Genomic DNA, 57,160 nt, shown 5'->3' with positions numbered 1-57,160 from the left:
CCAGCCGCGCGTCCCATAATCGTCCGGCATTCGCCGCCAACGCATACGCCAGCACGACGCCGAGCAGCGTGAAGAGCGTCATCTGAAGAAACGCGGTCGCGCCGGCCGCCAGCCGGGGTCGCGCGGTGTACCTGCCGATCGCCAGCGCGCTGCCGAGCGCCACCAGCGACGCTATCGCGGGGGCCGCACGGATTGGATCCACCGTGAAGCGGTGATGATATTGGGCCGCGAGAAAACTCATCAGCATGGCTGCGATCAACAGCCAGGAGGGAGTGTCCCGGTGGTCGGCGCGTAAGACTCGGGGGACCATCGCGGTCGAACGCGGCTCGTCACCCTCCGGTGCCAGGGTGATGGGATTTTACCGGCACGTCTCGTCGCGAAGGCCCATGACAGCGTTCTGCAAACGGCGACGACAAAAGGCCGGCTGCAGCCGTCACCGACCCGAGATTTTGTGGCGGGGCGCCCTCGCATCGAACGCCGGTAACCGTTATGTAGGCATCATGTTGAATTCGTTGCACCCGACCATCGTCATTTCGTGCGATCGAGCACAATGACCTGGTTCGAGAAACTCGCGATCGTCGTCTTCATGGTGTTGTTCATGGAGTGCTTCGCGTGGGCGGCGCATCGCTACGTCATGCACGGCTGGGGCTGGGGCTGGCACAAGTCGCATCACGAAGACCATGACGGTTGGTTCGAAAAGAACGACCTTTATGCAATCGTGTTCGCAATCGTGCCGATCGTGTTGTTTGTCGTCGGGCTCTGGTGGGAACCGCTGTGGTGGGCAGCGCTTGGCATCACGGTGTACGGCGGCATCTATGCCTTCGTGCACGACATGCTCGTGCATCAGCGCGGCGGCTTTCGCTGGGTACCCAAGCAGGGGTATTTCAAGCGCCTGCTGCAAGCGCACCGCCTGCACCACGCGGTCGAGGGCAAGGACGGTACCGTCAGCCACGGATTCCTGTTCGCGCGCAAGCCATCGGTGCTGAAGGCGCAGTTGCGCGCGAATGCCGATCCGCAGCGGCGTGCGGTACGTCCCGACAAAGCCGGAAACCTCGTCTCGGCAGACGCGAAGAAGTGATTGGGACGGTTCGCCAATCGGAGGCCCTGAGGCACCAGACGCGTGTCGGCGTGTCGCTGTCCGCCGCGATCGTCGTGGCGTGGCTGGCGATCCACGTAACGGGTATCTTCTTCTGGCGGTGGAGCGCGGATACAATTCCCTTGGCCATCGTGATGGTCATCGTACAGACTTGGCTGAGTACCGGACTGTTCATCGTCGCGCATGATTCAATGCACGGTGCGCTGGCACCCGATCGGCCCCGACTGAACCGCGCTATCGGTGCGGCCTGCCTGTCGCTTTATGCCTGCCTGTCCTATGCATCACTGTTGCCGCAGCACCATCTGCATCACAAGGAAACGGGAAGGGCGGGGGATCCCGATTTTCACGGCGGCGATCCAAGTCTCGGCGGCTGGTTCCTCCAGTTCTTCAAGACCTATTATTCGCACGGGCAGATCATCCGGATCACCGTGGTCGCGCTGATCTATACGCTGCTGCTCGGGGCACCGCTCGGCAACATCGTCATCTTCTGGGCTCTGCCGGCCCTGGGTGCGGTGGCACAGTTGTTCGTCTTTGGGACGTGGTTGCCACACCGGGAACGCGAGACTCCCTTTGCCGATTCACACCGCGCGCACAGCATCGATGTGGGCCCGGTCCTGTCGCTGCTGACCTGCTTCCACTTCGGCGGTTATCATCACGAGCATCATCTTTCGCCGGGAACGCCGTGGTGGGGGCTTCCGTCGCGTCGTCGTGCGCTTGCCGTGCGAGCCGCCGATCGCAGAGTCGTCGAGGATCAAGCATGACGCTCGCCATCATCCTCTCCGCCGTCGCGATGACCGTCATCGTCGGCGTTCGCTATCTCATCGTGTCGGGCGCGTTCGCGTGGATCACGGTCCGCAAGCATCCGGGGCTGTATCTCGGGCTGGACCCGCAGGTCCGTCGCGAAATCATCTGGAGCCTGGCGTCCGCAGCGCTTTACGGGATCCCGGCCGGCGTCGTCGCGTGGGGATGGCAGCATCACGGCTGGACGCAGGTGTACGCCGACATCCATGCCTATCCGCTCTGGTACCTGCCGGTCTCGGTCTTCCTGTATCTGCTGCTGCACGATGCCTGGTTCTACTGGACGCACCGCTGGATGCATCGTCCCAAACCGTTCAAGCTGGCGCACGCGCTGCATCATGCCAGCCGGCCTCCGACGGCATGGGCCGCTATGGCGTTTCATCCGATCGAGGCATTGACCGGCGCGGTGGTCATCCCGTTGCTGGTGTTCCTTGTTCCGATCCATATCGCCGGTCTTGGTATCGTACTGACGGTCATGACGGTGATGGGGGTCACGAACCACATGGGATGGGAGATCTTCCCGCGTTTCATGTGGTCGGGCCCGCTGGGAGGATGGCTGATCACGGCCAGCCATCATCAGCGGCATCACGAACTCTATGCCTGCAACTACGGCCTGTATTTCCGCCACTGGGACCGGTTTTGCCACACCGACCGCGGCGTTGGCGATTTCACGCGGGAGCATGCCCGCGCCGCACGGCGGGCCAAAGTGGCGAACTCCTAGCACTATCGTTGGGCTTGCGCCCATGCACCCGTTCGTTGATCAGTTGATCGGTACGCCGTCAGTGACCGCGATCACCGCACCGGTCATGTAGCTTCCCTCCTTCGACGCCAGCAGGACATAGGCCGGAGCAAGTTGGGCAGGCTGCGGGCTTCCTAAACCCGATGCCTGGAGCTTTGTGAATGGCCGTTCATCAGAAGCCCGACAGTCATAACCGTCGCCCCAATAGACGGCTTCGTCCCAATTCTCGCCACTCATGTGGCCTCGTCAGCGACGATATGCATAGATGAACAAAAGACCGAAGTTGGGCGGCCGAAGGAGCCCGCGAACGTCTGCCTATGGTTCACTCTACCCTGCCCCGCGGGACCCGTGCACGTATCTTATGGTCTTAGCCGGTATTACTAAGGAGACGTAATCCAGCACAGCTATAAATGGGCTGGCGGACCAAGTTTGTAGTGAACTTTACACATGACCTCAATAATATCTGCTGGAGTACAGATGTTGAAACTGGTGGCAACAGACAGTGGGGCGATTAGAACTTATATCATGTAAGTGAGATCAGGGCGGATAAGCCGAGGTTTTATGAATTCTTGGCCAAACGAACACGGCCTATCCGCACGCCAACGTAGTTTAGGTCGCCTGGTTGGACGATACGGGCTTAGCCGTGACGTCAAAACGGTCGGCATTCATGACCTTGACCCAGGCACGAACGAAGTCGCGAACAAACTTCTGTTCGTGACCGTTCTCGGCATAGACTTCGGCGGTCGCACGCAGCTGCGAGTTCGAGCCGAAGACCAGATCGGTGCGTGTCGCCTCCCACTTCTTCTCACGACCACCGCGATCATAGCCGATGAACTTCTCATCGCTCGACGTGTCGACCAGATCCCAGAACGTGTCGTTGTCGAGAAGGTTGACGAAGAAGTCGTTGGTCAGCTGGCCCTTACGCTCGGTGAGTACGCCGTCGGGCGCATCGCCGAAGTTCGCACCGAGTACGCGCAACCCACCGACCAGCACGGTCATCTCCGGCGCGGAAAGCCCGAGCAGCGAAGCCTTGTCGAGCAACAGCTCCTCGGTCTTCACCGGGTGACGCGTTTTCAGGTAGTTGCGGAAGCCGTCAGCCTGCGGCTCCATCCACACGAAGCTCTCGACATCGGTCCACTCCTGCGTCGCATCGCCGCGTCCGCCGAGGAACGGCACCGACACGTCGTGACCGGCATCGCGTGCCGCCTTCTCGACCGCTGCCGAACCAGCCAGCACGATCGCGTCGGCGAGCGACATGTCGCCGCGCAGCTCGTTAAGCTTGGCCAGGACCTTGCTCAGCTGCTCTGGCTCGTTGACCGGCCAGTCCTTCTGCGGCGCGAGCGCGATGCGCGCACCGTTCGCACCACCGCGGTGGTCCGACCGGCGATAGCTCGACGCCGACGCCCAGGCGGTCTTGACCAGCTGGCCGATCGTCAGCCCGCTCGACAGCACGGCGTCCTTGAACGCAGCGGCGTCGGCGTCCGACGGCGCGGTGCCTTCGGGAACCGGATCCTGCCAGATCAGCGTCTCTTCCGGAACCTCAGGCCCGAGATAGCGAACGCGTGGGCCCATGTCGCGGTGCGTCAGCTTGAACCAGGCGCGTGCGAACGCATCGTCGAGTGCCGATTGATCATCGCGGAAACGCAGCGCGATCTCGCGGAACTCGGGGTCCATCTTCAGCGCCATGTCGGCGGTGGTCATCATCGTCGGCACGCGCTTGTTGGGATCGCGTGCGTCGGGTGCCATGTCTTCCGGTGCCGGATTGACCGGCTGCCACTGCTTCGCGCCGGCCGGGCTCTCGGTCAGCTCATAGTCGTACTTGAACAGCAGGCGCAGGTAATCGCCGGTCCACTTGGTCGGGTTGTTCGACCACGCGCCCTCGATGCCCGAGGTCGTGATGTGGCCCTGGCCGATCTCCTCGCTGTCGGTCAGCCAGCCGAGGCCCTGCATGTGCACGGATTCGGAAGACGGGGCCTTGAAGTGCGGGGCTGGCTTGGCGCCGTGTGCCTTGCCGAACGCATGGCCGCCTGCGGTCAGCGCAACGGTCTCCTCGGAGTTCATCGCCATCCGCTGGAAGGTGGCCTTCATGTCGCGCGCGGACAGAAGCGGGTTCGGATCACCACCCGGACCTTCGGGGTTGACGTAGATAAGCCCCATCTGGATCGCCGCGAGCGGTCCTTCGAGCTCGGGCATGTCCTCGCTGATGCGCGTCTGTGCACCTTCGTTGACCCACAGCTCTTCGGCGCCCCAGAACGTGTCGCCCTCGGAGGCGAAGACGTCCTTGCGGCCGCCGGCGAAACCGAAGATCGGTCCGCCCATGCTCTCGATCGCGACGTTGCCGGCGAGGATGAACAGATCGGCCCAGCTGATGTTCTTGCCGTACTTCTGCTTCAGCGGCCACAACAGGCGACGCGCCTTGTCGAGATTGCCGTTGTCCGGCCACGAGTTGAGCGGCTCAAAGCGCTGCTGGCCTGACGACGACCCACCGCGACCATCGGTCACGCGGTAAGTGCCGGCGGCGTGCCATGCCATACGGATCATGAAGGGGCCGTAGTGACCGTAATCGGCAGGCCACCAGGCCTTGCTGTCGGTCATCAGCGCGGTCAGGTCAGCCTTCAGCGCGGCATAGTCGAGCTGCTGGAACGACTCGGCATAGTCGAACTCTTCGCCCATCGGGTCGGGCGAGACGCCGTGCTGGTGCAGCATGTCGATCGGCAGCGCGTCCGGCCACCAATCCTTGTTCGTACGCCCGAGCAGCGAGCGGGCCTTGACCTCGCCGCCGCCGTTCGGACCCATTGGGCAACCACTGCTCTTGGGCTGTTCGTAATCGGCCATCTCGGCGTCCTCTCTCGATAGGGGCAATCGTATGTCGATTAGGATGCCGGATCTGAAGGACATTTGTCCAATCGATTATTCGGGAAAGATCGATCACATCAGTCGATCACAGACGGGCGTCTGGCAACTTGTCTGACGGCGCGTACATACGCATGAGATCGACGGTGATACTAGTTACGCTGACGGAAGTCGGGGCTACAGTCTGAGAGATACCTTCGATGAGCTACCGCCTCGGAACCCCATCACTACCGCGGTACCGAAGCACGGTGCCGTGGATTTGCTGCCATTAGCCGTTTCCGGTGACAAGCCTATCGGTCGTTATCGAGCGGCAGGCTATTCTGGATCGTCTGCGCCAGTGCGCGCATGTCGTCCCCGCGGCCGCTGCCCACACGCCACGCCAGCACGACCTTCCGGTCCGCCCTTGATGGCAGGGGTGTCGTGTCAATTCGTCGACCGTCTATCAGTCCGGCGTTTATTGCCATTTGGGGCAGGAAGGTTGTCCCCAGACCTGCTTCTACGAGCTCCACTAGCGTATGAAGGGATGTCGCTGCCATCGCCGACAGGCGGGCCTTTGGTAGGCCACAGCCACCCAAGCCGTGATCGTTCAGGCAGTGTCCGTCTTCGAGCAACAGAAGAGTTTGTGGGTCGAGCAATGGTGAGACACCCTGCCGCGGGGTGGCGAGTAACAATGGGTCTTGCATGATCTCGACATAGTCCACTTTGCCGCAATCATACGGCAGCGCGAGAATAACAGCGTCGAGAACACCGCGATACAGCTCGGCACAGGCACGCTCGCTCGTCATCTCCCGGACCTGTAGCTCCAGTTGCGGGAACTCCACCCGCAACGCGCCGAGTGCATGCGGGAGGAGAAATGGCGCGACCGTTGGAATGATGCCGAGGCGAAGGGTGCCAGTGAGCGGCTTTGCCGCTGCGATGGCGAAATCGGTCAACGCTGATGTAGCCTCAAGAACGTTACGCGCTCTCAGGACGAAAGCCTCACCAGTATCGGTAAACCGCAGCGAGCGTTGCGTTCTCTCAACGAGCTGCATTCCGATTAACCGTTCGAGCTCGGCGATGCCCGACGACAAGGTCGACTGCCCGACGCCCAAGGCCGCTGCGGCTCGACCAAAATGGCCGATCTCACGAAGCTCCACCAGGTAGCGCAGTTGGCGCAGCGACGGGGTTACGACATTAGGCACAAGGACAATGTTAGTGCAACTTGCACAGGAATGCTCAAGGAATTCCCCGAACATCACGATCGCTCGTAGCCGACGCAGTGCGGGAATGGCGCGGCAATTTCATCCTGAACCAACGGCTGAAGTTGGGATGCCGTTAAATTAGCCTGAATGACTGAAAGTGAGTCTAATGATTGGGTCAAACCTCCGTCCGCTCTGACAGTTCCAACGCGTCTTCGACCTCGACGCCCAGATAGCGGACAGTGCTCTCAATCTTCATGACCAAGCAGGATTTGCACCGCGCGTAGATTTTCCGTCACCTTGTAGATGATCGATGCTTTTGTGCGTCGAAGCGAGTGGGTGCCGTAATCCTCGGCCTGGAGGCCGATACCGATGATCCACTCGCGAACGAGCCGGGCATACTGCCTCGTGCTCATGTGCCCCATATAATCGTTGCGGCTTGGGAAGACGAAGTCGTTCAAAGTGCTGCCGCAGCGCTCAAGCAAGCTAGCAACGTCTTGCGGGCTGGTTCGACGATTTCGAACTGCACGGGTCGTTTAGTCTTTTGCTGCACTACGACGGCGCGATCCCAAATCCTGCCGCCAGCAACGATGTCACCGATGCGTACCTTGACGACATCGCAGCCGCGCAGCTTGCTATCGATCGCGAAGTCAAAGAGCGCGCAGTCCCGCAGACGCCGGTGTTAGTCGAGCCAAAATCGAATAGCCCAAACTTGCTGCGGTTTGAGGGCGCGCTTTGCGCCCCGCACACGGCCCTCATTCCAGGGCCGCAGTTCATGGAAAGCTGGATCTAACGACGAGTGCCCCATCGCATATCTCCACCGTGTCGAGTTAGCGCGTCAAAGTACATCGGAGAATGTAAAGTAGCCGTTTCTATTTATGGTTGGCGCCGATGCCGGTGAACGAGCAGCCGAGATTGGAGAAGACGTGCAAGCAGGCGAATGTCTCCACCTGTGTCATTGCTGAACCGAAGCTGTCGAACGTCTTACGACCCTGCTTCCGACATCCGCATATAATTGCCTCATCTCGAAGTTTGCCTTCTGTTTATCTTGCTAATGGCGGGAGCCGATTTCGGAAGAAATTGGCGAATGGCTAGCGCCGGAAGGTTAGATGGATTGTGCCGCTTTCCGCCGTTTCTGAGTCGACCGTATAGCCAGCGTCCAGTCCCCGCAGGTCATTCCAAAGACGAACGCCGCGCCCGAGCAGGATCGGCGCGATGGCAACATGAAGGTGATCGACACGCCCGGCCTTGAGATACTCGCGCACGACGGTCGGCCCGCCGCCGATCCGTACATCCTTGCCGTTCGCCGCCTTCTTGGCCTGGGCCAGTGCATCGGTAGGGTTGGCACTGACGAAGTTGAAGTTGGTTCCCCCCTTCATCGCGAGTGGTGGTCGCGAGCGGTGGGTCAGCACGAACACCGGGCACCGGAACGGTGGCTCGCCTCCCCACCAACCACGCCAGTCCGGGTCCTCAGGAAAGGCATGGAAGCCGAACTTGCCGGCACCCATGATCTCGGCACCGATGCCGTCGAAATAGTGCCGCGCATAACGGTCGTCGACGCCCGTCGTGCCCGTGCCGCTTGAATCGCTGAAAACGTGCTCGCGGAAGGTCCTTGTCGCGACATATGTTTCCACCAAACGCGACCGGTCCCGGCCAAACGGGTTCTCCGCAGTCTGATCCGTCGTCGACGCGAAGCCATCGACTGACATCAAAAGATCGACACGTACCATCATTGAATCCCTCCTCATCAGTAAGGCAATTACCTTTGTGACAACATGAAAGATAAGGCAACTACCTTTATCTCTTGATTCGCGGATACCGTGCGTTCAAGCTAAGGTATGCAGTCACGCACCAGCCCATTGGATCTCGCTTTCTACGCACTCAGTGATGCAACCCGCCGCGCCGTCGTATCTCGACTTGCGGACGGGGAGGCGCCGGTCAGCGTGTTAGCTGAACCGTTCGACATGGCGCTGCCTTCCTTCGCACAGCACCTCCGGGTTCTTGAAGACGCTGGCCTGATTACCAGTGAGAAGCGAGGGCGGAGCCGCTGGTGCCGGCTGGCGCGGCCGCGCATCGACGACGCTGCCGACTGGCTGGAGACCGAGCGCCGACGCTGGGCGGATCGACTTGATCGGCTCGAAGCCTATCTCGATGGAGCGAAGGCGGACACAGCATGACGGTGCTTCTTCCGACCTGGCCGCTCGATCGCGAGGTCGTGGTCGTGAAGGTTCTCCATCACCCGCGCACTACGGTCTTCGCGGCCTGGATGGATCCCGCTGCGCTGGCACAATGGTACGGCCCCGCCGGGCTCACCATTGAGACGCACGAAGCGGACCTGCGGGAAGGTGGCGCGTGGCGCTTCGACATGGTCGGACTCTTCGAGGGCGAGCAGCGCCGCTTCCCCAATCTTATGCGCTTCCTTGAGATCGTGCCGAACGAGCGCATTTCCGTGGACTACGGCACGTCTGAGCCTGACGATGCCCATCGTTTCCGCATGACTATCACATTCGACGAGCAGGCGGATGGAAAGACCGTGCTGACTCTCCGACAGCTTCATCCCAGCCGCGAACGCCGTAATGCGGTGATCGGCTTTGGCGCGGTCGAGTATGGGCTGCAGACCCTCGATAAGCTCGCCAGCTGGCTCGGGCGCTGAACGATCCGACGTTACGGAGGGCCTGGACCCAAGGCATTAGTCTACTCATAAGAGCGGCCGGTTAAGGTTGCCGCCCGAACGGCGCTGAATGCGCGGATGTAGTGGTGATCCGATGGCTCCCGAAGTATGGTACCGATCGATTGATAGCCGTTGGCAAATTGGATGATGATCCGACCAAGATCTGGCCGTTCGACGATAGCGATCGGCGGGCGTACATCTCCCCTATTTACGCGGTGCTTCCTGCGATGGCGGCCTCGATCGCGGCGACGTCAATCTTCTGCATCGATATCATGGCTTGGAATGCGCGCGCGGCGATCGCGGCGTCGGTACTGCCGATCGCCTCGATCAGGACGCGCGGCGTAATCTGCCAGTTGACGCCCCAGCGATCCTTGCACCAGCCGCAGGCGCTTTCTGCGCCGCCATTGCCGACGATCGCGTTCCAGTAACGGTCGGTCTCCGCCTGATCGTCGGTATAGACCAGGAACGACACGGCTTGGGTCTGCGGGAACTGCGGGCCGCCGTTGAGACCAAGGAACGCCATGCCGCACACCGTGAACTCGACGGTGAGAACGTCTCCGAGTTGGCCGTTCGGATAATCGCCCGGCGCGTGGTGGATCGCATCGACGCGACTGTCGGGAAAGGTCGCAGCGTAAAAGATTGCCGCTTCCTCGGCGGTACCGTCATACCAGACGCAGGGTGCGATCTTGGTCATGCCGCATCGCCGATCCGCGGGCCCACAATGCCGAGTTGTGTGCCAGTCAGGTCGCCGACATTCGCTGAATAGCCGCCACCAGGTATTTGGTCGGGGCCCTGTAGAAGCACGCCGCCCAGGCCCGTCGCAGTAGCGATCGCGGCGTCGATATCGGGCACGTAGGCGTACCAGTTCCAGCGCGCGGGCGACCCGGTTGTTGCGCTCGACATGACCGCGCCGGGGCGGGTCTCGCCGCTACCCAGGAAGACATATTCGCCCATCGGCCCCATCGGCATCGCGCCTTCCCGGGTCCAGCCGAACAGCGCGCCGTAGAAGGCAAGTGCTCCGTCGGGGTCGGGAATGGCGAGTTCGATCCACACGGCATGGCCGTGGTGCGGGCCCTGGACGAACGCGGATGACGGGTCCGGACTCGCGCCCGTCATCACCATGAAGCTGACATGCTGCGGGTCCTTCGCGATCGCAAAACGGCCGACGCCGGGGATATCCATCGGTTCGACCTGGATCGAGCCGCCCAATTCCATGACCTTCGCGACCGTCGCGTCGACGTCGGCGGTGCCGAAATAGATCGACCAGTCGGGCAGCGATGGCGCGCTCGACGGCGGTGTCGCGATGCCTGCGATCGCCGCGCCATCGGGGGCGCTGGCGATCAGATAGGCGCCATGCTCGGGCATGGGCGAGCGCGCGATCGTCCAGCCGATCGTGGCGGCGTAGAAGTGCCGCGCTTTGGCCTCATCGGCGGTGTTGAGTTCGAACCAGATCGGGGTGCCGTCGGGATTTTGTATCGGCCGTCTCCTCATGCATCCAGGATCGTGGTGAAGCCGCCATAGATCATGCGCTTGCCGTCGAACGGCAGGTCGGCGAGCGGGGTCTGCATCCGCGCGTCCGACATGACCTTGGGCATGCCGGCGTCGCGGGTCGCCTTGTCCGGCCATTCGACCCAGGAATAGACGACGACCTCGTCACCGATCGCATGCGCCGCGCGGGCATAGTCCGTTTTCTTGCCGGCGGGGACGTCGTCGCCCCAGGCCTCGACGACGCGGATCGCGCCGTTTTCGAGGAAGGCTGCCGACACCGTACGCGCCAACGCGAAATACGCGTCCTTGTTCGCAGGTGATACGGGCAGGATGATGCCATCGACATATCCTGTGCCCGCTGCCAAGCCTTCCTCGACCTCCGCCTGAAATCCCGCATAGATCATCCGGCTGCCGTCGAAGGGCATCGATGCGCCCATCGCTTCCATCCGCGGGTCGGTCATCATCCTGGCACTGGCGGCATCGCGGGCAGCCTTGTCGGGATATTCGAACCAGCTGAAGACGACGGTCTCATCCGCAGTAGCCTGCACCGCCCCTGCGAAGTCGTTGAGCGTGCCGACGGGGACGTCGTCGCCCCAATTCTCGACCATTCGCGCTACGCCGAACTCCTTGAGAAACTCCACCGCGCTGGTTGCATGCTCAAGATAGGCTTGGCGATTGGCGGTCGGCACCGCGACGACGAAGCCTTCGATATACGTCATGCCTGTTCTCCCTGCTTGGCGAGCCATGCCGCGAATTCGGGCGGCGGGCTGCCGGTGAAGCCCGCCATCTGGTCGGCCAGCGCCCTGACGAAGGCGGGACGCGCGGTGCCGCGCTCGACATAGGCGACGAGATTGGGATGGCCGTCCAGCAGGCCATCGCCGGCGACGATCCGGATCACCGCCACCATCAGCAGATCGCCTGCCGTGAAGACATCGCCGTCGAGCCAGGTCCGGTCGCCCAGCCGCCGCGACAGTTCGCCGATGCGTTCGTCGATGCGATCGAGCACCGACGGCAGGCGCGGGGCCGACCACGGCTCGCCGCGCTCGAACAACGTCGCGATCGCATGATCCATGATCGGCGGCTCGACGGTGTTGAGCGCCGCGAACATCCATTCTACCGCGCGCGCCCGTGCCGCGGGCTCTGCTGGCAGTAGCGTATCACCGTGCGTGTTGGCGATATGATGTACGATCGCGCCGGATTCGAAGAGCAGCACGTCGCCCTCCTCGTAGGTCGGGACCTGGCCGAAAGGCTGACGCCCCCGGTGGGGTGCCTGCTTCTGCTCGCCTTGGCTCAGGTAGACCACGTCATATGGTTGGCCGACCTCGTCAAGCGCCCAGCGGACGCGGAGGTCGCGGACCTGTCCCCTCGCAAAATCGGGAACCCAGTCGAAAGCGGTGATGGTGGGTCGCATCGGAAGCCTCCTATTGCGGATCTGACTGAGCCATCGCCGCGACGGCCATATTCGGACTCAGCGTCGCTTTACGGCTAGCGCGATGGGCTCAAGCCGTGCTCATTGATCGCGCGCCGGGCGGAAATAACGCGATCACCATATAGCAGCGCCAGGGAACGATGGGCTGCCTTAGAGCACACGTCCTTCGCCAGGGCTGACGCTTGCCGCTCGGCTTGTTCGCGCTTTTTGCTGTAGGCGAGATCGTAGTCTTGAACGTCGGGCATGGCAGGCACTCGGCACTGCGGGCGGAAGCTGATTCCAGCTCTCTATCGTCACCGTGCTCGCGGCAAGGGTGATGGCGATGCCACAGCATACGCCGATGCAGCTTCGGGAGATACAGCGTTCGTGCCGTCTGGCCCGCGCAATAGTCCGTCTGGCGCGTATCAGGTCGAACGCCATGTCGGTGAAGCCACCGGCACCTACATCGGGTTCAAGCCGCAATAAGGTGCCTCAGCATGTCGCGATCGACCAGCCCCTTGTTCGTGGATGCCGTGATCGATTGTGTGGGTGAGGGAAGGGCGCCGACTCCTGAGGAAATGATGATCGTCGCCCAACGCATCTGGTCCGACGGCGGCGCCTCCCGCTCCGCATTCTCGTGGAACAGCCTGTCGGTATCCTCGCCTGATCGTCTCGGTTCGATGCGGGCGGCCGGCCTTGCCTTGCACGGCTCGCGGTAACGTGGCGATGGCAGCGAACGTCATCAATCTCGAGCGAGGCAAGTGAAACGAGGAGCGTGTCGCCGCATCATCGCTTGGCGCTCGCAAAACGGGATAGATGCCTTTTACGCCGTTACTGCGATGCGACGCCGCCCACACGTCTAGCTGAGCGATCCGAAGTCAGCGCCCAACGATCGCGGCATCATGCTGCCTTGGCTGCCGGCAGAAACGCTAGGGCTTCGATCGATCCGTGCACAGAAACTTCTCCCTGGTGACGTTCGCCAAGCCCAGACATTGATGGCTGCAGCAGTGCAACGCTTTCTCCATCGCCATTCCGTCTCGCGTCATCCAACGGTGTATTGTCCCAGCGATCGGTCGATCCTTTCGCTGCGCCGAGCGCAAGCAGGTAGCGCAGCACGTCCGCGCGGCCTTCGCTTGCGGCGAGGTGAAGTGCGGTCCGACCATCGTAATCGGCAAGGTTTACGTCGACCGACCGCGCGACCAACCGCCGGAATTCGGTCAGATCGCCTTTGGCAGCAGCCGCGCAGAAGTAGGTCGCCTGATCGATAGCCGCTTCGATGACCCGGCGACGCGGGTCGATCTAGTCACCCGTTTCGGGCAGGCCATCGAAGGCGAAGGCCTTGGCAAGCCTGCGCGCGAACTCGACGCCGCGCACGGAATTACCAAGCGCGTCGAGCCGTGGACTCCATATGGCAATGCCGCAGACGTCAGCTATGGTGATGAACAGCGCGCCGGATACGCCTGACTTGGCGGGCAGGCCAACGGTGAACGCGAACTCACCCGAGAAATCATACAGGCCGCATGAGGCCATCAGCGACAGGCAGTTCTTGGTCGGGTCGGCAGTGAAAACGCGCTCGTTGCTTAGCGGGCAGACGCCACCGTTCGCGAATGTCGCGGCGATCGTCGCCATGCCCGGTGCGTCGACGGTGATCGAGCAGCACTGGAAATACAGGTCGAGCGTTGCCTTCAGATCGGTACCGTCGGGGAATGCACCGTTCTCACGCATGAAATAGGCGAGTGCGAAATTGCGATCTGCGGTGTCGCGTTCGGACAGAAAGACGGCGTTGTCGAAGCCGACGGACGGTTGCCCGGCCAGCTTTCCCCAGGTCTGCAGGACGGTGTCGAACCGATCCGCGGCCGACAGGTCGGGGGCAATCAGCGATGCACACATGATCGCACCCGCGTTGATCATTGGGTTGTGCGGCAAGCCCCTGGCGTTGAGCGTGATCTCGTTGAACGAATGGCCCGAGGGCTCACGACCGACATGAGGGTGAACGGTATCGATGCCAAGCTGGTCGAGCGCTATCGCGTAATTGATCGGCTTGCAGGTTGATTGCACGCAGTAGCGGGTGGTTGTGTCGCCGATCGAGAAACGCTGGCCATCGATCGTGCAGACAGCGACCGCAAAACCGTCAACGTCGGCCCGTGCCAATTGGGGAATGTAGGAGGCGACTCCGCCGCCACGGTGCTGGCGGACATCCTCGAACAATCGAGCCAGTTCGCCGCAGAACGCGGTAAAGTCCGGGATCACAGATTACCCGTCAACGCTCGGCTGAGCAGCGTCTGGTTTGCGCCGCCAAGAGCTGGTGCGATCGCCGCGAACGGGATGTCGACCGACTTCGCATACCGATGCATGAGTGCGCCGAGATCGCGCAATCGCGGGTCATCGATCGCGAGGCCGTTTTCGCAAAGCCTGCGCTCGATCGCGTCCCTCGACCGGTCCCCGCCATCGGTCAGGCCTTCGTCTAATTTCAGAGCGGCGGCATCTCTGTTGGCGCGGTCGGTTGCGGGAGCGGTCATCATCACGACACGCCCGTCTCAGGCGCAACCGGCCAATGCCCGGCACCCGCGCCGAATGCCGCCAGCGATTGGTTGCGTCGCGGCGCCTGCGTCCGGGTATGAGAAGCGCTGCCGAAGCCGGGGTAAAGCGGCAGCGCGATGGCCGTCTCTTCAGGCGAGAGAATTTGCATTCCGTGCTCAGCCGCAACCGCGACGACATGCGCGGGATCCTCCGTCTGGTAGGTCACGGGATCGATCGGCAACGCCATCGTCGTGGCGGGGCTACTCATCCGCAGGAAGAAGCTGTCGAGACCGACGGGCTGTTCTCCCACGGATTGCACGGCAGCCAGCGCGCGGAAGTCCGGCGTGCGGATGTAGAAAGCGTGCGGCTGGCCGCGCGGGATGAACCCCATCTCGCCGGCGCGGAGGTGCATGATCCGCTCGCCGCAATACAGCTCCATGACGCCGTCGAGCACATAAATGATCTCGTTCTCCCAAAGATGGATGTGCGGCGGTGGTTCGTTGCCCGGCTTGCCGCGGTATTCCATCAGGGCAAAGCATCCGCCGGTGTCTGCGCCGGTCGTCAGGAAGCTCATCAGGCCGCCCATGTAGAATTTCGTGGTGTCGAGGGTCGCTGCACGGGTGAAAGGGGCAGGGATCGTCTGCATCGTAATGGTCATGATGGGTCCTTCGCCGGCACCGATGCGCCGGTATCAACGGTGGGAAAGATCGCGGTGGTTTCAGGCGCGCAAGGGCAACAGCGCGCGTAACCGGGGGTCGCGCAGGTACAATCCGCCCCAGATCATGATGCCGAGCACCAAGCAGATGATCTGTGTCGGTGAACCGATCTCGCCGAGCCGCAGATGAAGGCAGATGGCACCGCCAAGGAACCCGCTGAGCAGGATCGCGCCGAGCATCGCCGTATGGGGGATCGCATACAACACGACGCACGTCATCGTGATCGCTCCAACCACAGGTGACAGCGCGAACGGGAAATCGCTCGCTTTCATTTCCGCGCGTAACATCGGCAGCGAGACAAGTTGTGCCGCGCCGTCAGCCATCAGCAGAACGACGACGATCGCGCTCAGCGTGCGACCCATCCATTGGGCGAACGGCAGCACCCCGGTCGCTGCTGCGGTCGTCTGCCCGATGGGGCGATCGGTTCGCGCCGCGACGCCACCAAGATCCAGCCAAAACGTCATGGTGATACCCACCGGGGGAAAGAGCAATCGTCCAAAGCCATGTTCCAATTCGTTGCGCGCTTGCGTCGCGGAAGTTCGAGGATCAGGCTTTCGATGGTCATCGTGGAGGTGAGCGGTTGAGCATGCGTGGACATTGCGTGCATCGCCGTGGTAAATCTATTTTCACGTCGAGAGGCTCAATCCATCGATCATTCGACAGACTTGACCATCAACATACTGGGTTCATTGACGATAACGTCTGAATTCAGCAAAGTTGACCTTCCTGCGTCGAGAAAGACGCGAGCGCTTCTTGCATATCTTCTGATCGAAGATCGTCCGCAGCGTCGCGAACACTTGTGTGATCTCCTGTGGGACGAAGGGCCGGACGACCCGCGTGGCGCGTTGCGCTGGTCGCTCAGCAAGTTGCGGCCGATCATCGATCGTGACCGACGTCGCCTCGTCGCGGACCGTGAGGTGGTCGCGATCGACCGTGACGACATCTCGATCGATCTCCACCGGGCGCACCAGGCGCTCGGCGCGGAGCCGGCGGACGTCGATGCCACGATCGCTGCGCTGGTGGCCTTGCGTGAGCCGCTGTTGGCAGGGCTTGACCTGCCTCGGCATGAGCGGTTTGCGGTCTGGCTTGCCGCTGAGAGGGCAGCAACCGAGCGGTTGCGCTGCTCACTGCTCCACCGCCATGTCATTTCGACCGCAATGTCTCCCCAGGATCGACTTCCGTGGGTTCGCGAATGGCTGGATGCCGATCCGTTCAACACCGACGCGGCCGCGCAGCTTCAGTCGACCTTGCGGCAACTGGGGCGTCAGGACGATGCCGAGGTAGCGAAACGGAGCTTCGCCAATGCGATTAGCGATGCAGGGCTACCGTCCGTGCAAGCCCATCCCGTCGCGCTGTTCCCTGTCGCAGCGGTAGCTCCCCATGACATGCTGCAACGCCAGAAAATCCAGTTCTGCCACGCAAGCGACGGCGTGCGGCTGGCCTATGCGTGTGTGGGCGACGGACCGCCGCTCGTAAAGGCGGCGAACTGGCTCAACCATCTCGAACTGGATTGGGACGCGCCGATCTGGGCGCCGCTGTTCCAGGAACTGGCCCGCGATCACATGTTCGTGCGCTATGACGAGCGCGGCAACGGCATGTCGCAGTGCAAGGTTGCAGACATCAGCTTCGATGCCTTCGTCCGTGATCTCGAAACGGTCGTCGATGCGGCCGGTATCGATCGCTTTCCGCTTCTCGGCATTTCGCAGGGCTGTGCCGTTGCGATCGAATACGCTGTTCGCCACCCGGAACGCGTGAGCCACCTGATCCTGTGGGGCGGCTATGCGGCGGGATGGCGGATCAATGCTACGCCCGACGTGATCGAGGAGCGCGAGGCGATCATCACGCTCGTGAGACAGGGCTGGGGCCGGACCGACGCTGCTTACCGACAGGTCGTGACGGCCACCTTCATGCCCAGCGCCACGGCGGAAGAACTCGACTGGTTCAATATTTTCCAGCGGCAGACCGTCGGGGCTTTGAATGCCGCACGATATCTTGAAGTGTTCGCCGATATCGACGTCCGCGGGGTCCTCAAAGACGTGCAGGCGCCGACCCTTGTCATGCACACCCGCGGCGACCAGCGGATCCCGTTAAGTGTCGGCGGGAAACTGGCGGCCGAGATACCAGGGGCGGAGTTCGTCACGCTGGATAGCGATAACCACCTGCTGCTGGGGCGCGAGCCGGCGTCGCTCGCGTTCGTCGCCCATGTCCGGCAGTTTCTGTCGACACCAGTTTCGCCTCGTTAAGCGAGTCCGCTCGGTCGTGTCCAAGGCGCAAGCGACGCTGCCTGAGCGGACCGTTCATAACCAGGGCCACAGACTGCCAGCAGGCAAAGCGTCGTGCAAAACGCGGTAGCGGCGGTAACGATCATCGCGCGAGCGACACCCGTTCTCGGGGGGAGATGCATATCTAGTTTTCCACGTCGTAACCGGAGCAATCGGGGGATCCGGCTCACAGGGGTTAATGCGCACGCAACTCCGCGTGGCACCAAGCGGCAATGTCGGGAAGCCGTCGATACGCCCGTCGATTTAGCCGTGGTAACGGGGGTTTATCCCGTGGAAACACCTCAAGGCGGTACCCCTCGTGCGACCAAATTCCAGCGAAGAGCTCGGATTGGCTACCGATCGAGAATCGTCATCTAGGTAGCGGTACGCGACAGGCGGAAACGGGTCTGAATTTACCGGTCTGCTCACGGTAAGCCCATGTCGAAGCTGCTTAAGATAACGCGGTGACGTGTGTGTGTGCGAAAGCTGTTGATTTCCGAGCCTTCGGCATGGCAGCATGGAGGTGAACGAACGTCCGAAGTTGAGGAGGGGGAGTGGTCTCCCAAGCGTCCGCATTTGGATCAAGGCGCTCGATCGGCAATTCAGCTACATTAGAACCGCTCGCATGATAGTGAGCTCTAATTTTGCGAGATCAGCCCGTAAACGTAGAAAGTTCGGTCCAGAGCCCGTCATCAGCTTCGCATGACCGAAAAATATCTGCACCGCGCGTATATCTCCTGTAACCTTGCATATGATCGATGCCTTAGTACGTCGAAGCGAGTGGGTGCCGTAATCCTCAGTGGACGCCGATACCGATGACCATCTCGCGACCAAGGCGGGCATACTACCTCGTGATTACGTGCTCCTGATAATCGTTGTGGCTTGGGAAGACGAAGTCGTTCAAAGTGCTACCGCGACTCAAGCCAAGCTAGCAACATCTTGCGGGCTAGTTCGACGATGTCGAACTGCACTCGTTTGGTCTTCCGCTGCAGTAAAACGGCGCGATCCCGGATCCGGCAGCCGGCGACTACGTCACCGATGCGCACCTTGGCGATGTCGCAGCCGCGCAGCTTGCTATCGATCGCGAAGTCGAGGAACTCGGTTCCGAAGACGCCGCTGTTGGTCCAGCCAAAATCGAGTAGCCCACACGTGTTGCTGTTTGAGGGCGCGCTTTGCGCCCCCCACACGACCATCCTTGCAGGGGCGGAGTTCATGAAAGGCTGGATCTAACGATGAGTGCTTCGTCGCATATCTCCACCGTGTCGAGTTGGCGGCGCACAGTACACTGAAGACGATAAATTACTCGTTTCCATATATTGTTGGCGCCGATCCTGGTGAACGAGCGGCAGAGATTAGAAGGCGGGGTTTGCAGGCGAACGTCCGCCCCGGGGGCTTAACGCTGGCAGCTTGCGGTATGCTGGGCCATTGGCGTTCGATTGCTCCTCGCTAATATTCTTCCGCGCTGTAGTTCGGCACAAAGGTCAGCGGTTGACGTGATAAGCACGGATGTCGGCCAAAAAGCGGGTTGCGGCTTCGCTGGCGATTTCTGCTTGGTCCTTGGCGACATCTATTCCGTGCGTTGCCCCATTTAGGCTCCTGACGATCCCCATGAAGGCCTCGGTCGAGGGTAGAGCGCGCACTGCTCCGCTCGGGCGGACAAGCTCGTTCAGCGGCAACGGGTGGTCGTTTGGAAAACTGTCCTCGTCGGCGAGCGCTCGGAGCTCTCGTTCGATGTCGATCCGAAGCTTCACGAGTGATATTAACGGAAATTCGCGGGCCAGATCCTCAGCTGTCGGCAAAGCCGCCCGGAGTGAGGTGGGAGAGCCGTGAAGAAAGTATTTTCGGCGACAGCCATCGGATTTACCGAGTCTCGGAATGCATCGGAGTCGTGGGTAGTTGAGTTTTGCAACCCAAACCTATCCGAAGATCTCCGATGGCCATTCCTCAGCTAGACCACGTCCCGGGGCACGACCGCGGGGGCTTCACAAAGGCAAGCTCTGGCTGAGTTCTCAGGCAGTCTCGGCGAGGCTGCCTCCGGTCAATCCACGGCCGGACAGGATCAGCGGGATGCCAATCGCATTGCGATGTCCGGGCGGCAGTGTCACCTCCAGCGCGGCACCGGTGCGGCGGAAGGCGAGCGGCGTCGTTTGCCCCGGCAGCGTCACGCGGCGGATTTCGCCGCGGCCGATCGGGTTACCGACGCTCCACAACGTCAGACGTGCGATGCCGTCTTCGGGCCAGCCCATGACCAGGGCGTGGACATCGTCGCCATTACGCACATAGCGGATATCATTCGCCGTATATGGCGACTTAGGCCCACCTTCCGCGAACATTCCCGATGCGGGCTTCGTCGGCCCCTCGGCGTGGATCCGCCATGGGCGGGTGGCATAGATTGCGGTGCCGTAGCGGCCCATCCATGTAGCGATCTCCTCGATTACGCGCTCTTCCTTCTCGTCGATCGTGCCGTCGCCACGCATCGGCACGCTCAGCAGCAGATTGCCATTCTTGGACACCACGTCGAAGAGGGTATGGAGCACGGTCGCTGCGGTTTTGTACCCGTCACGATCGTAGAGCGCGCGATCGTAATGCCAGTTGCCTAGGCAAGTGTCGGTCTGCCACGGATAGGTCTCGATATAAGGTTTGCCGCCGCGCTCGACGTCTTCGACCAGCCCCATCCGCCGTTCAGGGGGGACCATCTTTACGTTGAGCACCGCCTCGAGCCTGCCGTTGTTCCACGCGCGGTTGGCGTTGTAATAATGCGCTGCGGTTTCGAGTCCGACCTGTTGGAAGGGTAGGTCGAAATTATCGAAATAGAGAAGGTCCGGGCGATAGTTATCGATCAGTTCCCGGCATCGAAGCGCCCAGGTGCGGACGAACTCGGGGTTGTCCTTTGGTATGCCCTCGGACCACAGGCGATCCGTACGTTCATGAATCGCGTTCGCCTCGGCGAGCGTCGCTACGCCGCTCGGTAACGGCATGGTACGCCCGCTATATAATTCTTGCGGATCGAGCCCATCCCACCATTTGCCCTTGCCGTCCGCAGCGCTCAGTCGCCACGCGTCGTAACGCTGTCCCCGCATCGGACCTTCGGGATCATAGCCATAAGCGGGCTGGTACCAATGCCAGGCGTGCGCACTGTGGTTCGAGACCCCAAAACGCAGCCCTTTGGCCCGCGCGACCTTTGCCCAAATACCAACAATATCTTTTTTGGGTCCCACGCGCGTCGTGTTCCATGCGTGATGCGTGGAAGCGTAGGTGTCCAAATTGTCGTGGTGGTTGGCCAGCGCGACGAAATATTTCGCACCCGCGCGCTGATATAGGTCGATCAGGCGCTCTGGATCCCACCGCTCAGCTTTCCAGAGATTTTCGATCTCCATGAAACCGACCTTACTCGGATGGCCGTATTTCGCGACGTGCGCTGTGTAGGCGCGGGTTCCTTGAAGATACATATCGCGGGCATACCAGTCTCCTTCCTCAGGCACGCACTGCGCGCTCCAATGCGCCCAGATTCCGAACTTCGCATCGCGGAACCAGTTCGGCGCTCGGTAGCCGCTGGTGAGAGCCGCCCAATCCGGCGTGAACTGTCCGCCCTGAACTGAAGGAGCCGTTGCTGCCATTACCTGTGCCGCGGACAGCGTTGATGCCGCACCGGCAAATCCGATCACGCCCATTGCGTCACGACGGCTGAAGGTCATCATTCTCTCCCGGTATGAGGTGGCGCTACAGATTGGCAATGGTTTGGCTGCGATAGAGACGTTAGGCGTGGCACGCATCTCGCCGACTTTGGTGCAGACGGTAGTGCAGGGGACTGTGCGCACGGCGTAAAAATTCGGTGCATTCTGCTAGGACGAGACGGCACGATCAGGGGCATACTCATAACGTCCCCCGCTTCTCTGTACCATGTGATCAGATAAACTCACGTATGTTGTCTGATGAGTCAAGTCGCACAATAGGCCGCTTTATTTAGGGCCCCCGGCCGACCATTGAGGTTGGATCGAGGACGCAACTCAGCGCCATATGCGCTGCGCGTGCCAGATGCGGTCGTGGGCACGCTGATCAGGGAAGGCGCAGCCATACTGCTGACCGACGAACTCGACGCGATGATCCCGATGCGGCAAATTCCGACATAGTGATTGCAGGCGCCTATCGAAGGCGTGATTTGCCTTCGGACGGGTACCATCCGTCGGCGTCCCACTCCTGCCCCTCCGCCTTCTTCACTCATTCACGCAGTGTCTGCGGAATGCAGCCGATCGTCTCAGCGATCGACACCACGGTACCCCGGAACGGTTCAGATGGCACCCGCTGGGGTTTCCGAGTTCAAGGCGTCCGATCATATGGTATGCGAAGCCCGACCACCTGTCCGTGACGCCTGCATCAGCGGATTAGCCATTCCCATACTCCTGAGTCTGAAGAGACCGTCAGTCGTAGATACCGCGTTCGGAGAGCATGGGGCATCATGATTGGTGATCCTTGCGCCGCGCGATTTTGTACCACCGTGTGCCATCGCCGGCCGTCCTCGGACGCGGCGATCGTGATGGGATAGGGGAGGTTGGGAAACTCCATCCGGAGGGTGCTTTCTCGCACCATGCGGACGGCGCCCAGATCGGCGCTCAGGATCGCTGGCTGGCCCGGCATCGGACGCCATAGCGTCGCATAATTGTCGTCCGCAGCGCGATCGGCGCCGTGCAGCACATCCGATCCTTTCCCCGATACGCGCAACGGCAGGCCGCGCATGCGTGTCGGCGCGAATCCGGCCACGCTGTTTGCGTGGCTAGGCAGCACGGGAAGGATCGTGCCGTCGTCGCGAATGATCAGCGGATCGATCGCCACCTGCCGCAGCGTGTCGGTGCGCGACGGGAAGGGCAGGGCCTGGCGATGATAGAGGATATAAGGGTTGCCGCCCGATCGCACGATGGCGTGATGTCCGGGACTGATGACGTCGCGACTGCGGTCGGTTTGCAGGATCGGGCTTCCGGGCCCCTCGCGGAACGGTCCGAACGGGGTGTCGCCGATCGCGTAGCGGACCTTGTAGGTGTCTTTCGTCGTATTCCCGTCGCTGTAGGTGAGGACGTAGTGGGATCCGGCGCGGATCATGAACGGTGCTTCGAAATAATTCGGTGGCGTCACATCGCGGGGGGCGCCGTAGAAGCTGACCATGTCTGATTTCAACCGCACAACGAAGCAGTGGCCGTTCGTCCAGTTCAATCCCGACCCCCAGTAGAGATAGGCCTGGCCATCGCGGTCGATGAACGCCTCGGCATCGATCATGTGATAGTCGGGCGCGAGCCCCTTGGCGATCAAGGGCGTGCCGCCGCGCGCGTCGCGCCATGGGCCGGCGGGCGAGGGAGCCGTGCCGACCCAGACTTCGCTGCCGATCGACACGTACATGAACCAGCGGCCGTCACGCGTCTGCACCACCGACGGTGCCCAAACCTTCGCATCGCCAGCGGTGGGACTGATCGCAGCGGCCTTGCTGGGCCAGTCGGGTTGTGAAAACGTCCAGTCGCGTCCGTTCGTCGACGTCCAGAGCGCAAGGTGATCGTCGCCCCACGGATCGATGGTCGCGAATATATACCAGCGACCTTCGTGATGAACGATAGAGGGATCGGCGAAATAGCCGGGCAACAGCGGGTTTCTATCGCCGGGCGTATCCCAGCGCGGCGCAGGTGCGCTGGCAGCGATCGTCAACGTCATCGCCGGCAAGGCCATCAGCGGGCCGATTTTGCCCATCGTGCGCCAGATCCGCATCTCGATCGTCTCCCTTAGCCTTGCGGCATGACTGCCCTAGACGAGGCGAACGCGCAAATGTTGATATTTCCCGTAAAAATGCGCTATCGTATGTGCAAGAATAGGGGATCGGATGGCGGACCACCGCAACGTTATAGTGCAATTCGGAACGAGCCGTTTCCTGCAGGCGCATGTCGATCTGTTCGCGTCCGAGGCGGCGGCGGCGGGAAAAGCCGTGCCGCCGATCGTCGTCGTGCAGACGACGCGTGATCCATCGCGCGCCGGACGTGCGGCGGCATTCGGTGCAGCCGAGGGCTATCCGGTCCGGATCAGGGGGCGCGGTGCAGATGGCGCGCTGATCGAGCACGAAACTCAAGTCCGCAGCATCGTCCGTGGTTTGCATGCCGCCGACGACTGGACGGACTTGTGCGCAATGTTCGAACGCAGCGCGACCTATGTCGTGTCGAACACGGGCGATGCCGGGTATCAGGTGGCCGAGGACGATCGGGTGTCGACCCTGCTGCAGACGGACGAGCCGCCCCGCAGCTTTCCGGCGATGCTGCTCGTCCTGCTCCATCGGCGGTGGCGGTCGGGCGAGGCACCGGTCACGCTGATGCCGTGCGAACTGTTACAGGGCAACGGCGATACGCTGAAAGCGGTCGTCACGGACCTGGCGCAGTCCGTCGGTGCGGAGCCGTCGTTTCTCGCGTGGCTCCACGACGATTGCATCTGGGTGAACAGCCTCGTCGATCGCATCGTGTCCGAGCCGATCGATCCGGTTGGCGCCGTTGCCGAGCCCTACGCATTATGGGCTGTCGCAGACCAGCCCGGCCTGGTGATGCCGTTCACCCACCCGGACGTTGTCCTGACCAATGATCTCGCGCGCTACGAACGGTTGAAGCTCTACATCCTCAACCTCGGCCATAGCTGGCTGGCCCAGCGCTGGATCGACAGCGGTCGTCCGGAGGGTCGTTTCGTTAGAGACGCGGTGGCCGACGCCGCCACCCTTAGCGCGCTGGAGCGCGTGTATGCGGAGGAAGTCGTTCCGGGCTTTGCTGCGCACGGCATGGCTGACCCGGCACGCACCTATGTCGCGGAGACGTTGGCACGGTTTGCCAATCCGTTTCTCGATCATCGTCTCGCCGACATCGCGGATCATCATCTGGACAAGCTGCGCAAGCGGATCGGCGGCTTCCTGTCGTGGGTCGACAGCGCAGCGACGGCCCCGCCGTTGCCGGAACTGGACGCGATTATGTCCCGCGCCGACGCTCCAGTGGCGTGATGCGTGGAGTGGGGGGCAGGAGCGCGACGTTATTGCTCTGCCAATGCATAGATCCGCGTCATCGGCGCCCATTTCTCGCCATCTTTTGCCGCGTTGAGCCGGATCTGAAACCGATCCATCGCCGCTTGCCAACGGTCGTCGATTGCCTGCAGGTGATCGGGCAAGGCGCGCGGCCAGTCTGCGGCGACCTCCGCGATCATAAACAGGCGAGCGTCGACGCGCCAGATTTCCATCGCCTCGACCCCGCTCGCCCGGATGCCCGCGGTCACCTCGGGCCATACGGCACCGGGCGCGTGGGCGCGTTCATAGGCCGTTATGAGATCCGCGTCGTCGACCAGATCCAGCGCGAAGCACAGGCGTCGTCCCATCGGGTCAGTCCTCTTGTCGGCTTGTATGAGCGGTCGGCACGTCGATATTGCCGGTCATGGCGCCCCGTCAAGAACGTCTCTGCGATATTCCGATCGCCATTTTCAATGAAAGAGCAGTGATGAAATCCCTAGTCTGTTCGGAACCGAACCTTTTGATCATCGAGGATCGCGCTGAACCCGTTCGTGGCGAGAACGACGTTCTGGTCAGGATCCGACGCGCCGGCATTTGCGGGACGGATTACCATATCTACACCGGCAACCAGCCGTTCCTGTCCTATCCCCGCCTGATAGGACACGAACTGGCCGGCGAGGTCGTCGAGGCGCCCGCGAATTCGCGGTTCACGTCGGGGCAGGCGGTGACGATCAACCCATATATCGCGTGCGGGACATGCGTCGCCTGCCGTCGCGGGCGACCGAACTGCTGCGCGCGGATCAGCGTGCTGGGCGTCCATGCCGATGGCGGCATGTGCGAATGGCTGGCGGTGCCCGAGACGGCGATCGTCGACGCGCAGGGGCTGACGCTCGATCAGGCCGCAATGGTCGAATTCCTGGCGATCGGTGCGCACGCGGTGCGCCGTGCGGCGATGACGCCCGACATGCGCGTGCTGGTGGTCGGCGCGGGACCGATCGGCGTCGCCACCGCGCTGTTCGCCCGGGTGATGGGGATCGAATCGATCACCTTCCTCGACACGCGCGAAAGCCGGCTTGCGTTCGTCCGCGACCGGCTGGGGTTCGCGCAGGTCGTGGTCGCGGGGGACACGCAGACCGACGAACTGCGCGCCCTTACCGATGGCGAGATGTTCGACGCCGTGTTCGACGCGACCGGCAACATTCATGCGATGCGCGCAGGGCTGAGTTATGTCGCGCACGCCGGCACCTATGTACTGGTCGGGCTGTGCAAGGACGACCTGGTCTTTCCGGACCCCGAATTCCACAAGCGCGAAACGACGTTGCTCGCGAGCCGCAACGCGCTGTCGGTCGATTTCGACCATGTCATCGCCAGTATCCGCGGCGGCCTGATCCCGACCGACGTGCTGCGGACGCATACGCTGACCATTGACGAAGCACCCATCCGCGTCCCCCAGCTGATCGCAGACGCTGATCATGTCATGAAGGCGGTCGTGTCGATCTGACACGGCACGCGGATGCAACGGAGTAAGGTGACGATGGTGGAGCGGAAGGAGCGCAAGGGAAGCTATACGGCGCCAGCGCTGGACAAGGCGTTCCTGGTCATCGAACTGCTCGCCAACAATCCGCAAGGGCTGTCGGCGAGCGAGATGGCGACCGCGCTGGGCCGTTCGCTCGGCGAGTTGTTCCGGATCGTCGTGGTCATGGAGGATGCCGGCTATCTGCAGAAATCGCTGGAGACCGATCGCTACACGGTGACGTACAAGTTTCTCGACGTCGCCTATCGCGCGACGCCGGCGCGCCAGCTCACCAGCATCGCGATCCCGGAAATGCAGGCACTGGCCCGCGCGATCGGACAATCCTGCCATCTGGTCGTGCCGAAGAATGCCGAGGGGCTGGTGATCGCGCGCGAGGAAAATCCCGGCGTGCGTGGCTTCGCGTTGCGGCTGGGGGCGTCGATCGACCTGCTGCGCAGCTGTTCGGGGCAGGTTATCCTCGCCTTTTCGCCCACCGCGACCGTAGATAGGATGCTTGACCGGATCGAGGCGTTGCGCGGCACGCCGATCGGCCGGGCGGCGCTGGCCGGACGGTTGTCCGCGGTGCGCGAACAGGGCTTCGACATGCGCGAAAGCCCGATTACGCGCGGCGTGACCGATGTCAGCTATCCGGTCTTCGGCTTTGCGGGTGAGTTGCTCGCGGCGCTGACCATCCCCTTCCTCGAGTTGATCGATGGTTCGCAGCAGGTACCGATCGACGACGCGCGCGCGATGCTGGGTGAGACGACACGCCGCATTTCGGAATTGCTCGGGCACATCCCGTCGGATCGAGCCACTGCCTGAAGGCGAGCGCCTTGCAAGACGGCTGACTTGGCGTTAGCTCTCGCTTATAAAAACATTATCTCATGGAGAGATAAGCTCGATGGCGATTCCTGCCCAGGCGATGCGAGACCCGACGTTGCCGCCTTTCACGCGCGGCGACGAGCGGCGCTACATTGCGGCGCTCGTGATCACGGTCAGCCTATTTTTCCTGTGGGGCATGGCCAACAACCTCAACGACATTCTGATCGCGCAATTCCGCAAGGCGTTCACGCTGTCGGACTTCGGGACCAGCTTCGTGCAGCAGGTCTTCTATTTCGGCTATTTCGTGCTTGCGGTGCCGGCGTCGATGGTGGTGCGCCGGTTCGGCTATAAGGCGGCGATCGTCACGGGGCTGACGCTGTACGGCATCGGCGCGCTGCTCTTCTATCCGGCGGCGCAGGCGAGCGTGTACCAGTTGTTCCTGCTCGCGCTGTTCGTGATTGCGGCGGGCCTCGCCTTTCTGGAGACGTCGGCCAATCCGCTGATGACCGAACTGGGCGATCCCAGCACCGCCGCCCGACGGCTCAACTGGGCGCAGGCCGCCAATCCGCTTGGCGCGATCACCGGCATCCTGGTCGGTCGCTTCTTCATCCTGTCGGGCATCGAACATGACGAGCGCGCGCTCGCGGCGATGGACGCATCGGCGCGGACCGCCTTCTACCGCACCGAGGTACAGGCGGTGGCGGGCCCCTATGTTTGGATCGCGGTCATCGTGCTGGCGTTCGCGATCGCGGCGGCGTTCGTGGCGTTTCCCAAGGGCGCGGCGGAGGCGGACGACACGCCGACCGGCGGGCGTTTTCTCGACGTGTTCCGTCATCCCCGGTTGATCGGCGCGGTGGTCGCGCAGTTCTTTTACGTCGGCGCGCAGGTCGGGCTGTGGAGCTACACGATCCGCTACGCGCAGGCGAATGCAGGCTTCAGCGAGCGCGCCGGTGCGGACGCCCTGTTCGTGTCGCTGGTGCTGTTCGCGACCGGGCGTTTCATAGGGACGGGGTTAATGGCGCGCCTGGCGCCGGTCCGGCTGCTGGCGGCGTTCGCGACGGTGTCGCTGGTTCTCGCGACGATTGCCGGCACGATCGGCGGGACGCTCGGGTTGTATGCGCTCGTCGCGGCGAGCTTTTTCATGTCGATCCAGTTCCCCACGATCTTCGCGATCGGGATCGAAAAACTGGGGACGCTGCGTCGTGCGGGTGCCTCGCTGATCGTGATGGCGATCATCGGCGGCGCCGGGCTGACCGCGCTGATGGGGCTGATCTCCGACCGGACGAGCATCACCCATGCGATGCTGGTGCCGGCGCTCAGCTTCATCGTCGTGCTGGCCTTCGCCATCACATCGGACCGTAGCCTCGCCAAGACCGGCTGAGGCAAAAGGAGGAATAACGTGGACAGGTTGAAGGGCAAACGCGCCGTCGTCACGGGCGCGGGCCAGGGTATCGGGCGGGCGACCGCGGAGGCGTTCGTACGGGAAGGCGCAAGCGTGATCGCGGTCGATCGCAACGGCGAAGCGCTGGCGACGCTGGCGGGATGCGAGACGCGCGTCCTCGATCTGACCGATCTAGCCGCGATCGCCGCGTTCGGTGCGGAAACGGGGGCGGTCGACGTGCTGTTCAACTGCGCCGGCTATGTCGATGCGGGAACGCTGCTCGACACCACGGATGACGGCTATCGCCTGTCGTTCGATCTCAACGTCCATGCGATCACCCACATGCTGACCGCGTTCCTGCCCGCGATGATCGCGAACGGCGGCGGGTCGATCGTGAACATGTCGTCGGTGGCCGGAGCGGTGATCGGCGTCGGCAATCGCTACGCCTATTGCGTGTCGAAGGCGGCGGTCGCCGGGATCACGCGCTCGGTCGCGCTCGATTACGTCGCGGACAAGATCCGATGCAACGCGATCTGCCCCGGCACGGTGCAGTCGCCGTCACTGGACGAGCGGCTCGCGGCGACGGGAGACGAGGCGGCGGCACGGGCGGCGTTCATCGCCCGTCAGCCGCTCGGGCGGCTCGGCACCGCGGACGAGGTCGCCGCGCTGGCTGTCTACCTCGCCTCGGACGAGAGCGCCTATACCACCGGACAGCTGCACGTCATCGACGGCGGCTGGTGCATGGCCTGACCCCTTTGCAGATTATGAGGTATTCCGCATGAAACTCTGTCGCTTCGGACCAGCCGGGCAGGAAAAGCCCGGCCTCGTCGACGCCGACGGTCGTATCCGCGACCTGTCCGCACATGTCGCCGATATCGCCGCGGACACGCTCGGCGCCGACGCGCTGGCCCGCCTCGGTGCGATCGATCCTGCCACGCTGCCGCTGGTCGCTGGCGATCCGCGCTTCGGCCCCTGCGTCGGCGGCACGCGCCATTTCGTCGCGATCGGCCTCAACTATGCCGATCATGCCGCTGAATCGAACTTGCCGATCCCCGCCGAACCGGTGGTGTTCCAGAAATGGGTCGGCTGCATCCAGGGGCCGAACGACCCCGTCACCATTCCCCGCGATTCGACCAAGACGGATTGGGAGGTCGAGCTGGGCGTGGTGATCGGCAAACGCGCCAGCTACGTCGAGGAAGCCGACGCGCTCGATCACGTCGCGGGCTATTGCGTCATCAACGACGTGTCCGAACGCCATTGGCAGCAGGAGCGGGGCGCGACCTGGGACAAGGGCAAGGGCTTTCCGACCTTCGGCCCGATCGGCCCCTGGCTGGTCACGCAGGACGAGGTCGGCGATCCGCAGGCGCTGTCGATGTGGCTCGAGGTCAATGGCAAGCGCGTGCAGAACGGCAGCACGGCGACGATGATCTTTTCCGTCGCGCAGATCATTGCTTACTGCTCGCAGTTCATGACGCTGGAGCCGGGCGACGTCATAACGACCGGCACGCCACCGGGCGTCGGTCTCGGGCAGAAACCCGAGCCCTGGTATCTGAAGGCTGGCGACCGCGTCGAACTTGGCATTGAAAAGCTCGGCCGCCAGCGGCAGGATTTCGTCGCCTGGGCGCGGCAGGACTGACCCGGATGACGGTGCGGCCGCCCTTCGTCGATGCGCACCTGCATCTGTGGGATCGTGGGCGGCTGCGCTACCCTTGGCTCGACGAGCCGGCAAATGCGCCGATCGCGGCGACCTACGGCATCGCGGACTATCGACGCGAGGCGGCGGCGTGGAATGTGGTTGGCGCGGTGCATGTCGATGCCGGCGCGCATCCCGACGATGGCGAGCAGGAAACGATATGGCTCGACGACGTCGCAGCCGCCGACGGACTGCCGAGCGCGATTGTTGCCCGCGTCGCACTCGACGACCCCGACGTCGCGCGCAAGCTGGCGTTTCATGCCGATTACACTCGGGTCCGGGGCATCCGCCATCTCGTGAACTGGGATCACGATCCGGCACGGTGCGCCTATCCCCGCGACCTGACGCGCGACGATACGTGGCGGCGCGGGTATGCGTTGCTGGCGCAACACGGCCTCAGCTTCGATTTCCATGGCTTCCCCCCGCAGCTTTCGGGATTGGCGGAAGTCGCGGCGCAACATCCCGACGTGCCGCTGATCGTAAACCACCTGGCACTCCCGCGGTTGGCCGATCAACTCGATACGTGGCGCGCCGGCGTCATTGCCCTGGCGACGATGCCGCACGTCGCGATCAAGCTGTCGGGTGCCGGTTTCATCGCCGCCCCCTTCGATCCCGGACAGTTTGGCGATATCGTGCACGAGGTGATCGAACGCTTCGGCACGAAACGCGTGATGGTCGCGTCGAATTTTCCGACCGACCGGATGTTCGCGACGATGGACGCGACGCTGAGCGCCTATGAAACATTGCTCGCGCGATATTCGGACGATGAGCGGCGCGACCTGTGGGGGCGCAACGCCAACATGATCTATAGATTGGGACTGACGCTGTGACCGATATAGCCTGCCGCCCCGTAGGACGCACCGGATTGTCCGTGTCCGAACTGGGGTTCGGTGCGGCCTCGCTCGGCAATCTCTACCACCCGGTACCCGATGCCGACGCGCGCGCCGCGATCGATGCGGCACTGGATGCCGGGCTGCGCTACGTTGATACCGCACCGCATTACGGCCGCGGCCTGTCCGAGCGTCGCGTCGGCGATGCGCTGCGCCAGCGTCCCGGCGTCGCGATCTCGACCAAGGTCGGGCGGCTGATGGATCCCGATGCGAGCATCACCGACGATGCGGAGCGCGACGGCTTCCGGTCGCCGATGCCGTTCCGCATGCGCTACGACTACACGTATGACGGCATCCTGCGCAGCCACGAACACAGCCTGCAACGCCTCGGCCTATCGCGTGTCGACTTGCTCTATGTCCACGACATCGGTCGCTACACCCACGGTGAGGCGGCTGCGGGATATTGGGAGCAACTTACCACCGGTGGCGGCCTGCGGGCACTCGACAGGCTGCGGGGTGAGGGAGCGATCGCCGGCTTTGGCATCGGCGTGAACGAGATCGGCATATGCCTCGACGTCATGCGTGAAATGCCGATCGACGTCATCCTGCTCGCCGGACGCTATACCCTGCTCGAACAGGAGGCGCTCGACGCATTGCTGCCCGCCTGCGCCGCGGCGGATACGTCGATCGTGATCGGCGGCCCCTACAATAGCGGTATCCTCGCGACCGGCACCCGCAAGGGGGGCACGCTGCATTACGATTACGGCCCTGCGCCCGAAGCGGTCGTCGACAAAGTGTGCGGAATCGAGGACGTTGCCGATCGTCACGGCGTGCGCCTCCCGGCCGCCGCGTTGCACTTCGTCCTCGCGCACCCGTGCGTGGCCAGCGTCATTCCGGGCCTTGGCAGCGCGAAGCGCGTCGCGGAGACGGCTTCGCTGTACGAAGAGGTCATCCCGCAGGATTTCTGGCGCGAATTACAGCATGAGGGGCTGCTGCGCGCCGATGCCCCAGTGCCCGCCTCGATCGAAAAGGTTTCCGTATGACCGCGCCCGCCGCGATCCGCCTGTCGCCGACCGACAATGTCGTTGTCTGCTGCCGCACCCTGACGCCGGGCGAGACGTTCGCGATCGACGGCCACGCGCTGACCGTCGTCGAGCCCGTACCGATCGGTCACAAGCTCGCGCTCGTGCCGCTCGCGCCGGGGGACAAGGTGCTAAAATACGGCATGCCGATCGGATCGATGACCGCCGCCTCGACGCCCGGCGGCTGGGTCCACATCCATAATATGAAAAGCGATTACATGCCGGCGCATCTGCGCGACACGGCGGGAGATCACGCATGATCCGGGCTTGGCTCCGCCCCGACGGGCGCAAGGGAATTCGCGACGCGATCGTCGTCGTTTATCTGGTGGAATGCGCACATCACGTCGCGCGCCGCATCGTCGACAAGATGGACGATGCGCGCATCCAGCTGATCGGCTTCCCCGGTTGTTATCCCAACGATTATGCGCTCGCGATGATGAAGGCGCTGACCGTGCATCCCAACGTCGGCGGCGTCGTGCTGATGTCGCTTGGCTGCGAAAGCTTCAACCGTGAGGCGTTGGCGGCCAATGCGCGCGAACAGGGACGCCCGGTCGAAACGGTCGTGATCCAGCAGTCGGGCGGCACCCGCGGCGCGATCGATGCGGGTCTCGCGGCAGTTGCGCGGGTGCAGGCGCAGGCCGATGCCCAGGCCGTCCGCGTGCCGATGGCGCGGTCCGAACTCGTCGTCGGCACGATTTGCGGCGGATCGGATGGTACCAGTGGGATCACCGGCAACCCCGCCGTCGGCCGCGCCTTCGACACGCTGATCGATGCCGGCGCCACCTGCATCTTCGAAGAGACGGGCGAGATGATCGGTTGCGAAGGGCACATGGCCGAACGCGCGGCCACGCCCGCCGTCGCGGACGCGCTCGTCGCCTCGGTCCACCAGGCCGAACGCTATTACCGCGCGATGGGCTATGGCAGCTTCGCGCCGGGCAACGCCGAAGGCGGCCTGTCGAGCCAAGAGGAGAAGTCGGCGGGCGCCTATGCCAAATCGGGCAGCCGCGCGATCGACGGGGTGATCCTGCCGGCGGAGCAGGCGCCCGGGCCGGGGCTGTACCTGCTCGACGTCGTGCCGCCCGGCGATCCCAAGTTCGGCTTCCCCAATATCGTCGACAATGCCGAGATCGGTGAGCTGATCGCGTGCGGCGCGCATGTGAACCTGTTCGTCACCGGCCGCGGATCGGTAGTGGGCTCGGCGATCGCCCCGGTCATCAAGATCTGCGCCAATCCCGAAACCTATCGGCGGATGGAAGGCGACATGGACGTCGATGCCGGCCGTATTCTCGATGGCCGCGCGACGCTGGATCAGGTGGGGACCGAGATCGTCGACCTGATCGAGGCGGTCGCCGCCGGTGCGGAGACCAAGTCGGAAGCTCTCGGCCATCAGGAGTTCGTCCTGACCTACAAGGCCTCTGCGCCTGCCGGCCCCGGTTGCCTGCCTGCCGCAGCCTGACGCGCCTAGATGCCCAGCCGCTCGGTCGCTTTGCTGCGCCGATGGCTGTGCTCGTCGGTCAGCCGCCGCATCGCCTCGGTTTCGGTGAGGTCGAACAGGTTCTTCAGCACCCGATCGATATGGTCCTGCATCGCCGCGCGCGCCTCGACGGGATCGTGCGCGGCGATCGCGTCGAGGATGCGGCGATGGTCGTCCAGCCGGGGGCGCTCGCCGGCTGCGGTGATCCGCTGCAGCATCGTATGGCATAGCGGCGATCGCTTGCGGACGTCCCACAATAGATTGACGAGCATCACGATCGCCTCGTTCTGCGTCGCGCGCGCGATGGCGACATGAAAGCGGCGGTCGGCGGTCCATTCGGGCAAGTCTCGACCGCGGTTCTCTGCAGCCATCTCCTGCATGATACCGCGCAGTTCGTCGATCTGCTCGGGCGTCGCGGTGTGCGCAGCAAGCGCGGCCGCCTGCACCTCGACTATGCGTCGCGCTTCGGTAAGTTCGAACGCGCCGATGTCGAGTGCCTGAACAGGCAGATCCTTGCGTTCCTCGTGCGCGATGACGAACACCCCCGCGCCCTGCCGCGCCTGGACCAGCTCGAGTATCTCCAGACCGATCAGGGCTTCACGGACGGTAAGACGGCTAACCCCGAAACGGTCCACCAGGACTCGTTCGGGCGGCAAGCGATCGCCGACGGCGTAGATGCCGTCGCGAATTTCCGACCGAATCGCCTCGATGACATGACGGTACAATTTCGTGCCGGCCACCTGCCCGGAAGACGGCGGCGGGGGCGTGGAGAGAACATCGCTTGACATCGTCGGTTCCTATACGAGCCTGGTCGCGCCGAAAAGACATCCTGTCTGATAACCTCCACACGGCAAGCCCGCAAATTCGCCCCCTGTTGCCGTCGCGCGTCACACCACCCAAAAACACATAAATCAGTTGTCAGATAACCTTGACTTGTCTGATGAGACGAAGGACACATTCACAAAGGTCAAAAGGCCGGCAGGGGAGTGATATGGCAAACTGGAACCGGCGCAGCATTCTGAAAGGCGGGGCCGTCGCGCTGGCAGGGCAGACCATAGGCGGGGTCGCCGTGCGCGCCGCGGGCATGTCGCCTTCGGGCAACCCGCATGCTTTGTGGTTCGATGCGCCCTCCTCCACGTGGATCGAAGCGCTGCCGATCGGAAACGGTCGGATCGGCGCGATGGTGCGCGGCGGCGTTCGTCAGGAGATCATCTCGCTGAACGAGGACACGTTGTGGTCGGGACGGCGTGACGATCGCGGTAACCCACATGCACGCACATTGTTGCCTGCCATTCGCGATGCGGTGTTTGCGGGCGACTATCACGCTGCCGACCGGATCGGCCACGACATGCAGGGGCCTTACAGCGAGAGCTTTCTGCCGCTCGGCGACCTCTTGCTCGACATGGCGCATGGCGACGACGTCGTCGATTACACGCGCACGCTCGATCTCGACAGCGCCATTGCGTCGGTCGTCTATCGACACAAGGGTGTGCGCTACACCCGCGAGATCTTCGCGTCGCATCCCGATCAGGTCATCGTCGTGCGCCTTTCGGTCGATCGACCGCGCGCGCTGTCCTGCACGCTTGGGCTATCAACACCGTTGCGGGGCGGTGTGGCCATGAATGGGCGACGCCTCAGCCTGACCGGCAAGGCGCCGCTGATCTGCCAGCCGAACTACCGCGATGTGCCCGACCCCATCGTCTACGACGATGCGGCGGGCAGGGGCATGGCGTTCGCGGGAATCGTCGACGTCACGACCATCGACGGCAAGGTCGTGGCGCAGGGCGATCGCCTTGCGATCGAGGGCGCGAGCGAGATCGTGCTGCGGATTACGATGGCAACCGGCTTCCGAGGACACGACCAGATGCCGGACGTCGCGATCGGGGCAATCACCGCGAGAGCGTCCGCGCAGATCGATGCTGCCGCGAAGAAGTCGTTCGTCGCGCTGCAGGCTGCGCATATCGACGATCACCAGCGACTGTATCGACGCGCGGGCTTGACGATCGGCACCGCGCGGACGAACGTCGCAACCGATCGTCGGCGAGCCGATAATGCCAAGGTGCCGGAAGGCGCGCTTGCCGCGCTGCTGTTCAACTTCGGTCGCTATCTGCTGATCGCGAGTTCGCGTCCGGGGACGCAGCCCGCCAATCTACAAGGCATCTGGAACGCGGCGGTTCGCGCGCCCTGGAGCAGCAACTTCACCAGCAACATCAACGTCCAGATGAATTATTGGCATGCCGAGACGACGAACCTCGCGGACTGCCATTCGCCGTTGCTCGACTTCATTGCGCGCCTTGCCGAGACGGGCACGCGAACGGCAACCGACTATTACGGCATGCCCGGCTGGTGCGTGCATCACAACACCGACATCTGGGCCATGGCCAATCCGGTCGGCGAGGGTGAGGGCGGGCCGTCATGGGCCAACTGGCCGATGGCCGGGCCGTGGCTGTGCCAGCATCTGTGGCACCATTATGTGTTCGGCGGCGACATCGATTACCTGCGGACCCGCGCCTATCCGCTGATGCGCGGTGCGGCCGAGTTCTGCGCCGGGTGGCTGGTGCGCAATCCGCACACGGGGCGTTTGACGACGGCCCCCTCGATATCGCCGGAAAGCGTGTTCCTGACTGCCGACGGCCAGCCGGCGGCGATCAGCGCAGGCTGCACGATGGATCTTGCCCTGACGCGCGAGTTGTTCGCCAACTGCGTAGCAGCTGCTGCTCTGTTGGGGATCGACGCGGACTTCGCCCGGCGCCTCAACACACTTGCCGGCAAGTTGGAGCCCTACAAGGTCGGCAAATACGGGCAGCTGCAGGAATGGTCCGAGGACTTCGTCGAGAAGGAGCCGGGGCATCGGCACATCTCGCACCTCTACCCATTATATCCTGGATCCGAATTCACCCCCCGCCAAACGCCGGGCTTGGCAAAGGCGTCGCGTGCATCGATGCAGCGGCGCGAGGCCAATGGTGGCGCTGCGACCGGATGGAGTCGCGCCTGGGCGACGTGCATCTGGGCGCGGCTCGGGGACGGCGCGCATGCCGGTTATTCGGTCGATCAGTTTCTAGCGAAAAGCACCGCCGACAACCTGTTCGATACGCATCCCGGCAATCCAAGCGCGGTGTTTCAGATCGACGGTAATTTTGGGGTAGCCGCCGGCATCGCCGAGATGCTGATGCAGAGCCACGACGGCGCGATCGCTCTCTGTCCGGCGCTACCGGCGAGTTGGCGCGACGGTGAGGTGACGGGCTTGCGGGCTCGCGGCGGCGCCACCGTGGGACTGCGCTGGGCGCAGGGACGAATCCGAAGCGCCACCGTGACGCCGTCGATTGCGGGCGAGCAGATAATTCGCCCGCCCGCAGGCCAGACGGTCGCCGCGATCCACGACGGTACAAAGCGTATCGCGGTCCGATCGGACCGGGGACTGGCGACGTTCCAGGCCGAAGCACGGCGCACCTATGCGATGAGCTTCACTACGGTCTGACAATTATAAAAAAACATAAAATAACGATAATTCAGGGAGGTATAGAATGGTAAAAGGGCTTTACACTGCCACGTCCGCGTTCGCGTTGATTGCCGGCGGGTCCGCGCTGGCGCAGACACCGCCGCCCGCCCCGGAGTCGGCTAAGCCCATTTCGCAAGATGCCGCTTCGGTACAGGACGCGGCGCCGCTCGCGCCGGAAGAGGGCAACGAAATCGTCGTCACCGGCATCCGACGCAGTCTGGCGGACGCAACCGCGCTCAAGCGCGACCGGGTCGGCATCAGCGACGCGATCTCGTCCGAAGACATCGGCAAGTTCCCCGATCAGAACCTGGCGGAATCGCTTCAGCGCGTTACCGGCGTGCAGATCACCCGCAACAAGGGTGAGGGATCAAGGGTCGCGCTGCGTGGCCTTGGGCCCAGCTTCACGCAGACGCTGTATAACGGTCGCCAGATCGCTACACCGGGCGGCGGGAGAAGCTTTTCATTCACCTCGCTCAGCTCGGACTTCGTCAGCGCGGTCGAGGTCATCAAGTCGCCGACCGCCGAGATGGTCGAGGGCGGGCTGGCCGGAACGGTCAACGTCCGCGTCGCACGCCCGCTCGATGCCGGCCGCAACGTCGTCGCGGTGACCGCGGAAGGCATCTACGAACAGAATCCCAGGCTCGTGACGCCGCACGTTTCGGTCTACGTCAATCACGTGTTCAATGACACGGTCGGTGTCAATTTCGGGGTAAATTACGAACGCCGCGGCGTACTGCAGGCAGGGTTCTTCGGCTATGGCGCCGAGCTTGCCGCCGAAAACCGCCGTAACCCGCCGCTCGACTATAACCGCGATGGCGACCTCAACGACGAGTTCCGCCTGAACCATACTACCAATCTCGTCGCGCAGGACGGCACGTTCGAACGTCGCACGGTCATCGGTGGTATCCAGGTCAAGCCGACCCCAACGCTCAACCTGTACGCAGACGGCTTCTTCTCCGATTTCCGCGACTATTCGATCTATAACGAGCATCAGGTCCGCTTCACCAACATTCAGGGCGTGAATGCCGGGATCGTCGGCAGCACCAACGACGGCACGCTGCTGACGTCGCTCGATGCGAACGGAGTCGATCACCGCTCCGACACGCGGCCCATCCGGACCCGCGACAAGCTGTATACCGGCGCGGTCGGCGGCATCTGGGCGAACGGGCCGCTGACCATCTCGGCGGAAGGCACCTATTCCAAGGGAGATCGAACCGCGACCAACTATGGTTTCGGGATCAATTCACGCGCGTCGGCGTCCTACGACCTGCGCAACGGAGTCGGTAACGAGCCGATAGTATCGTTCAATCGTGGCTACGATCCGCTCGACCCCGCGACGTTCAACCTGTTCAGCGTCGGCGGCGATTACAAGGCGCCAAGTTCCGATCGGAACTATGACGGTCGTCTCGACGGCAAATACGCGTTCGAGGGTAGCGACTTCACGGGGTCGTTAAAGGTGGGCGGCATGTTCGCGAACCGCCGCAGCAGCTTTGCCTCGCGCCAGTTCAACGTCACTTCCACCCAGCTCGCGACATTGCTCGGCCAGACCTACAATGCGAACGTCGAGGGCGGGAGTACGTCGGCTGCGAATATTCTGAGCGTTGTCGACTTCTCGCAATATGTGAGTTCGGCGCTGGGTCAGTATCTCGCGCCCGACCTGGAGAAGTTTTTCGCACTCGTCCCGTTGTCCCGCTTGTTGGAGGTGTCGCCGCCGACATCGCAGTCCGCTCGGGATTACTCAGTTACCGAAAAATCCTACGAAGGTTACGCGCAGTTCGATGTGAAGGCCCTGGACGATCGGTTCGTCGGCAATGTCGGCCTGCGTTACGTCCACACGGATCAGGTGTCGCGCGGCTTTGCCGCCGATCTCACGTCTTTGTTTGTCCGTCGCGGCGGGGTCACGACGATCGTGCAGCGTACGGAGCCGGTTGCGATCAAGAACAACTACAGCGAATGGTTGCCTAGCCTCAACATGTCCTACGACCTGACCGAATCGCTGAAAGCGCGGTTTGCGGCGGCGCGGACGCTCACGCGTCCCGACTTGGGGCTGTTGTCGCCGTCAATCAACGTTGATGCCAACACGCGGTCGATCAACGCCACTAATCCCAATCTGAAGCCGTATCTTTCGTCACAGCTAGACTTCTCGCTTGAATATTACTTGAAGGGCGGCGGGCTGCTGTCAGCTGCGGTATTCTACAAGGACGTGGAGAACTTTATCGTCCGTACCACATCGCCTGCGCAATATACGGTGCAGCTGGAAGAGGGCGGTACGCTGTTGCAGGACTTCACACTGTTCCAGCCGCGCAACGGCGCCAGCAGCAAGATCAAGGGATTCGAACTGGGCGCGCAGGTACCGTTCACCTTCCTGCCCGGCGCGTTGGACGGCTTTGGCGTGTTGGGTAACTTCAACTATCTCGACCTTGGTGATGTGGTGGTCACTCAAGGGCAGCCAGCGATCCCGATTTCAGGTGCTTCGACCCGCAGCTACAATATTGCGGGCTATTACGAGAAATACGGCTTCGGTCTACGAGCGTCCTACAACTACCGTAATGGCTTCGTCGGCGATGCGCGCAGCACGTTCGGCGACGGCGACTATCAGCGCTCCTATGGGCAGCTGGATATCTCGGCGAGCTACGACGTGAACAAGGCGATCTCGCTCAATGCGGATTTGACGAACGCGACCAATTCCAAGACGGTCAACGTTACCGGCACTGGTCTGCTGCGCAGCGTACTCGACGTCGGCCGGCGCTATACGGCCGGTGTCCGGGTACGCTTCTGACAGGCGACCGTCGGACCTCGTATCGCGCGGGGTCCGACGACACTGGCGAAGGCGACCTTGACGGCGGTACCCTCGCTCAAGCGCAACCGGGGGAAAGATATGCCGCGTATAGGTCGATGGATTTCGGGGGCGGCACTTGCCTCGCTGGCACTCGCCGCAGCGTCGACCGCTGCGGATGCCGTGACGCCCGCTCGCAGCTTCAGCGTCTCAGGATCGCAGTTCCTCAAGGACGGCAAGCCGTATCAGGTCATCTCCGCGGAGATGCACTATGTCCGCATCCCCCGCGCCTATTGGCGCGACCGGCTCCGCAAGGCCAAGGCGATGGGCCTCAACACCATCACCACCTATGCGTTCTGGAACGTCCACGAGCCGCGGCCGGGCATTTATGATTTCCAGGGCCAGAACGATATTGCCGCCTTTATCCGCGATGCACAGGCGGAGGGGCTGGACGTCATCCTTCGACCGGGCCCCTATGTCTGCGCCGAGTGGGAACTGGGCGGCTATCCGTCGTGGCTGTTGAAGGATCGCGGCCTCGTCCTGCGGTCGACCGATCCGAAATATACCACCGCCGTCGAGCGGTGGCTGGTCCAGTTGGGCAAGCAGGTCGCCCCTCTGTTGCTGCGGCGCGGCGGACCCATTATCGCGATCCAGCTCGAGAACGAATATGGCGCGTTCGGCGACGACACGGCGTATCTGAGGGGCTTGCAGGTCTCATACCGTCGCGCTGGGCTGGCGGACGGGGTCTTGTTCACCTCCAACCAGCCGTCCGACCTGGCGAAGGGGTCATTGCCGCTGCTGCCGGCCGCGGTGAACTTCGGTTCGGGTGGTGCGACCAAGGCCGTCAAGGCGCTGGAGGCGTTCCGGCCCGACGGCGTGCGCATGGTCGGCGAATATTGGGCAGGGTGGTTCGACAAATGGGCCGAGGACCATCACGAGACCGATGGCCGCCAGGAGGCGAAGGAACTGAGCTTCATGCTGAAGCGCGGTTACTCGGTATCGCTCTACATGTTCCACGGCGGCACCTCGTTCGGCTGGATGAACGGCGCGGACTCGCATACCGGGACCGACTATCACCCTGATACGACCAGCTACGACTATAATGCGCCGCTCGATGAGGCCGGCAATCCGCGGTACAAATACGCGCTGATGGCCGCGGCGATCGCCGAGGTCACGGGTAAGCCGGCCGCACCCGCGCCTGTGGCGAGCATCGCCGCGACCTTCGCGATGTCGCCGGTCCGGCGCAGCGCATCGCTGTGGGACATCCTGCCCGCGCCGGTCCACGCCCGGCAGCCGATGACGTTCGAGGAACTCGATCAGAATTACGGCTATGTCCTGTACCGAACAGGCCTGCCCAGGGGACGCAGCGGTACGCTGAAGCTCGAGGGCATGCACAGCTATGCGCAGGTCTATGTCGATCGGAAGCTGATCGGCGCGTTGGACCGCCGGCTCGGGCAGGAGACGATCGATCTGCCGAAGCTTGATGCATCCGCGACGCTGGATATCCTCGTCGAGAATACCGGGCGGGTGAATTACTCGCGCGCGATCCGTACGGAACAGGCGGGGCTGACCGGTGCGGTGACGCTCGCTGGCAGGCCGATCGAGGACTGGACCATGTTCCGCCTGCCGATGACCGATCCGAACGCGATCCGTCTGTCGGCAAAGCCCTGCAGCGGCCCCTGCTTCTACGAAGCCGAGATGACCGTGGACCGCCCGGCGGATACCTATCTGGACATGCGGGGGCTTCACAAAGGCCAGCTCTGGATCGGCTCTCACAATCTCGGCCGGTTCTGGGGGATCGGGCCCGTGCACACGCTGTACGCACCCGCACCATGGATGCGGCAGGGCGCCAATCGCATCCTGTTCTTCGACCTGACGGGGGAGGGGAGCGGTGTCCCTAAATCGGTGAATGCACCCGTGTTCGGAAAGACGACGGCGTTTCGCGAAGCCCAATAGGATTGCCACGACGGCGCTGACTGCCAGCGTCCATGAGCTACCTTATGGACGCCGGCATCGATCAACGATGATCGGGAGCGCGGCGCTTCGATCACCGCACCGCGGTCACGCCTTGAGGATCAGCCCCTTGCGGTCCATCCCCCAGCCGACCGCCCAGCACAGCATCGTGTAGGCGAGGGCGCAGAGCAGCGACCCGAACGCGCCGGGCGCGATGCGCTGGAAGATCGCGATACCGACCCATTCGTAGAGCCCGCCGTCGGGGCTAACGGGGATCAGGTTGATCGCGGTCACGAACAGTTCGGAGAACAGATAGACCGCGAGCGGATTGCGGCCGAGGATCGTGAAGAACCGCGTGCCGCGCTTGACGCCCGCAATCTCGATCAGCGCGATGATCCCCGCCAGCACGATGCAGTCGACGCCGATCGTCAGCAGCACGTACGAGCTGGTCCAGAGCTTCTTGGCGAGCGGAAACCACGGAAACCAGGCCAGCCCGGTGATCAAGAACGCGAAGCCGAACAGCGCCATCGCGCGCACCGTCCGCTTCAGATCGAGACCGCGCTGTACCGCGAGCCCGGCGAGATAGCCCGCCAGCACATTGATGATCGCGGGCAGCGTACCAAGCAGCCCTTCGGGATCGAAGCCGCCGTCCTTCTTGTAGAGATGCCCGGGGCCTAGCAGCCACAGGTCGAGCTGCGTGCCGACCGTGCCGAACTTGTCGTACGCCATGCCGGGCGCGGACAGGAACACTAGGATCGCCCAATAGCCGAACAGTAGTACCACACCGGCAATCACGATCGCCCGCACGTCGAGCCAGCGCACCAGCAGCCCGGCAGCGACGTAGCACAGGACGAGACGCTGCAGCACGCCGGGCACGCGGGTCGGCGCGAACGGGATCGCCGCCCAGCCGTCGTCGGTGCGCATGACGAACGGGAACCAGTACATCAGGAACCCGAGCACGAAGATGATCGCACCACGCTTGAACAGCTGCATAAGATACGGCGCGGTATCGATCCGTCTGCGCGTCGCGAAGCTCATCGCGTTGCCCATCGCGAACAGGAAGCTCGGGAAGATCGGACGATCCGCGACTTCGTTGCAGCACACCACGCCGATCACGGGGCGTGCGGGCTTCTCATCGCGACGGCTGGTATGACGACACGAGGGAAAGAACCGCGTCACGCGGTTCGCCCGCGCAGCGTCTCGTGCAACTGGGTGGCGGCGTCGCCTTTCAGGATCACCGCGGTCGGCTGCGCCACGACGCTGTCGCGCGGCACGTCCTCCAGCAGCCAGACATTGCCGCCGATCGTCGCGCCGCGACCGATCGTCACCCGCCCCAAGATGGTGGCCCCGGCATAGATCACGACGTCGTCCTCGACGATCGGATGGCGGGCCAAGCGCTCGCGCACCGACATGTCCGTCACGCCGAGCGGGCTGCGCGCGCCGAGCGTCACATGCTGGTAGATCTGGACCCGGTCGCCGATGATCGCCGTCTCGCCGATCACGACGCCGGTGCCGTGATCGATGAAGACTCCGCGCCCGATCGTGGCGCCGGGGTGGATGTCGATGCCCGTGCGCGTGTTGGCGAGTTCGGACACGATCCGCGCGACGATCGGCGCGCCCAGATCGTGGAGCGCATGCGCGATACGGTGATGGAGCATCGCGACGATCCCCGGATAGCAGACGAGGATCTCGTCCGCGCTGCGTGCCGCGGGATCGCCGAGAAACGCGGCGCGGACGTCGGCGTCGACCATCTCGCGGATGGGACCGAGTTCGGCAACGAAGAGACGGACGATCATCGCCGGCTGGCTGGGATCGAATGCGTGCGCCGACTCCTCCTGCCAATAGGCGAGTTCGCTCGTCACCTGTCGCTGCAGGATCGTCAGCGCGCGACGAAGTGCGGAGGCGACGAAGGCGTCTTCCCCCGCGCCATCCCCCGCATAGCCACCGAGCCGTCCGGGAAAGAGCGCGACGACAAGATCGCCGACCGCGCGCTCGACCTCGATGCGCGACGGGAAGTGCGCGACGTTGTGGCGTCCGCCATCCTCGCGTCGCCAGGCGTCGCGTGCGGCGCGCAGGTCCGCGATGGCGTCGTCGAGATCGGGCACTGGCTGATGCGGCGCGACGGTCATCGCAGGTCCGGATAGCCGAAGCGGATCGCCGTCTGTTCCAGCGCGCGGATCGGAGCCAGCGCGTCAGCGTTTGCCGTGACGATACCCGTTAGCCCGAGCATGGCGCGATCGTCCGCGAGACGAGAGTCCATCATGACCTGCTGCAAGGCCAGCCGCAGCGCTGCGATCGTCTCGATACTCGTGTCCGCCGACGTCACGAACGGCAGCGTCGGCGAGGCGGGGCTGCGCGCGACGATCTTGAGTGGCGCGGTCAGATCGGGTTCGTGCCGCACCAGCGTGGCATAGGTGACGGTGTCGATCGCGGCGATATCCGCTTCCCCTGCGGCGATCGCCGCGACACTGGCGCGGTGCGATCCGGTCTGTACTACGCTGGCGAAGACGACATTCGTCCCGGCGATCGGCGCCAGCGTCGCGCGGAAAAGGTTCATGCCAGTGTTCGACTGCGGATCGTTGATCGCGGCGCGGGTGTCGCGGTAGTCGACCAGCGACCTACGCCCATCGTTCGCGCGCGCCACCAGCACGCTGGCGTGCGTCGCTTCGCTATTCGTCGACCCCGGCACGTCGTAGATCGGCAAGGCGATGACCTGCAGAGCAAGGCTATCGTCGGCGATCAGCGGATAGCCGCACGCCTGCCCGAACAGCAGGTTCGGGTCCCGCCAGAGGTCATGAACGTGGCGCGCCCGGTCGAGGACATCGGGCACGCCTTCAACCCCGCGTGTGCGCAGGATACGGACGATCGCGGACCAGATCCGATCGTTCGCACCCTGTTGCGCTGGGTGATCGTACATCCCGAGCGACACGACCAGTCGCGTCATGCGGAGCGTGCCCGGTGATCGGGATGAAGCATGTCGTCATGCGATCGAAACGCGAACCGGCGCAGGATCTCGCCATAGCCGCGATACACCGGCGCGCCTTGCGCCACGAACCGGTCCCGGTGGCTGCGGTGGTAGGACGGGAGACGATACCAGGCCAGCCTTGGACGTTCGTGGTGGGCGGCATGGAGCGTGTTGTTGAGATACAGCAATGCGAACAGGCCGCCCCGCTCGACGATGGCGGCGCGTCCGGGGCTCGCTAGGTCGGCGCGATGCTCCGCGTAGGACCGCAGCATCGTCAGCGCGGTGCCCGGATAGACGAGGGCCAGCAGATAGGTGGCGAGGTTCAGTCCAACATTATCCAGCCACCACAAAAGCGCGGCCACGCCGATCAGATGCGGTGTCCAGTCTCGCGCGACGGCAGCAGGACTGCGGGCGGCACGTCGCGCCTCGCCGATCACGAATCGGCCGATCGACAACGCCGGGCCGAAGATCATCTGGCCGACCAGGGTCGACTGCAGTGAGGCGGCGAGGGCGCCGCGTCGGGATAGACGGTAGCGCGATTCGGGATCGTGCCGTGGATCGGTGATCACCTTGGCGGCATGATGCGCGAGATGGCTTCGGCGATACAGCCGGTACGGCAGCCAGAGCGACAAGGGGGCAAAGCCGATCGCGCCGTCGATCCAGCCGATCCCGGTCGGATGGCCGTGGATCGTCTCGTGCTGCAGCGATCCCTGCCATGCGACCAGCCATCCGCCGAGGACGACCAGCACGGGAAGCGGAACCCGCGCATGAAACGCGGTAAGCGCGATCCAGCCGGCGTAGATCAGGACGGCGATGGCGAGCGTAGGCCATTCGATAACGGGCATCCTCGCGACGAGATTTCGCATATCCACCTCCTTTGCTGCTAACATCCCCTCGATCGATGGGAATTGAAAGCAAGCAAAGGTGCGCTGCTGGGATAGGTTTGCTTCGTCACGGCGATTTACGACAAGGCGCTCACATTGCCCGATGTTCGGCCGGTCTCACTTGCCCGCCGGCATCCAACTAGGCGTCTCCGATCGCTTGGATGATGCGATACGCGGCACCCACGTCGCGCTCTACGACGGCAGAGGTGAAGCGTTCGATGATGGCGCGCAGGCGGTTGGTCGGCGCAGTCGCCGCGCTTAGCAACGGGCCATCGATCAGGCGACTGCCCCATTCCACGCCCAGGCGCTGCGCCTCGTCATCGGCGCCGACGACGATCGACGGGAAGGGCAGGCCGATTTTCGGTGCCTCAAAATGACGCTGGTGCAAGCTCGTGCCTTCGGGGGCGACCAACAGGGCGCCGGCGACGTTCGCGGTATAGGCTTTCGGCGACAGTCGGGCCCACCATGCGGCGGCCGCGCAGGCACTGCCCTGTGCCAAAAGCATGACCGCACGGTCGGACGCCGATACGGCGGCATCGATCCGCGCCGCCAGCGCCGTTCGCTCGGCCGCGGTACGGCTGCGCACCGCGATATGCTGCGCATCGCCAAACCGCGGAAACTCCCGGAACCGCTCGAATATGGAGACGGCCTTGTCGGGGACGAGCGCGATGAGCGTCAGCCGTCGGCTATCCAGGACAGCAACAGACACAATCCGGTCTCCCTTTCCGTGAACGCGTAAGCTGCCTTCTTCCGACCAGCGACGCAACGCAGCTGTTCAGATACGCGTCAGACCGTTCTATCCCGGGTTTCGGCCGAGATCAGGGCAATCAGATTTCACGCGATACGTCACCACGTCCAGCAAAGCGGTGCTTTCCCCATTCCGACTCAGCGAGGTCCGTCGGCTCGGAAAGGCCTTTCCGGGTGCATGAAGAAAGACAGGCCAGCGCCGACCAGGAGTAGCGCCAGCGAGGCGCAGAACGGGATTGACCAGCTTCCCGTCAGGTCCACCGCCGCGCCAAATACCAGTGGAGAGAGGATACCGGCGATCCCGAAGCCGAAGTTCATCATGCCGCTGGCGGTGCCGGCATATTGCGGCGCGATGTCCATCGGGACGGCCCAGATCGGCGCCACCACAAGCTCGGAGAAGAAGAACGCGAGCGACAGGCATATCGCCACCGTCGTCAGATCGTGGGTAAGGACCACGGGCACCAGGAAAACGAACGCACCGACCATCCCGACGATGATCAGGTTGCGCCGCGCCGCCTGCAGGCTGCCGGTCCTGCGGTAGATATAGTCACTGGCTGCTCCACCGACCCAGTCGCCGATCACGCCACCCAGCAACACGCCGCCCGAGAACAGCGCCGAGTGCTTCAGGTCGAGCCCGAAATTCTTGAAGAAGAACGAGGGGAGCCACGTCAGGAACACCCACAATGTCCAGCCATAGCAGAAATCGACGGCGGTGACGGGCGCGATCCGCCGCGCGAGACGCCACCACGGGACGGGCGGCGTGGTGGCAGCCTGTTGCGCGGCCGGGGCAAGCTCGGCGCGTTCCTCGTCGGACATACCGGGGTGGCATTCCGGGTTCTCCCGCGCGACCACCAGCCACAGGATTACCCAGACCGCGCTCGCAAGGCCTAGCACCACGAACGCACCCCGCCAGGATACGAGCGCCATCAACCCGACCAGCAGCGGCGGGGTCAGCGCATTGCCGAGCCGCGCGGCAGCGTGCGTGATCCCTTGCGCGAAGCCCCAGCGCGCGGGTGGCAGCCATGTCGCCATGGCGCGCGTCGCGGCGGGGAAGGCGAATCCTTCGCCGATGCCGAGCGCGAGACGCAATGCGAACAGCGATGCCATCCCGCCGACCAGCCCGGTCAATACCGTCGCCACGCAGACGATCGCGCCGCAGATCAGCAGCATGCGTCGCGGTCCGAAGCGATCGATGACGCGACCGCCGAAAAGCTGGATCAGTGCATAGGGATAGGAAAAGGCGGAGATCGCCAGGCCGAACTGGGTGTTGCTCATGCCCAGTTCGGCGATCATCCGCGGGCCAACCGTCGCCAGATTCACTCGGTCGATGTAAAGCACCAGATACATCAGGCAGAGCACCGCGAGGATACGGTTCGGGATGCTCATCCACCGCGGGTCGTGGCGAGCGACCGCCTCGGACCGGCTGAGGCTGCGGCCCGTCATGCAGGTCGGCCCGTCCCCTTGATCTGCGTCCTGTGCATTACGCGCCGCGCGGCCGGATCGAACGCATCACGGCGGTGCATCGTGCAGCGATTGTCCCACAGCACCAGATCACCCTTGCGCCAGTGATGGCTCCAGCCAAACCGGTCGCCGTCGACATGATCCCAAAGCTCGTCGAGCAACGCCTCGGATTCGGCCAGATCCAGACCATCGATATAGGCATTCCGTCGGCGGCCGAGATACAGCGCGGGGCGTCGGGTTTCGGGATGCGTGTAGACCAACGGATGCAGACTCCCCGGCGCCTTGCGCGGATCGTCGCTCGGCGTGACGCCCTGGCGGAGGAAACCACCGCTATTGTAGGTGCCGTCGTGTTTGACGCGGCGTCCGGCGATGCGCGCCTGCAGGTCATCGGGCAGCGCTTCGTACACGGCGTACATATCGATAAAGCTCGTATTGCCGCCCGTCGGTGGCACTTCCAGCGCATAGAGCGCGCTCGCCTGGGGCGGGACTTCGACATAGGACATGTCGGTGTGCCAGACCGCCTCGCCGTTCCCGAGGCTGCCGATCGGGACACCGCCCTCGACCACGTTCGAGACGACATAGAGTTCGGGCAGTCCCTCGACGAAACGGCGGCCGGTCTCCTGGATGGGCGCAAGATCGAGGTCGCCGAACCGGCGGCTGAAGGCGATCAGGTCCGCGTCCGACAGCGCCTGGTCGCGAACGAGCAGGACAAGATTGTCGAGCCAGGCCTGGTGCAGGTCGGCGAACTGTTGGTCATCGAGCTTCCGAAGATCGATACCCCGAACCTCCGCGCCGACGCCCTTTCCCGTTACGACCACGTCGAGGCCAACTCGACTCGCCAGAAGATCGCCCATCATCCGTACTCCATAATCGCACGTTCGCAGTCGACGAGGATCGACCGCCGCATGACGGTTTTAACGATCGACCGTCGAGGTGGACCGCAAAGCATTTGTTTGAGCCGGTCAACCGGGGCATATTTGTGTGCAGCTGCTGCGCAAATGGGCGTCGCGTGGATCGCCAAAGGCGGTAGAGGCATTCTCATAGTTGGCCATGATCCCTGCCAACCTCGCGCCGTTTACCCATCCTCCGGGATATCGGTCGAAAAAAGGAACCATGCATGGTGCGCATCACACTTGAACTTGCCAGCAAAATTGTCACGGCGACGTTGCAGAGGAGGGTAGAGCTCGGTTTCAAGCCTCTCTGCGTGGCAGTGCTCGATCCCGGAGGGCACCTCGTCGCGATGCAGCGTGAAGACGGGGCCTCGACGCTGCGGCCGCAGATTGCGATGGCCAAGGCGGGCGGGGCGCTCGCGCTCGGCATATCGAGCCGTAAGATTGCCGAGATGGCGTCGGAGCGCCCGACGTTCATTGCGTCGCTCGGGCCAATCTCTCCGCACGGCGTCGTGCCTGCGGCGGGCGGCGTGCTCATCGTCGACGCAGATGGCCAGTTGATCGGGGCAGTGGGCGTGACTGGTGACACCTCGGATAATGACGAAGCGTGTGCGCTCGCAGGTATCGCTGCTGCCGGGCTGTCAGCCGTGGATTGACATCGGCAAAAATGGTCGTGACGACTGGATCGGTTGCGCACCCGCGTGGTCGGGGGCATCGCCGCGGGGCGGCGGTTAACAACTTCCAGGCGATGTGATGAGGCAGGTTGGGATCTCCAATCTCGGGAGATGTGTCTTTCCCGGGCAAGGCTGAAGCCGGTGGCCGGCTAGTGCGGTAGTATGACGGGCCCGGTAGGTTTGGGGCAGCTTCTGCCTATGCCACGCAAATGAACGAAAGGCAGCTTATGGGAAGCCGCCACGCAGTGCCGAACGTCAACATTTGGGTCTCTAGCTCCGTAACCAGCCGGTCATTCGAGCCTCAAATATTCTCATGAACGTCATGGTTTAAAATACTTTTCTCTTTCTCCGCTTGCTCTGGCCCACGTTCCACTTCGTCCGCCAGAAGCCGTACACCGCTAGGCTGCCAAGCAGCGTCAGTACGATGCCCGACACCGTCATGGCGACCTTCCATGCAATGCCGCCGGTCTTGGCAGCGTGCACGGGATAGAGTTTCTCGCGGATTGATGCCGCCTTTCCCCGGGTTGCTGGATCGTCATGGGCCAGGATGGCCAGGGTAACCGGATCGGCGTACACGAACGTCCGTCCGTTCGGGGTCCATTCGAAAGATTGGCGGAGGCGCAGGACGATGGGAGCGCCGGTCTTCCGCGGCATTTGCAGGCGGCGAAATTCGGCACTGGGAAACATCGCGGCCGCAGCCGTGAAAAGCGGCTTCAGGTCATGCGCGGATGGCGTGGCTCGGACACCGTGAACTTTGGGTGCGACCGCCCGTGTTTCGGCAAGCAAGGGCCCACCCAACGCGGGAAAAATCATCAGAACGCCCGTTACCAGCGACACGAGCAGCAACGGCGCCGTCACGACGCCCATGTCCCGGTGGTGATGGACGATTGCGCCGGGGCTCATCGTCGCGGGCCATAACCTCAGCCGAAAGCGGCTGCGCATCCGCCACCACAGGATCAGCCCCGTAATGAGGAAAAACAGGCCCGTAAGCCCGGCGATCCCGGTAATTGTCTCGCCGGCATCGCCGACCAGAAGGCGATGATGGAGGTCGAACACCCACAATTCCGGTCGCTGCCATGACGAGGACCAGCGGTCGACCGTCACGCCAGCCTGGCTGATATAGGCACCGTTGCCGTCTGCGAAGATGGCCTGATGAACGCCCAGACCGTCGCCTGCGAAGGTAATGCGGTCGATCGGGGACGACGCGCCCGCTACTGCGCCGACCGCCAAGGCCAGCGATCCCGGATCGGCCCGGACTGGATCGCCAGCGTGCGCCACGAAGGTCAGCTGGTTGCGCCAGACGAGCAGCGTACCCGTGAGCCCCAGTACCGCCAGCAGCAGGCCGCCGATCGCGCCGATCCAGCGATGCAGCAGGGACAGGATGCGCATCAGAAGCCGGCCTGCCAGCTCAACGTGAAATTGCGGCCCCGCCCGGTGTAGAAACGCGCATTGTCGGTCGGGCCCTGCGTATCGCTGTAGTAGGTAACGTAATCGGTATTGCCGACGTTCTGAACGCTCAACATTACGCGGCCTACCGATAGCTCGTAGGCGACATACGCGTCGAACAGCCGATAACCAGCGAAGTCGTTGGCGATCGGCTGTCCCTCGAAGCGGCGGGACAGGTAATAGCGGCCCTGGACACGCGCACTGAAACGGCCGCGGCTGTAATCCAGGTTGAGGTTCAGGCGATCCGGCGAAATGTTGGCGCCGTCCAGATCGGCATCGAGAATGCCATCGGCGTTGGTGTCGGTGCGCCCGCCCAGATGACTGAAACCGGTGCCGACCTTCAGACCGGGCAGCGGGGTGCGAACAGCGAGGTTCAGTTCGAGACCCTCGATGTCGATCGGCTGGCGCGCAACGTTGAAGAAGCCATCGCTGCTGCGGACGAGCACCTGACCCAGATCGCTCGACGACCAATAATAGGTCGCGCTGGCGTCCAGCGGCCCTTGTTTCACTTCGAAGCCGATCTCCCGGTTGTTCGAGATCACCGGCGTCAGATCGAGAAAGTCGGCGATCCGGATATCAGGCTGGCTGATACCGCGCAGGACACGACCAATATCGGCGATCGTGTAGCCCTCGGCATAGCTGCCATAGGCGCGGATACCCTTGACCGGCTCCAGCACGAAACCACCGTTCCACAGCGCGCGGTTGAATGATGGCTTGCCGCCAATAACGGCCCGAGAACCGGCACTCGCAAGCGTCGTATAGTCGGGGATATCGAGCCGCACGTTCTCGTACCGGACGCCGCCCGCGACCCTGACGATGCCGTCGAACAGTTTGAGATTGGCCTGGCCGAACGGCGCGAGGCTGCGAAAATCCGTCCGCGGCACCCAGGTGCGGCCGGTCTGCACCAGATCCTGCTTGGTGCGATCGATCAGCGCGTCGAACCCGGCGGTCAGCGTCAGCGCCTCGAACTCCGGTACCGCGCGTTCATAGCTGATCTTGCCACCAAGCTTGCGCGAGACGTTGCGCGACTGGTCAAACAGTGTGCCGGCAGGAGCGATCCTCGCGTCCTGGAAGGTCGCGAGGATACCGCCGGCGAACGTGTCGCTGGTCCGGTTGTAAAAGCCTTGGAGCGTGAACGCCCCGCCCATCAAATTGCCGTCGGTCAGCGATGCCGACACCATCTCGGCCAGGCCGGTAGAGGGTTGTCCGACCGTTTCCCCTCTCCGGCTAGTGGCAGGGATGCCGAGCGTCCGGTTGCCATCGACCGCGACATAGTGGTTGTTGCCTTCCAGCTTGAAGCGGTTGGCGATCACCTCGAACCGGGCGGTGTCGGACAGATCGACGCCGACCCGGCCGAAGAAGGCCAGGCTGTCCGTATCCTGAAGTTCGCTCTGGTTGCCGTCGAGGCCAATGCGCCGTCCGCGGCCATCGACGAAAACGCCGCGCCGCTCGAAGGCGATGCCGCCCGTCGCGTCGAACCGGCCGCTGCGCATGGTGACGAGACCGGCGACCTTGGCGCCAAGTGACGACCCTGCGAAATCGTCGCCGCTGTTACCCTGAAGCAGCGTGCGGCCGCTCCAGCCGTTCTGCGTCGGCGCGCTCGCGGTGACCTGGTTCACTACGCCGCCGGTCGCGCCAATGCCCTGCAGCGCGTTGGAGCCATAGATCACTTCGACCCGGTCGATGAAGAAGGGGTCGATGGTATAGCCGTCGCGTGCGCCGTCGCGGATTGGCGTGCTCTGCGGAATGCCGTTGATCGCATAAAGCGGCGAGCGACCGCGCAGCGTTTCGCCGAAGCCGGTGATCTTTTCACGTGTGGGCGAGAAGGCCGGCAGCAGCGCGGATATCGCGTCGACGACCGAGCCGGAGACTGCGACCTGACGTGACAGTGTCTCGCGGTCGATCACGTCCACGGTTAGGGGCAGGGCGCTAGCCGGCAGGTTCGTGCGCGCAGCCGTTATTACGATATCTTTCCGGGCATCGTCCCCACCATCGGAGGCCTGAATCTCCTGCGCGCTCGCTATGCCTGTCGTCATGACACTTGCGGCGATCATGCCCAATGCGATCTTCATTCTATTCCCCTTTGCGAAGGCGTTAGAAGCAGATCTCCGTAATTGCAATCGTCTCGCAATAGCAGGAAAATTGTAATTTCGCAGCACCGCTCCTGCAAATTAGGGCGTAAGCGACGCGAACCGCCACGTTGAGTGCGGAATTCTAGCCACTAGGAGCGGTCTTAGCGCGACGATGAATAGGCGTCCGGTTTCGGGGCGCCAACAAGCCGCCGTGAATGACCGGGTATGGGTTCGCGCCGATGAGTAGCGCTGGCGGACGAATAGGTGCAGCAAGTCACCTCAGATCCTGAGCTACCCATTTGCCGCCCGCCGTAGTTATCTGACAGATGGCACTGTCACCAGATCCGTACGCGGTCGGCCGGTGCGAGATACTGCTTCTGCCTAGGATCGATCTTCCACGCGGCGTACCAAGCATCTACGTTGCGTAGCGGGTTCACCGCGCGGATCTGGCCCGGCGAGTGCGGGTCGCTGACCAGCTGCTGTCGGAGCGCCTCGTTCCGGAACAGCGTCCGCCAAACCTGTCCCCAACCCAGGAAGAAGCGCTGATCGCCGGTGAAGTCGCCAAGCACGGGGGCCGCCTTGCCGCCAAGCGAGGTATGATACGCATCGAGCGAGATCAGCACCCCGCCAAGATCGCCTATGTTCTCTCCCATCGAAGCACGGCCATTGATGTGAATGCCGGGCAGCCCGTCGAAGCTGTACGCCTCGTACTGTTCGCCTAGCCTTGCCGCCTGTGCCTCGAACTTGGTCGCGTCCTCCGCCGTCCACCAGTCGCGCAGAATGCCACTGCCGTCCGACTTTCGGCCCTGATCGTCGAAGCCGTGGCTGATCTCATGGCCGATCACGCCGCCGATGCCGCCATAATTCACGGCGTCGTCCGCCTTTGGGTCGAAGAAGGGCGGCTGCAGAATTGCGGCCGGGAAGACGATCTCGTTCTTGACCGAGTTATAGTAGGCGTTGACCGTTTGTGGGGTCATTCCCCATTCAGCCTTGTCGACCGGATTGCCGATCCGCGCTCGCCGGTGATCCCATTCGAAGCGTTGCGCGGCCTCTGCGTTGCCGACAAGGTCGCCCGGTTTGATCTGGAGGCCAGCATAGTCGCGCCACTTGTCTGGGTAGCCGATCTTGACGTTAAAGCCTCGGAGCTTGTCGAGCGCCTGCTCCTTCGTAGCAGCGCCCATCCACGTCAGATTGCGGATGCGCCCAGCCAATGCCACGCGCAAATTGCCGACGAGCTGGTCCATCTTCGCCTTGGACGCGGGCGGGAAGTAGAGCGCGACATAGTCCCGCCCGATCCCCTCACCGACGCCATTCTCGGCGAACGCCACCGCGCGCTTCCAGCGCTCGCGCTGCTGCGGCTGGCCGTTCAGGAATTTCGAGCGAAACTCGAATTGCGCGTCGACGAAGCGCTTCGAAAGGAGTGGCGCTATGTCGTCGGTGATGCGGAACGCCTCCCACGCCTTCAGCGTATTGAGGTCGCTCTCGGCGAACACCTTGGCGATGCCGGGGAAGGCGGTGTTCTGCGCCACGATCGCGCGGTTGGCGGCGTCAACGCCGGCCGCCTTGAAGAACGTCGTCCAGGGAAAACCGGGTGCCTGGCTCGCCAACCGCGCGGGCGTCGTCGGGTTGTAGGTCTTGTCGCGGTCGCGGCTCTGCGCGCGCGTCCAATGCGCCTGAGCGAGCTTGGTCTCCATCGCCACGACGTTCCCCGCCGCGGCCTCGGCGTTGGGCCATCCCGCAAGCGTCAGCATCTGCGTCACATATTGGCGATACCGCGCAACCTGTGGAGCGAACTTGCCGTCGAGATAGAGGTCGCGATCGCCGAGGCCCAAGCCGGACTGCCGCAAATAGAGGGCGTACACGTCTGGCTGCTTGGCGTCGTCGTTGACGCCGGGCGCGAAGAAGCTGGCGCCAAAACCGCCGAGCGAGCGCCCCATGAACCGGGCGATGTCGTCCTTTGACGTAGCAGCCCTCAGCGGCGCCAGTCGCTGGGTCAGCGGTGCGGCGTCGAGCTTCTCTGCGGTCGCGGTGTCCGTGAACCCTGCGTAGAGGATTGCTGCCTTCATCCGGTCGGGATGCGCGGTGTCGGAAGCGCTATAGCGGCCGATGAGGCTACGCAGCCTCTGCTCAGAAATGTCCCGCAAAACCGCGAAGGCACCGTAGGACGATCGATCCGGCGGAATCTTCGTTCGGTCCGCCCACGCACCGTTGACGAAGCGGAACCAGTCATCACCGGGCTTCACGCTACGATCCATCCCCGTCACATCAAAGCCCCAGGTGCCGTAGCTGGTCGCCGCGGTGCTATCCGTAGGCACTGCCGCTGTCGGCTGCGGAGTCTGGCCAGCAACCGCGCTCCCGATCGCGATGACGCCGAGGAGGGCAACAAGCGGCATATACTTCAAAACCAACCATCTTCTCCGATTAAGGACACTGCACCTTACCTTTATGATGGCTTCGCGCTAGCAGAAAACATTCAATAAGGTGGCCCACATCAAGATGCTGTCGACCTCATCTGGATAATCAATGGATGCGTAGGTTTCGGAAGCCGAGAAGGGCGCGCGAATGCCAGCTATGATCTTCCATGCAGCGGGCCAATCATATTCACTAGCTCGCCGAAAGCCTGGGAACATGTCTCAAGTCGTACACCTCCCGTTTGGATCGCTTATGGTGCATAGGATGGCTACAGCTGCCAACAGCCTTGGCGCTCATTGCAAGACGTAAGAAGGGCATCCGAGTCGCCTCGAATGCCCTATTTTTGCAAGCCGCTTGAGAGCAAGCTGTCTGCAGGACTAAGCGCTTAGTCTGTTAGATGCCATTGGAAAGATTGGTATCCGGATCGTTGGTGCGCATGTCTTCAGCCTGATTCTGGCCTGTCGCACGCACTGCGTCGGCCTTGTTCTCGAGGTTCGCTTCAGCTGCTTCGTTGCCCGTGGCGTCGGCCGCGTCTTCGAGGTTATCGGCGACGGCTTCAGTGTTCGACTCGATCTTATCGGCAGCCTGCTCGCGCGGGCTGGTGTTGCAGGCTGCGAGCGAGAGCAGGCTAGTAACGACGGCGACAGCAAAAACTTTCTTCATGATCAACCCTTTTTGTGGTGCGGTACGGATACACGACGGCGGTTGGAATTCAACGCCGATCCACTTGATGGAGTATGGCTGCCCAGCGGCCAGCAATGCCTTGCCGAAGCGATCCCCTCAATAGGCAGAACCAGTGGCCATATACTCGCTTCCAAGCTGCAATCTTTGCCATCGCTAACGAGCCGTTTGAATATGAACGGGTGTCCGAGGTCGGGGAGCCGGAAAACAGGTAGCGAATGTCTGGTGTGGTAGGTGCAAAATTGCGGCTGAATGTCAGGAACTGGGTCAGAATAGTAAATTGGACTAAAGGATTACGCCTCTAAGGGCGTGGCAGTCACGGGCTTTCTACGTCCCCGCTGTCTTCATGTTTCACAACGTGCCGAGCCAATCTTTGCCGATTGCCGCCGGACACTGACGATCACCGCAACCAAGCCCAGCGCCGCCGATGCCGCGCCAGCCAATGCCACGGCGGGAAATCCCAGCCCCGCTGCGATCACCCCGCCGCCAAGCGCCGCGCCGATCGCATTGCCCAGATTGAACGCGCCGATGTTCATCGCCGAGGCGAGGTTCGGCGCAGCCGCCGCCGCCTGCATCACGCGGATCTGGAGCGGCGGGACGAGTGCGAAACTGGCAATGCCCCAAAGGAGGATAAGGATCGCGGTCGGCGCCTTCAGCGGCATGAAGACCGCGAACGCCGCGAGGATCACCGCCAGAGCGGCGAGCGTCACGATCAGCGTCCGGTCGACCGACCGATCGGCAAACCGCCCGCCCAGCCAATTGCCGACCGTTAGCCCGACGCCGTACGTCACCAGCATCGCGGTGACGAAGCCGAGCGACGCGTGCGTCACCTCGCGCAGGATCGGCGTGATATAGGTGAAGACGGTGAACATCGCGCTCGCGCCGATTACAGTCATGCCGAGCGCGCCGAGCACCGGGCCTCGGGTCAGCACCCGCAACTCGCTCATCGCGTCGCTGCCCGCCGGCGCCGGTAAAGGCGGCAGGGTCAGGCGCAAGGCCGCCATCGTCGCGATGCCGAGCCCGGCAATCCCCCAGAACGACGCGCGCCAGCCGAGATGCTCGCCCGCCCAGGTCGCGAGCGGCACGCCGACGACGTTGGCGATCGTCAGCCCCATGAACATCGCCGCCGGCGCGCGCTCGGCATGACTGTAATCGGCGCGAGCGCGAT

At 63.2% G+C, this 57,160-nt stretch carries 54 protein-coding genes and 1 pseudogene (1 of these 55 cut by a window edge); 22 read left to right on the top strand and 33 right to left on the bottom strand.

The genetic code is table 11. From position 1 onward, the window contains the following. Positions 1-241: the beginning of a phosphatase PAP2 family protein gene (locus H8S47_RS12290; RefSeq protein ID WP_187504143.1), read on the bottom strand. Its footprint begins 617 nt before the window's first position; only the first 241 of its 858 coding nucleotides appear in the window; it begins with the start codon at positions 239-241; its stop codon lies beyond the left edge, outside the window. A 309-nt stretch (positions 242-550) separates the two neighbouring features. On the opposite strand from H8S47_RS12290, the gene H8S47_RS12285 reads away from it, so the two are divergent. The 3 genes from H8S47_RS12285 to H8S47_RS12275 are packed head-to-tail and all read left to right on the top strand — an operon-like array spanning position 551 to position 2,615. Then, positions 551-1,078 (top strand): sterol desaturase family protein, encoded by a 528-nt coding sequence (locus tag H8S47_RS12285; RefSeq protein WP_187504142.1) that lies wholly within the window; start codon positions 551-553, stop codon positions 1,076-1,078. 50 nt (positions 1,079-1,128) lie between these two features. Further along, the gene (locus H8S47_RS12280) at positions 1,129-1,857 is read left to right on the top strand and encodes a fatty acid desaturase (RefSeq protein ID WP_328805521.1); all 729 of its coding nucleotides are present in this window, start codon (positions 1,129-1,131) and stop codon (positions 1,855-1,857) included. Beyond that, complete coding sequence (locus H8S47_RS12275; protein ID WP_187504141.1) at positions 1,854-2,615, top strand: sterol desaturase family protein; 762 nt, start codon at positions 1,854-1,856, stop codon at positions 2,613-2,615. Before H8S47_RS12280 ends, H8S47_RS12275 begins: the two co-directional genes overlap by 4 nt. 39 nt (positions 2,616-2,654) lie before the next feature. On the opposite strand, the gene H8S47_RS19235 is transcribed toward H8S47_RS12275, so the two are convergent. The 5 genes and pseudogenes from H8S47_RS19235 to H8S47_RS12245 all read right to left on the bottom strand — a co-directional run bounded on the left by H8S47_RS19235 (position 2,655) and on the right by H8S47_RS12245 (position 8,397). Then, positions 2,655-2,870: a hypothetical protein gene (locus H8S47_RS19235; RefSeq protein ID WP_398456980.1), complete on the bottom strand. Its 216-nt coding sequence runs from the start codon at positions 2,868-2,870 to the stop codon at positions 2,655-2,657. Positions 2,871-3,242: 372 nt separating this feature from the next. Continuing rightward, positions 3,243-5,468, bottom strand: coding sequence for a catalase/peroxidase HPI (gene katG, locus H8S47_RS12265; RefSeq protein ID WP_187504140.1), 2,226 nt, complete (start codon positions 5,466-5,468; stop codon positions 3,243-3,245). Positions 5,469-5,776: 308 nt separating this feature from the next. After that, entirely contained in the window at positions 5,777-6,721 is a 945-nt protein-coding gene (locus H8S47_RS12260) for a hydrogen peroxide-inducible genes activator (protein ID WP_187504139.1), read from the bottom strand. A gap of 121 nt (positions 6,722-6,842) precedes the next feature. Beyond that, positions 6,843-7,472 (bottom strand): annotated as a pseudogene (locus H8S47_RS18675) (tyrosine-type recombinase/integrase). Between the two features lie 283 nt (positions 7,473-7,755). Further along, complete coding sequence (locus tag H8S47_RS12245; protein ID WP_187504137.1) at positions 7,756-8,397, bottom strand: dihydrofolate reductase family protein; 642 nt, start codon at positions 8,395-8,397, stop codon at positions 7,756-7,758. A 105-nt stretch (positions 8,398-8,502) separates the two neighbouring features. Here H8S47_RS12245 and H8S47_RS12240 point away from each other — a divergent pair, with 105 nt between their 5' ends. Both H8S47_RS12240 and H8S47_RS12235 read left to right on the top strand, forming a co-directional pair. Next, the gene (locus H8S47_RS12240; RefSeq protein ID WP_187504136.1) at positions 8,503-8,841 is read left to right on the top strand and encodes an ArsR/SmtB family transcription factor; all 339 of its coding nucleotides are present in this window, start codon (positions 8,503-8,505) and stop codon (positions 8,839-8,841) included. Further along, positions 8,838-9,317, top strand: a complete 480-nt coding sequence (locus tag H8S47_RS12235; RefSeq protein ID WP_187504135.1) for an SRPBCC family protein — start codon at positions 8,838-8,840, stop codon at positions 9,315-9,317. The genes H8S47_RS12240 and H8S47_RS12235 overlap by 4 nt, the downstream gene beginning before the upstream one ends. A gap of 226 nt (positions 9,318-9,543) precedes the next feature. Here H8S47_RS12235 and H8S47_RS12230 read toward each other — a convergent pair whose 3' ends face one another. From H8S47_RS12230 to H8S47_RS12215, 4 genes are read right to left on the bottom strand one after another with little or no spacing between them, the layout of a single operon-like run. Further along, positions 9,544-10,029, bottom strand: coding sequence for a VOC family protein (locus tag H8S47_RS12230; protein WP_187504134.1), 486 nt, complete (start codon positions 10,027-10,029; stop codon positions 9,544-9,546). Further along, positions 10,026-10,826 carry a VOC family protein gene (locus tag H8S47_RS12225; RefSeq protein WP_214655059.1) on the bottom strand — a complete coding sequence of 267 codons (801 nt, stop codon included), beginning with the start codon at positions 10,824-10,826 and terminating at the stop codon, positions 10,026-10,028. Before H8S47_RS12225 ends, H8S47_RS12230 begins: the two co-directional genes overlap by 4 nt. Continuing rightward, the gene (locus H8S47_RS19265) at positions 10,823-11,542 is read right to left on the bottom strand and encodes a DUF1428 domain-containing protein (protein WP_187504133.1); all 720 of its coding nucleotides are present in this window, start codon (positions 11,540-11,542) and stop codon (positions 10,823-10,825) included. The genes H8S47_RS12225 and H8S47_RS19265 overlap by 4 nt, the downstream gene beginning before the upstream one ends. Then, on the bottom strand, positions 11,539-12,234 hold the full coding sequence (locus H8S47_RS12215) for a glutathione S-transferase family protein (protein ID WP_187504132.1): 696 nt from the start codon (positions 12,232-12,234) through the stop codon (positions 11,539-11,541). Before H8S47_RS12215 ends, H8S47_RS19265 begins: the two co-directional genes overlap by 4 nt. Before the next feature lie 261 nt (positions 12,235-12,495). Between H8S47_RS12215 and H8S47_RS12210 the strand changes: the two genes are divergently transcribed. Further along, positions 12,496-12,717, top strand: coding sequence for a hypothetical protein (locus tag H8S47_RS12210; protein WP_187504131.1), 222 nt, complete (start codon positions 12,496-12,498; stop codon positions 12,715-12,717). An 11-nt stretch (positions 12,718-12,728) separates the two neighbouring features. Then, positions 12,729-12,950 (top strand): hypothetical protein, encoded by a 222-nt coding sequence (locus H8S47_RS12205; RefSeq protein WP_187504130.1) that lies wholly within the window; start codon positions 12,729-12,731, stop codon positions 12,948-12,950. Positions 12,951-13,131: 181 nt separating this feature from the next. On the opposite strand, the gene H8S47_RS12200 is transcribed toward H8S47_RS12205, so the two are convergent. Genes H8S47_RS12200 through H8S47_RS12180 form a run of 5 tightly spaced genes read right to left on the bottom strand, consistent with a single transcriptional unit; the run spans position 13,132 to position 15,931 of the window. Continuing rightward, positions 13,132-13,497, bottom strand: coding sequence for an ankyrin repeat domain-containing protein (locus tag H8S47_RS12200; RefSeq protein WP_328805523.1), 366 nt, complete (start codon positions 13,495-13,497; stop codon positions 13,132-13,134). Positions 13,498-13,530: 33 nt separating this feature from the next. Further along, positions 13,531-14,481 carry a glutaminase A gene (gene glsA, locus H8S47_RS12195; protein WP_187504128.1) on the bottom strand — a complete coding sequence of 317 codons (951 nt, stop codon included), beginning with the start codon at positions 14,479-14,481 and terminating at the stop codon, positions 13,531-13,533. Continuing rightward, a complete protein-coding gene (locus tag H8S47_RS12190) occupies positions 14,478-14,750 on the bottom strand; it encodes a hypothetical protein (RefSeq protein WP_187504127.1) in 273 nt (90 codons plus the stop codon). Before H8S47_RS12190 ends, glsA begins: the two co-directional genes overlap by 4 nt. 2 nt (positions 14,751-14,752) lie before the next feature. After that, entirely contained in the window at positions 14,753-15,409 is a 657-nt protein-coding gene (locus tag H8S47_RS12185; RefSeq protein ID WP_187504126.1) for a cupin domain-containing protein, read from the bottom strand. A gap of 60 nt (positions 15,410-15,469) precedes the next feature. Beyond that, a complete protein-coding gene (locus H8S47_RS12180; RefSeq protein ID WP_187504125.1) occupies positions 15,470-15,931 on the bottom strand; it encodes a DoxX family protein in 462 nt (153 codons plus the stop codon). A 201-nt stretch (positions 15,932-16,132) separates the two neighbouring features. On the opposite strand from H8S47_RS12180, the gene H8S47_RS12175 reads away from it, so the two are divergent. Continuing rightward, positions 16,133-17,710 carry a bifunctional AfsR/SARP family transcriptional regulator/alpha/beta hydrolase gene (locus H8S47_RS12175; RefSeq protein ID WP_214655058.1) on the top strand — a complete coding sequence of 526 codons (1,578 nt, stop codon included), beginning with the start codon at positions 16,133-16,135 and terminating at the stop codon, positions 17,708-17,710. A gap of 926 nt (positions 17,711-18,636) precedes the next feature. Here the strand turns inward: H8S47_RS12175 and H8S47_RS18885 are convergent. From H8S47_RS18885 to H8S47_RS12155, 4 genes are all read right to left on the bottom strand, one after another. Next, positions 18,637-18,942, bottom strand: a complete 306-nt coding sequence (locus tag H8S47_RS18885; protein WP_235982833.1) for a site-specific integrase — start codon at positions 18,940-18,942, stop codon at positions 18,637-18,639. A gap of 267 nt (positions 18,943-19,209) precedes the next feature. After that, the gene (locus H8S47_RS12165) at positions 19,210-19,479 is read right to left on the bottom strand and encodes a hypothetical protein (protein WP_187504124.1); all 270 of its coding nucleotides are present in this window, start codon (positions 19,477-19,479) and stop codon (positions 19,210-19,212) included. Between the two features lie 258 nt (positions 19,480-19,737). Continuing rightward, a complete protein-coding gene (locus tag H8S47_RS12160) occupies positions 19,738-21,426 on the bottom strand; it encodes an alpha-L-fucosidase (RefSeq protein WP_235982831.1) in 1,689 nt (562 codons plus the stop codon). A gap of 676 nt (positions 21,427-22,102) precedes the next feature. Then, complete coding sequence (locus tag H8S47_RS12155; RefSeq protein ID WP_235982829.1) at positions 22,103-23,476, bottom strand: family 43 glycosylhydrolase; 1,374 nt, start codon at positions 23,474-23,476, stop codon at positions 22,103-22,105. 112 nt (positions 23,477-23,588) lie between these two features. Between H8S47_RS12155 and H8S47_RS12150 the strand changes: the two genes are divergently transcribed. Beyond that, positions 23,589-24,737: a mannitol dehydrogenase family protein gene (locus H8S47_RS12150; RefSeq protein WP_187504123.1), complete on the top strand. Its 1,149-nt coding sequence runs from the start codon at positions 23,589-23,591 to the stop codon at positions 24,735-24,737. Between the two features lie 29 nt (positions 24,738-24,766). On the opposite strand, the gene H8S47_RS12145 is transcribed toward H8S47_RS12150, so the two are convergent. Beyond that, positions 24,767-25,105 (bottom strand): L-rhamnose mutarotase, encoded by a 339-nt coding sequence (locus H8S47_RS12145; protein ID WP_187504122.1) that lies wholly within the window; start codon positions 25,103-25,105, stop codon positions 24,767-24,769. 119 nt (positions 25,106-25,224) lie between these two features. Between H8S47_RS12145 and H8S47_RS12140 the strand changes: the two genes are divergently transcribed. The 9 genes from H8S47_RS12140 (at position 25,225) to H8S47_RS12100 (ending at position 33,514) form a co-directional block, all read left to right on the top strand. Further along, the gene (locus H8S47_RS12140) at positions 25,225-26,238 is read left to right on the top strand and encodes a zinc-binding alcohol dehydrogenase family protein (protein WP_187504121.1); all 1,014 of its coding nucleotides are present in this window, start codon (positions 25,225-25,227) and stop codon (positions 26,236-26,238) included. 12 nt (positions 26,239-26,250) lie between these two features. After that, the gene (locus H8S47_RS12135) at positions 26,251-27,072 is read left to right on the top strand and encodes an IclR family transcriptional regulator (RefSeq protein ID WP_235982827.1); all 822 of its coding nucleotides are present in this window, start codon (positions 26,251-26,253) and stop codon (positions 27,070-27,072) included. A 79-nt stretch (positions 27,073-27,151) separates the two neighbouring features. After that, on the top strand, positions 27,152-28,453 hold the full coding sequence (gene fucP / locus H8S47_RS12130; protein ID WP_235982825.1) for an L-fucose:H+ symporter permease: 1,302 nt from the start codon (positions 27,152-27,154) through the stop codon (positions 28,451-28,453). Between the two features lie 18 nt (positions 28,454-28,471). After that, entirely contained in the window at positions 28,472-29,203 is a 732-nt protein-coding gene (locus H8S47_RS12125) for an SDR family oxidoreductase (protein WP_187504120.1), read from the top strand. 28 nt (positions 29,204-29,231) lie between these two features. Further along, a complete protein-coding gene (locus H8S47_RS12120; protein ID WP_187504119.1) occupies positions 29,232-30,089 on the top strand; it encodes a fumarylacetoacetate hydrolase family protein in 858 nt (285 codons plus the stop codon). 5 nt (positions 30,090-30,094) lie between these two features. Continuing rightward, positions 30,095-30,976, top strand: coding sequence for an amidohydrolase family protein (locus tag H8S47_RS12115; RefSeq protein ID WP_187504118.1), 882 nt, complete (start codon positions 30,095-30,097; stop codon positions 30,974-30,976). Next, positions 30,973-32,019, top strand: a complete 1,047-nt coding sequence (locus H8S47_RS12110) for an aldo/keto reductase (protein WP_187504117.1) — start codon at positions 30,973-30,975, stop codon at positions 32,017-32,019. Before H8S47_RS12115 ends, H8S47_RS12110 begins: the two co-directional genes overlap by 4 nt. After that, positions 32,016-32,318 (top strand): UxaA family hydrolase, encoded by a 303-nt coding sequence (locus tag H8S47_RS12105; RefSeq protein ID WP_187504116.1) that lies wholly within the window; start codon positions 32,016-32,018, stop codon positions 32,316-32,318. Before H8S47_RS12110 ends, H8S47_RS12105 begins: the two co-directional genes overlap by 4 nt. Next, positions 32,315-33,514 (top strand): UxaA family hydrolase, encoded by a 1,200-nt coding sequence (locus tag H8S47_RS12100; protein WP_187504115.1) that lies wholly within the window; start codon positions 32,315-32,317, stop codon positions 33,512-33,514. The genes H8S47_RS12105 and H8S47_RS12100 overlap by 4 nt, the downstream gene beginning before the upstream one ends. 5 nt (positions 33,515-33,519) lie before the next feature. Here the strand turns inward: H8S47_RS12100 and H8S47_RS12095 are convergent, their stop codons facing one another. After that, positions 33,520-34,320 (bottom strand): FadR/GntR family transcriptional regulator, encoded by an 801-nt coding sequence (locus tag H8S47_RS12095; protein ID WP_187504114.1) that lies wholly within the window; start codon positions 34,318-34,320, stop codon positions 33,520-33,522. Positions 34,321-34,523: 203 nt separating this feature from the next. Here H8S47_RS12095 and H8S47_RS12090 point away from each other — a divergent pair, with 203 nt between their 5' ends. The 3 genes from H8S47_RS12090 to H8S47_RS12080 all read left to right on the top strand — a co-directional run bounded on the left by H8S47_RS12090 (position 34,524) and on the right by H8S47_RS12080 (position 41,763). Continuing rightward, positions 34,524-37,010, top strand: a complete 2,487-nt coding sequence (locus H8S47_RS12090) for a glycoside hydrolase family 95 protein (RefSeq protein ID WP_187504113.1) — start codon at positions 34,524-34,526, stop codon at positions 37,008-37,010. Positions 37,011-37,056: 46 nt separating this feature from the next. Further along, positions 37,057-39,810: a TonB-dependent receptor gene (locus H8S47_RS12085; protein WP_187504112.1), complete on the top strand. Its 2,754-nt coding sequence runs from the start codon at positions 37,057-37,059 to the stop codon at positions 39,808-39,810. A gap of 99 nt (positions 39,811-39,909) precedes the next feature. Further along, positions 39,910-41,763 (top strand): glycoside hydrolase family 35 protein, encoded by a 1,854-nt coding sequence (locus H8S47_RS12080; RefSeq protein ID WP_187504111.1) that lies wholly within the window; start codon positions 39,910-39,912, stop codon positions 41,761-41,763. Between the two features lie 105 nt (positions 41,764-41,868). Here H8S47_RS12080 and H8S47_RS12075 read toward each other — a convergent pair whose 3' ends face one another. From H8S47_RS12075 to H8S47_RS12045, 7 genes are all read right to left on the bottom strand, one after another. Next, positions 41,869-42,939 (bottom strand): acyltransferase family protein, encoded by a 1,071-nt coding sequence (locus H8S47_RS12075; RefSeq protein WP_187504110.1) that lies wholly within the window; start codon positions 42,937-42,939, stop codon positions 41,869-41,871. After that, on the bottom strand, positions 42,936-43,889 hold the full coding sequence (epsC, locus tag H8S47_RS12070) for a serine O-acetyltransferase EpsC (protein WP_187504109.1): 954 nt from the start codon (positions 43,887-43,889) through the stop codon (positions 42,936-42,938). The genes H8S47_RS12075 and epsC overlap by 4 nt, the downstream gene beginning before the upstream one ends. Next, positions 43,886-44,704, bottom strand: coding sequence for a phosphate/phosphite/phosphonate ABC transporter substrate-binding protein (locus H8S47_RS12065; protein ID WP_187504108.1), 819 nt, complete (start codon positions 44,702-44,704; stop codon positions 43,886-43,888). Before H8S47_RS12065 ends, epsC begins: the two co-directional genes overlap by 4 nt. Then, a complete protein-coding gene (locus tag H8S47_RS12060; RefSeq protein ID WP_187504107.1) occupies positions 44,701-45,591 on the bottom strand; it encodes a fatty acid desaturase in 891 nt (296 codons plus the stop codon). The genes H8S47_RS12065 and H8S47_RS12060 overlap by 4 nt, the downstream gene beginning before the upstream one ends. Before the next feature lie 157 nt (positions 45,592-45,748). Beyond that, the gene (locus H8S47_RS12055) at positions 45,749-46,318 is read right to left on the bottom strand and encodes an alpha/beta hydrolase (RefSeq protein ID WP_187504106.1); all 570 of its coding nucleotides are present in this window, start codon (positions 46,316-46,318) and stop codon (positions 45,749-45,751) included. A gap of 176 nt (positions 46,319-46,494) precedes the next feature. Further along, a complete protein-coding gene (locus H8S47_RS12050) occupies positions 46,495-47,799 on the bottom strand; it encodes an MFS transporter (RefSeq protein ID WP_187504105.1) in 1,305 nt (434 codons plus the stop codon). Then, the gene (locus H8S47_RS12045) at positions 47,796-48,671 is read right to left on the bottom strand and encodes a TauD/TfdA dioxygenase family protein (RefSeq protein WP_214655057.1); all 876 of its coding nucleotides are present in this window, start codon (positions 48,669-48,671) and stop codon (positions 47,796-47,798) included. Before H8S47_RS12045 ends, H8S47_RS12050 begins: the two co-directional genes overlap by 4 nt. A 263-nt stretch (positions 48,672-48,934) precedes the next feature. Between H8S47_RS12045 and H8S47_RS12040 the strand changes: the two genes are divergently transcribed. Continuing rightward, positions 48,935-49,363: a GlcG/HbpS family heme-binding protein gene (locus H8S47_RS12040; protein ID WP_187504103.1), complete on the top strand. Its 429-nt coding sequence runs from the start codon at positions 48,935-48,937 to the stop codon at positions 49,361-49,363. A gap of 345 nt (positions 49,364-49,708) precedes the next feature. Here the strand turns inward: H8S47_RS12040 and H8S47_RS12035 are convergent, their stop codons facing one another. The 5 genes from H8S47_RS12035 to H8S47_RS12015 form a co-directional block, all read right to left on the bottom strand. Then, positions 49,709-50,770, bottom strand: coding sequence for a PepSY-associated TM helix domain-containing protein (locus tag H8S47_RS12035; protein ID WP_187504102.1), 1,062 nt, complete (start codon positions 50,768-50,770; stop codon positions 49,709-49,711). Beyond that, on the bottom strand, positions 50,770-52,899 hold the full coding sequence (locus H8S47_RS12030; RefSeq protein WP_187504101.1) for a TonB-dependent receptor: 2,130 nt from the start codon (positions 52,897-52,899) through the stop codon (positions 50,770-50,772). Before H8S47_RS12030 ends, H8S47_RS12035 begins: the two co-directional genes overlap by 1 nt. Before the next feature lie 335 nt (positions 52,900-53,234). Continuing rightward, entirely contained in the window at positions 53,235-55,307 is a 2,073-nt protein-coding gene (locus tag H8S47_RS12025) for a M13 family metallopeptidase (RefSeq protein ID WP_235982822.1), read from the bottom strand. Positions 55,308-55,704: 397 nt separating this feature from the next. After that, on the bottom strand, positions 55,705-55,974 hold the full coding sequence (locus tag H8S47_RS12020) for a hypothetical protein (RefSeq protein ID WP_187504100.1): 270 nt from the start codon (positions 55,972-55,974) through the stop codon (positions 55,705-55,707). Positions 55,975-56,336: 362 nt separating this feature from the next. Next, a partial coding sequence (locus tag H8S47_RS12015) for an MFS transporter (RefSeq protein WP_235982821.1) occupies positions 56,337-57,160 on the bottom strand: 824 nt, incomplete at its 5' end.

The organism is Sphingomonas albertensis (genome assembly GCF_014358075.1).
GTDB lineage: Bacteria > Pseudomonadota > Alphaproteobacteria > Sphingomonadales > Sphingomonadaceae > Sphingomonas > Sphingomonas albertensis.
This window is presented reverse-complemented; position numbering and strand designations above follow the sequence as displayed.

Excerpts from the sequence above, each read along its gene's own strand:
- H8S47_RS12285 (WP_187504142.1), top strand. The coding sequence starts at position 551 with ATGACCTGGTTCGAGAAACTCGCGATCGTCGTCTTCATGGTGTTGTTC.
- H8S47_RS12275 (WP_187504141.1), top strand. The coding sequence starts at position 1,854 with ATGACGCTCGCCATCATCCTCTCCGCCGTCGCGATGACCGTCATCGTC.
- H8S47_RS19235 (WP_398456980.1), bottom strand. The coding sequence starts at position 2,870 with ATGAGTGGCGAGAATTGGGACGAAGCCGTCTATTGGGGCGACGGTTAT.
- katG (WP_187504140.1), bottom strand. The coding sequence starts at position 5,468 with ATGGCCGATTACGAACAGCCCAAGAGCAGTGGTTGCCCAATGGGTCCG.
- H8S47_RS12260 (WP_187504139.1), bottom strand. The coding sequence starts at position 6,721 with ATGTTCGGGGAATTCCTTGAGCATTCCTGTGCAAGTTGCACTAACATT.
- H8S47_RS12245 (WP_187504137.1), bottom strand. The coding sequence starts at position 8,397 with ATGATGGTACGTGTCGATCTTTTGATGTCAGTCGATGGCTTCGCGTCG.
- H8S47_RS12240 (WP_187504136.1), top strand. The coding sequence starts at position 8,503 with ATGCAGTCACGCACCAGCCCATTGGATCTCGCTTTCTACGCACTCAGT.
- H8S47_RS12235 (WP_187504135.1), top strand. The coding sequence starts at position 8,838 with ATGACGGTGCTTCTTCCGACCTGGCCGCTCGATCGCGAGGTCGTGGTC.
- H8S47_RS12230 (WP_187504134.1), bottom strand. The coding sequence starts at position 10,029 with ATGACCAAGATCGCACCCTGCGTCTGGTATGACGGTACCGCCGAGGAA.
- H8S47_RS12225 (WP_214655059.1), bottom strand. The coding sequence starts at position 10,826 with ATGAGGAGACGGCCGATACAAAATCCCGACGGCACCCCGATCTGGTTC.
- H8S47_RS19265 (WP_187504133.1), bottom strand. The coding sequence starts at position 11,542 with ATGACGTATATCGAAGGCTTCGTCGTCGCGGTGCCGACCGCCAATCGC.
- H8S47_RS12215 (WP_187504132.1), bottom strand. The coding sequence starts at position 12,234 with ATGCGACCCACCATCACCGCTTTCGACTGGGTTCCCGATTTTGCGAGG.
- H8S47_RS12210 (WP_187504131.1), top strand. The coding sequence starts at position 12,496 with ATGGCAGGCACTCGGCACTGCGGGCGGAAGCTGATTCCAGCTCTCTAT.
- H8S47_RS12205 (WP_187504130.1), top strand. The coding sequence starts at position 12,729 with ATGTCGCGATCGACCAGCCCCTTGTTCGTGGATGCCGTGATCGATTGT.
- H8S47_RS12190 (WP_187504127.1), bottom strand. The coding sequence starts at position 14,750 with ATGACCGCTCCCGCAACCGACCGCGCCAACAGAGATGCCGCCGCTCTG.
- H8S47_RS12185 (WP_187504126.1), bottom strand. The coding sequence starts at position 15,409 with ATGACCATTACGATGCAGACGATCCCTGCCCCTTTCACCCGTGCAGCG.
- H8S47_RS12180 (WP_187504125.1), bottom strand. The coding sequence starts at position 15,931 with ATGACGTTTTGGCTGGATCTTGGTGGCGTCGCGGCGCGAACCGATCGC.
- H8S47_RS18885 (WP_235982833.1), bottom strand. The coding sequence starts at position 18,942 with ATGAACTCCGCCCCTGCAAGGATGGTCGTGTGGGGGGCGCAAAGCGCG.
- H8S47_RS12160 (WP_235982831.1), bottom strand. The coding sequence starts at position 21,426 with ATGATGACCTTCAGCCGTCGTGACGCAATGGGCGTGATCGGATTTGCC.
- H8S47_RS12155 (WP_235982829.1), bottom strand. The coding sequence starts at position 23,476 with ATGCGGATCTGGCGCACGATGGGCAAAATCGGCCCGCTGATGGCCTTG.
- H8S47_RS12150 (WP_187504123.1), top strand. The coding sequence starts at position 23,589 with ATGGCGGACCACCGCAACGTTATAGTGCAATTCGGAACGAGCCGTTTC.
- H8S47_RS12145 (WP_187504122.1), bottom strand. The coding sequence starts at position 25,105 with ATGGGACGACGCCTGTGCTTCGCGCTGGATCTGGTCGACGACGCGGAT.
- H8S47_RS12140 (WP_187504121.1), top strand. The coding sequence starts at position 25,225 with ATGAAATCCCTAGTCTGTTCGGAACCGAACCTTTTGATCATCGAGGAT.
- H8S47_RS12135 (WP_235982827.1), top strand. The coding sequence starts at position 26,251 with ATGCAACGGAGTAAGGTGACGATGGTGGAGCGGAAGGAGCGCAAGGGA.
- fucP (WP_235982825.1), top strand. The coding sequence starts at position 27,152 with ATGGCGATTCCTGCCCAGGCGATGCGAGACCCGACGTTGCCGCCTTTC.
- H8S47_RS12120 (WP_187504119.1), top strand. The coding sequence starts at position 29,232 with ATGAAACTCTGTCGCTTCGGACCAGCCGGGCAGGAAAAGCCCGGCCTC.
- H8S47_RS12115 (WP_187504118.1), top strand. The coding sequence starts at position 30,095 with ATGACGGTGCGGCCGCCCTTCGTCGATGCGCACCTGCATCTGTGGGAT.
- H8S47_RS12105 (WP_187504116.1), top strand. The coding sequence starts at position 32,016 with ATGACCGCGCCCGCCGCGATCCGCCTGTCGCCGACCGACAATGTCGTT.
- H8S47_RS12100 (WP_187504115.1), top strand. The coding sequence starts at position 32,315 with ATGATCCGGGCTTGGCTCCGCCCCGACGGGCGCAAGGGAATTCGCGAC.
- H8S47_RS12095 (WP_187504114.1), bottom strand. The coding sequence starts at position 34,320 with ATGTCAAGCGATGTTCTCTCCACGCCCCCGCCGCCGTCTTCCGGGCAG.
- H8S47_RS12090 (WP_187504113.1), top strand. The coding sequence starts at position 34,524 with ATGGCAAACTGGAACCGGCGCAGCATTCTGAAAGGCGGGGCCGTCGCG.
- H8S47_RS12085 (WP_187504112.1), top strand. The coding sequence starts at position 37,057 with ATGGTAAAAGGGCTTTACACTGCCACGTCCGCGTTCGCGTTGATTGCC.
- H8S47_RS12080 (WP_187504111.1), top strand. The coding sequence starts at position 39,910 with ATGCCGCGTATAGGTCGATGGATTTCGGGGGCGGCACTTGCCTCGCTG.
- epsC (WP_187504109.1), bottom strand. The coding sequence starts at position 43,889 with ATGACCGTCGCGCCGCATCAGCCAGTGCCCGATCTCGACGACGCCATC.
- H8S47_RS12065 (WP_187504108.1), bottom strand. The coding sequence starts at position 44,704 with ATGACGCGACTGGTCGTGTCGCTCGGGATGTACGATCACCCAGCGCAA.
- H8S47_RS12060 (WP_187504107.1), bottom strand. The coding sequence starts at position 45,591 with ATGCGAAATCTCGTCGCGAGGATGCCCGTTATCGAATGGCCTACGCTC.
- H8S47_RS12050 (WP_187504105.1), bottom strand. The coding sequence starts at position 47,799 with ATGACGGGCCGCAGCCTCAGCCGGTCCGAGGCGGTCGCTCGCCACGAC.
- H8S47_RS12045 (WP_214655057.1), bottom strand. The coding sequence starts at position 48,671 with ATGGGCGATCTTCTGGCGAGTCGAGTTGGCCTCGACGTGGTCGTAACG.
- H8S47_RS12040 (WP_187504103.1), top strand. The coding sequence starts at position 48,935 with ATGGTGCGCATCACACTTGAACTTGCCAGCAAAATTGTCACGGCGACG.
- H8S47_RS12035 (WP_187504102.1), bottom strand. The coding sequence starts at position 50,770 with ATGCGCATCCTGTCCCTGCTGCATCGCTGGATCGGCGCGATCGGCGGC.
- H8S47_RS12030 (WP_187504101.1), bottom strand. The coding sequence starts at position 52,899 with ATGAAGATCGCATTGGGCATGATCGCCGCAAGTGTCATGACGACAGGC.
- H8S47_RS12020 (WP_187504100.1), bottom strand. The coding sequence starts at position 55,974 with ATGAAGAAAGTTTTTGCTGTCGCCGTCGTTACTAGCCTGCTCTCGCTC.